The sequence below is a fragment of the Streptomyces sp. NPDC058662 genome (assembly GCF_042716255.1).
Lineage (GTDB): Bacteria > Actinomycetota > Actinomycetes > Streptomycetales > Streptomycetaceae > Streptomyces.
This window is the reverse complement of record NZ_JBHXRU010000011.1, coordinates 56,022-98,254: the sequence shown is the minus strand read 5'-3', so window position 1 is coordinate 98,254 and position 42,233 is coordinate 56,022. Positions and strand designations below refer to the sequence as shown.

Annotated in this window: 37 protein-coding genes and 1 pseudogene (1 of these 38 only partly in view); 21 read left to right on the top strand and 17 right to left on the bottom strand. The window is 74.8% G+C overall.

Annotated elements, in window-relative coordinates:
• Window positions 1–141: pseudogene (locus tag ACFWUQ_RS07155) on the top strand (VOC family protein); the annotation flags it as partial.
• Between the two features lie 27 nt (window positions 142–168).
• Here the strand turns inward: ACFWUQ_RS07155 and ACFWUQ_RS07150 are convergent.
• Window positions 169–1,818 (bottom strand): DUF6777 domain-containing protein, encoded by a 1,650-nt coding sequence (locus ACFWUQ_RS07150; RefSeq protein WP_384534009.1) that lies wholly within the window; start codon window positions 1,816–1,818, stop codon window positions 169–171.
• A 94-nt stretch (window positions 1,819–1,912) separates the two neighbouring features.
• Here ACFWUQ_RS07150 and ACFWUQ_RS07145 point away from each other — a divergent pair, with 94 nt between their 5' ends.
• Entirely contained in the window at window positions 1,913–3,208 is a 1,296-nt protein-coding gene (locus ACFWUQ_RS07145; protein ID WP_384534007.1) for a streptophobe family protein, read from the top strand.
• A gap of 51 nt (window positions 3,209–3,259) precedes the next feature.
• Here the strand turns inward: ACFWUQ_RS07145 and ACFWUQ_RS07140 are convergent, their stop codons facing one another.
• From ACFWUQ_RS07140 to ACFWUQ_RS07130, 3 genes are read right to left on the bottom strand one after another with little or no spacing between them, the layout of a single operon-like run.
• Window positions 3,260–4,393, bottom strand: a complete 1,134-nt coding sequence (locus ACFWUQ_RS07140; protein ID WP_384534004.1) for a serine/threonine-protein kinase — start codon at window positions 4,391–4,393, stop codon at window positions 3,260–3,262.
• Window positions 4,393–5,055 carry a hypothetical protein gene (locus ACFWUQ_RS07135; protein ID WP_384534002.1) on the bottom strand — a complete coding sequence of 221 codons (663 nt, stop codon included), beginning with the start codon at window positions 5,053–5,055 and terminating at the stop codon, window positions 4,393–4,395. The genes ACFWUQ_RS07140 and ACFWUQ_RS07135 overlap by 1 nt, the downstream gene beginning before the upstream one ends.
• Before the next feature lie 17 nt (window positions 5,056–5,072).
• Window positions 5,073–7,430: an FHA domain-containing protein gene (locus tag ACFWUQ_RS07130; protein WP_384533999.1), complete on the bottom strand. Its 2,358-nt coding sequence runs from the start codon at window positions 7,428–7,430 to the stop codon at window positions 5,073–5,075.
• A gap of 171 nt (window positions 7,431–7,601) precedes the next feature.
• Here ACFWUQ_RS07130 and ACFWUQ_RS07125 point away from each other — a divergent pair, with 171 nt between their 5' ends.
• The 5 genes from ACFWUQ_RS07125 to ACFWUQ_RS07105 all read left to right on the top strand — a co-directional run bounded on the left by ACFWUQ_RS07125 (window position 7,602) and on the right by ACFWUQ_RS07105 (window position 12,877).
• On the top strand, window positions 7,602–8,669 hold the full coding sequence (locus tag ACFWUQ_RS07125) for a cation diffusion facilitator family transporter (RefSeq protein ID WP_384533996.1): 1,068 nt from the start codon (window positions 7,602–7,604) through the stop codon (window positions 8,667–8,669).
• 92 nt (window positions 8,670–8,761) lie between these two features.
• Window positions 8,762–9,229 carry an NUDIX domain-containing protein gene (locus ACFWUQ_RS07120; RefSeq protein WP_384533994.1) on the top strand — a complete coding sequence of 156 codons (468 nt, stop codon included), beginning with the start codon at window positions 8,762–8,764 and terminating at the stop codon, window positions 9,227–9,229.
• Between the two features lie 46 nt (window positions 9,230–9,275).
• Window positions 9,276–10,532, top strand: coding sequence for a Tm-1-like ATP-binding domain-containing protein (locus tag ACFWUQ_RS07115; RefSeq protein WP_384533991.1), 1,257 nt, complete (start codon window positions 9,276–9,278; stop codon window positions 10,530–10,532).
• Window positions 10,533–10,679: 147 nt separating this feature from the next.
• Window positions 10,680–12,290 carry a serine/threonine-protein kinase gene (locus ACFWUQ_RS07110; protein ID WP_384533989.1) on the top strand — a complete coding sequence of 537 codons (1,611 nt, stop codon included), beginning with the start codon at window positions 10,680–10,682 and terminating at the stop codon, window positions 12,288–12,290.
• Window positions 12,287–12,877, top strand: coding sequence for a hypothetical protein (locus ACFWUQ_RS07105; protein WP_384533987.1), 591 nt, complete (start codon window positions 12,287–12,289; stop codon window positions 12,875–12,877). Before ACFWUQ_RS07110 ends, ACFWUQ_RS07105 begins: the two co-directional genes overlap by 4 nt.
• Before the next feature lie 104 nt (window positions 12,878–12,981).
• Here ACFWUQ_RS07105 and ACFWUQ_RS07100 read toward each other — a convergent pair whose 3' ends face one another.
• Window positions 12,982–14,271, bottom strand: a complete 1,290-nt coding sequence (locus tag ACFWUQ_RS07100) for an ATP-binding protein (protein WP_384533985.1) — start codon at window positions 14,269–14,271, stop codon at window positions 12,982–12,984.
• A gap of 160 nt (window positions 14,272–14,431) precedes the next feature.
• On the opposite strand from ACFWUQ_RS07100, the gene ACFWUQ_RS07095 reads away from it, so the two are divergent.
• Both ACFWUQ_RS07095 and ACFWUQ_RS07090 read left to right on the top strand, forming a co-directional pair.
• Window positions 14,432–15,895 (top strand): hypothetical protein, encoded by a 1,464-nt coding sequence (locus tag ACFWUQ_RS07095; protein ID WP_384533982.1) that lies wholly within the window; start codon window positions 14,432–14,434, stop codon window positions 15,893–15,895.
• A 113-nt stretch (window positions 15,896–16,008) separates the two neighbouring features.
• Entirely contained in the window at window positions 16,009–16,809 is an 801-nt protein-coding gene (locus ACFWUQ_RS07090; RefSeq protein ID WP_384533979.1) for a trypsin-like serine peptidase, read from the top strand.
• A 9-nt stretch (window positions 16,810–16,818) separates the two neighbouring features.
• Here ACFWUQ_RS07090 and ACFWUQ_RS07085 read toward each other — a convergent pair whose 3' ends face one another.
• The 4 genes from ACFWUQ_RS07085 to ACFWUQ_RS07070 all read right to left on the bottom strand — a co-directional run bounded on the left by ACFWUQ_RS07085 (window position 16,819) and on the right by ACFWUQ_RS07070 (window position 20,544).
• The gene (locus ACFWUQ_RS07085; protein WP_384533977.1) at window positions 16,819–17,304 is read right to left on the bottom strand and encodes an NUDIX domain-containing protein; all 486 of its coding nucleotides are present in this window, start codon (window positions 17,302–17,304) and stop codon (window positions 16,819–16,821) included.
• A 9-nt stretch (window positions 17,305–17,313) separates the two neighbouring features.
• Window positions 17,314–19,041, bottom strand: coding sequence for an apolipoprotein N-acyltransferase (gene lnt, locus ACFWUQ_RS07080; RefSeq protein ID WP_384533975.1), 1,728 nt, complete (start codon window positions 19,039–19,041; stop codon window positions 17,314–17,316).
• Window positions 19,042–19,093: 52 nt separating this feature from the next.
• The gene (locus ACFWUQ_RS07075) at window positions 19,094–19,621 is read right to left on the bottom strand and encodes a hypothetical protein (RefSeq protein WP_384533973.1); all 528 of its coding nucleotides are present in this window, start codon (window positions 19,619–19,621) and stop codon (window positions 19,094–19,096) included.
• A 119-nt stretch (window positions 19,622–19,740) separates the two neighbouring features.
• Window positions 19,741–20,544 (bottom strand): glutamate racemase, encoded by an 804-nt coding sequence (locus tag ACFWUQ_RS07070; protein ID WP_384533971.1) that lies wholly within the window; start codon window positions 20,542–20,544, stop codon window positions 19,741–19,743.
• Between the two features lie 154 nt (window positions 20,545–20,698).
• Here ACFWUQ_RS07070 and ACFWUQ_RS07065 point away from each other — a divergent pair, with 154 nt between their 5' ends.
• From ACFWUQ_RS07065 to ACFWUQ_RS07045, 5 genes are all read left to right on the top strand, one after another.
• On the top strand, window positions 20,699–21,964 hold the full coding sequence (locus tag ACFWUQ_RS07065; protein WP_384533969.1) for a glycosyltransferase: 1,266 nt from the start codon (window positions 20,699–20,701) through the stop codon (window positions 21,962–21,964).
• A gap of 245 nt (window positions 21,965–22,209) precedes the next feature.
• Window positions 22,210–22,713 (top strand): DUF6643 family protein, encoded by a 504-nt coding sequence (locus tag ACFWUQ_RS07060; protein WP_384533967.1) that lies wholly within the window; start codon window positions 22,210–22,212, stop codon window positions 22,711–22,713.
• A gap of 54 nt (window positions 22,714–22,767) precedes the next feature.
• The gene (locus ACFWUQ_RS07055; RefSeq protein WP_384533964.1) at window positions 22,768–23,592 is read left to right on the top strand and encodes an MOSC domain-containing protein; all 825 of its coding nucleotides are present in this window, start codon (window positions 22,768–22,770) and stop codon (window positions 23,590–23,592) included.
• Between the two features lie 242 nt (window positions 23,593–23,834).
• Window positions 23,835–24,470 carry a hypothetical protein gene (locus ACFWUQ_RS07050; protein WP_384533962.1) on the top strand — a complete coding sequence of 212 codons (636 nt, stop codon included), beginning with the start codon at window positions 23,835–23,837 and terminating at the stop codon, window positions 24,468–24,470.
• A gap of 99 nt (window positions 24,471–24,569) precedes the next feature.
• Window positions 24,570–27,035, top strand: a complete 2,466-nt coding sequence (locus ACFWUQ_RS07045; RefSeq protein WP_384533959.1) for a right-handed parallel beta-helix repeat-containing protein — start codon at window positions 24,570–24,572, stop codon at window positions 27,033–27,035.
• On the opposite strand, the gene ACFWUQ_RS07040 is transcribed toward ACFWUQ_RS07045, so the two are convergent.
• The gene (locus tag ACFWUQ_RS07040) at window positions 26,968–29,352 is read right to left on the bottom strand and encodes a hypothetical protein (RefSeq protein ID WP_384533956.1); all 2,385 of its coding nucleotides are present in this window, start codon (window positions 29,350–29,352) and stop codon (window positions 26,968–26,970) included. The two genes, ACFWUQ_RS07045 and ACFWUQ_RS07040, sit on opposite strands and share 68 nt — an antisense overlap.
• A 188-nt stretch (window positions 29,353–29,540) precedes the next feature.
• Between ACFWUQ_RS07040 and ACFWUQ_RS07035 the strand changes: the two genes are divergently transcribed.
• Complete coding sequence (locus ACFWUQ_RS07035) at window positions 29,541–30,029, top strand: SRPBCC family protein (RefSeq protein WP_384533954.1); 489 nt, start codon at window positions 29,541–29,543, stop codon at window positions 30,027–30,029.
• 40 nt (window positions 30,030–30,069) lie between these two features.
• Here the strand turns inward: ACFWUQ_RS07035 and ACFWUQ_RS07030 are convergent, their stop codons facing one another.
• Window positions 30,070–31,215, bottom strand: coding sequence for a PLP-dependent cysteine synthase family protein (locus tag ACFWUQ_RS07030; protein ID WP_384533952.1), 1,146 nt, complete (start codon window positions 31,213–31,215; stop codon window positions 30,070–30,072).
• Window positions 31,216–31,415: 200 nt separating this feature from the next.
• On the opposite strand from ACFWUQ_RS07030, the gene ACFWUQ_RS07025 reads away from it, so the two are divergent.
• The gene (locus ACFWUQ_RS07025) at window positions 31,416–32,084 is read left to right on the top strand and encodes an ATP-binding protein (protein WP_384533949.1); all 669 of its coding nucleotides are present in this window, start codon (window positions 31,416–31,418) and stop codon (window positions 32,082–32,084) included.
• 133 nt (window positions 32,085–32,217) lie between these two features.
• On the opposite strand, the gene ACFWUQ_RS07020 is transcribed toward ACFWUQ_RS07025, so the two are convergent.
• On the bottom strand, window positions 32,218–33,483 hold the full coding sequence (locus tag ACFWUQ_RS07020; RefSeq protein WP_384533946.1) for an ROK family protein: 1,266 nt from the start codon (window positions 33,481–33,483) through the stop codon (window positions 32,218–32,220).
• A gap of 184 nt (window positions 33,484–33,667) precedes the next feature.
• Complete coding sequence (locus ACFWUQ_RS07015) at window positions 33,668–34,336, bottom strand: alpha-ketoglutarate-dependent dioxygenase AlkB family protein (RefSeq protein WP_384533945.1); 669 nt, start codon at window positions 34,334–34,336, stop codon at window positions 33,668–33,670.
• 302 nt (window positions 34,337–34,638) lie between these two features.
• On the opposite strand from ACFWUQ_RS07015, the gene ACFWUQ_RS07010 reads away from it, so the two are divergent.
• Together ACFWUQ_RS07010 and ACFWUQ_RS07005 are read left to right on the top strand one after the other, a co-directional pair.
• A complete protein-coding gene (locus tag ACFWUQ_RS07010; RefSeq protein ID WP_384533943.1) occupies window positions 34,639–34,890 on the top strand; it encodes a DUF6332 family protein in 252 nt (83 codons plus the stop codon).
• 115 nt (window positions 34,891–35,005) lie between these two features.
• Window positions 35,006–35,506, top strand: coding sequence for a hypothetical protein (locus tag ACFWUQ_RS07005; RefSeq protein ID WP_384533940.1), 501 nt, complete (start codon window positions 35,006–35,008; stop codon window positions 35,504–35,506).
• A 75-nt stretch (window positions 35,507–35,581) separates the two neighbouring features.
• On the opposite strand, the gene ACFWUQ_RS07000 is transcribed toward ACFWUQ_RS07005, so the two are convergent.
• Window positions 35,582–36,586: a spherulation-specific family 4 protein gene (locus ACFWUQ_RS07000; protein WP_384533937.1), complete on the bottom strand. Its 1,005-nt coding sequence runs from the start codon at window positions 36,584–36,586 to the stop codon at window positions 35,582–35,584.
• Window positions 36,587–36,745: 159 nt separating this feature from the next.
• Complete coding sequence (locus tag ACFWUQ_RS06995) at window positions 36,746–37,444, bottom strand: TetR/AcrR family transcriptional regulator (protein ID WP_384533934.1); 699 nt, start codon at window positions 37,442–37,444, stop codon at window positions 36,746–36,748.
• Window positions 37,445–37,598: 154 nt separating this feature from the next.
• Here ACFWUQ_RS06995 and ACFWUQ_RS06990 point away from each other — a divergent pair, with 154 nt between their 5' ends.
• Window positions 37,599–38,057, top strand: a complete 459-nt coding sequence (locus tag ACFWUQ_RS06990) for a nitroreductase/quinone reductase family protein (protein WP_384533932.1) — start codon at window positions 37,599–37,601, stop codon at window positions 38,055–38,057.
• Between the two features lie 155 nt (window positions 38,058–38,212).
• Here the strand turns inward: ACFWUQ_RS06990 and ACFWUQ_RS06985 are convergent, their stop codons facing one another.
• Together ACFWUQ_RS06985 and ACFWUQ_RS06980 are read right to left on the bottom strand one after the other, a co-directional pair.
• On the bottom strand, window positions 38,213–38,635 hold the full coding sequence (locus ACFWUQ_RS06985) for a hypothetical protein (protein WP_384533929.1): 423 nt from the start codon (window positions 38,633–38,635) through the stop codon (window positions 38,213–38,215).
• A 317-nt stretch (window positions 38,636–38,952) separates the two neighbouring features.
• A complete protein-coding gene (locus ACFWUQ_RS06980) occupies window positions 38,953–40,311 on the bottom strand; it encodes a geranylgeranyl reductase family protein (RefSeq protein WP_384534020.1) in 1,359 nt (452 codons plus the stop codon).
• Window positions 40,312–40,557: 246 nt separating this feature from the next.
• Between ACFWUQ_RS06980 and ACFWUQ_RS06975 the strand changes: the two genes are divergently transcribed.
• Together ACFWUQ_RS06975 and ACFWUQ_RS06970 are read left to right on the top strand one after the other, a co-directional pair.
• Window positions 40,558–41,922 carry a dipeptidase gene (locus ACFWUQ_RS06975; protein ID WP_384533927.1) on the top strand — a complete coding sequence of 455 codons (1,365 nt, stop codon included), beginning with the start codon at window positions 40,558–40,560 and terminating at the stop codon, window positions 41,920–41,922.
• Window positions 41,923–42,099: 177 nt separating this feature from the next.
• On the top strand, window positions 42,100–42,233 hold the 5' end (the start) of the coding sequence (locus tag ACFWUQ_RS06970) for an MBL fold metallo-hydrolase (RefSeq protein ID WP_384533925.1). Its footprint extends 589 nt past the window's final position; 134 of the gene's 723 nt are visible here — the first part of the coding sequence; the start codon lies at window positions 42,100–42,102; its stop codon lies beyond the right edge, outside the window.

Here is a 42,233-nt window from a genome sequence, read left to right as displayed (position 1 = left end):
CTACACGACGGACTCCCCGCGGATCACGGCGAGCACGTCATCCAGTCGCAGCACTACGCGTTCCTCGTCCCCGAGGACCGGTTCGACACGATGATCGCCCGTCTGGAGGCGGTCGGGGTCACCTACTACGCCGCACCCGCACCCGCTCCTGTTCGGGAGGGCCGGGTCCTACTGCCCGCCGTTTCCGTCGCCGTCGCCGTTGCCGGTGCCGTCACCGTCGCCGGGCGGGTCCGCCGGCGGCGCTTCCGGTTCCGCGGGCTCCGGAGTCGTGGGCCGGGGCTCCGGCACGTCCTGCTCGGGCGTGGTCGGGGGCGGCGGCACGACCGGCGGCTCCGCCGAACGGGTGAGCGGCGGGGTCGTCAGGAGGGTCGGCGGCAGCGGCTCCGTGTCGGTCGGGGTCGGGGGCGGGGGCGGGGGCGGGGCCGGGGTCACCGTCTCCGACGGCACCAGGTTGCGGGTGGCCGTCTCGGTCGGGGTCTCGGTGCCGGGGTCGGGCGAGGTGGGGGTCTCGGGCGACACCAGCGTGTTCGGGGTCTCGGTCCCGGTCTCGGTCTCCGTCGGGGTGCCGGGCTCGCTCTCGGTCGGGGTCCCGGTTCCGGTCTCGGTCTCGGTGGGGTCACCGGTCTCGGTCTCGGTGGGGTCACCGCTCTCGGTGTTCGTCGGGGTGCCGGTGTCCGTACCCGTCGGACTGCCGGTGTCCGTACCCGTCGGGGTACGGGTCTCCGTACCTGTCGGCGTGCCGGTCCTGGTCCCCGTCGGGGTACCGGTCGGAGACGTCGGCGTGACCACCGGGTTCGGGGTGAGCCGCGGCGTCGGGATCACCGGCGGCGGTACGGGCCTGTCGCGGCGGCCGTGGTGGTCGCCCCGGTCGCGTTCGTACCAGCGCCGGCCCTGGTAGTCGTAGAACACGAAGGTGTTCACGACCGTCACCGCGGGCGCGATGACGACGACCTTGGCCGGCTGGTACGAGGGCCAGGTCTGCCCGAAGCGCTTGGGGTTGGCCTGCAGCGGCACCGGTTCGCTGAGCGGGTTCCCGCAGGCGCAGCGCACCCGGGGCACTCCCCGGTCGTCCACCAGCACAGCCGTCCCCGCCTGGAGCACGGCCTGGTACGAGGTGGTCTTGCCGTCGCGGAAGCCGTGGTTCGTGACCCGGGTGTCCATCCGCAGCTGCACCGCGGTGAGCGAGCGCAGGTATCCGGGGACGGCCGCCGGCTGGATGCCGAGGACCGAGGCGAAGGCGGCGTTCCTGTCGGGCTGGGCGGCCAGGGTCTTGATCTGCTTCTCGACGTCGCAGCTGGCCGTGGCCCTCGTCCCCTGGTAGACGCCCGGTTCCGCGCCGCTGACGCTGCGGGTGCCCACATTGCCGCTGGAGGTACCGGCCGGGGACGGGCTCCGAGGGGCCGGGCTCTCCGGCGGTGGCGCGGGCTGCTTCGTGGCGCTGGACTCGGTGAACGGGTCCGGGCCGGACGCGGCGGCGGGCTGGAGGAACACCTCCGCGTTGGCGCTGCCGGGGCTGCCGCCGGGCTTGATCAGCACCACGACCAGGGCCACCGCCGCGGCGACGGCGACGAGCGCGGTGACGAGCCGGGGTACGGACCGCCACCAGGGGCCCTTGGCGGGCCCGCCGGCGCCGCCCGATCGGCCGGAACCGCCCGGAGGAGCGGGCGGCGGGGGCGGCGGCGGCGCCTGCTGGCCGCCCGACAGCGGGCCGGACGGCGGCCCGGTGGGGCGCCCCGACGACGGTGTCGTCGACGCGGACGACGAGGACGGTGGGGGCGGGGGCTGCGGGGGCGGCTGGTGATCGGGGTGCGTACTCACGGGCTCTTCTTCCTAGGAGGAGGAGTTCCCTTTGGCGACCATTGTGTGCGCCGTTCAGGTGGTGCCCGCAAGCCGAGAGTGCCACGGTTGCAGGGTGAGCCAGACACACAGGTCTCCCGAATCGCCGGCGGTATCGGTGTCCGGGGGCGCCGCGAGGGCATGGCGCGACTCGCTCGTCGCCGTCGTCGCGGGCTTCGTGGTCATGGCGGCCGTCGCCGCGGCCGGACTCGCCTGCGCGGGCGCCGGCGACCTCCCGGACGGGGCGTTCCCGCGCGTGGTCGCCGCCGTCGTCGTGCTGGCGGCCGGCGGCGCGGTAGAGGTCACGGGCGGGGCCGGCTTCCTGGCGGGGGCCGACGCGAGCCTGTCGGTGCTGCCGCTCTCCGTGAGCCTCGCCGGAGCTCTCACCGCCGGCTTCCTCTTCCTGCGCCCGCTGCACAACCGCGCGGTGGCGCGTCCCCGCGAACTGCTGGGCCGAGCCGCCCCGTTGGTCCTCCTGTGGCTGCTCGGCCTCACCGGCACCGCCCTGCTCGCCCGACAGACCTTCGGCGTCGTCACCGGGGACTCCCTCGTCGGCGAGATCGGTGAACTCATCGACGCCACACCCACCGTGGGCTTCCGTGCCTCGGTGCCCGCCACCCTCGGCTACGGACTCCTCTGGATCCTCGGCCTGTTGCTGATCTCTCTGCTCGTGTCGCGCCGCGCGCCGCTGCCGAGCGGCATGGTCCGCTTCCACGCGGCGGTGCGACCGGCCGCCTTCGCCACGACCGTGCTGCTCCTGACGTACGTCGTGCTCGGGCTGGTCGTCGCCCTCGTGGTGGCGGCGACCCAGGGCAACGCCGCGCGGACCCTCGCCGTGGTCCTGCTGGGCCTCCCCAACCTGACCTGGATCGCGCTCACCCTGGGACTCGGCGGCGCATGGGAGGGGCGGGCCGAGGGCCCCTTCGGACTGCCGGTGCCCCAGCTGCTCGACCAGGTCCTGCGCGGGCCCGAGCTGTCCACCGTCGACGTGCCCTCACTGGCGGAGCAGGACCCCCGGGCGTGGTGGCTGGTGGCCGTGGCGGCGGTCCTGCTGCTCGGCACGGGGGTGCTGGCGGCCGTACGGTCCCCCGCCCACGTCCGGGCCTGGCAGCACGCGCTGCACCTGGGGGTCGCACTGGCCCTCACGACGCTGACGGTCTGTCTGCTGGCCCGGATCCAGGCGCAGTTCGGGCTGTCCCTGCTGGGCATCGGCGAGGCGGACGGGCTCGGCGTCCGTGTCGAACTCGCCCCGGCGCTGTGGCGGAACGTGGGCCTCGCCCTGCTGTGGGGAGCGGTGGCCGGCTTCCTGGGGGCCCTGCTGGCCCGCCCGTTCCACCACCGGACCGGCGATCCCGCCCCGCCTCGACGCTGACCCCGCCGCGCACGGCCCCTGGCCCCGACCCCTCAAGCGGCCTGCGGCGGTTCAGTCGCGCCGCCGGAACACCGGCGCCGCCCACCCCGGGGGCGCCGGGGGCGGCGAGGCGGCGCCGGTGTCCGCGCCGTCCGATCCCTCGTCGGATCCCGCGTCCGCCTCCGCGGCACCGACCCGCCGCAGCGCGCCGGTGAACTCCAGGCAGCTGTGCCACCGGTCCTCCGGGGACTTGGCCAGCGCCTTCGCCAGTACCGCGTCCACCCCGGCCGGGAGCCCGGGGCGGCGCGAGGTCAACGGCGGCGGAGGATCGAACTGGTGCGCCCACAGCAGTGCGATGTCGTCGTCGCGCCGGAACGGCGGCCCGCCGGCCAGGCTCTCGTAGACGACGCACCCCAGGCTGTAGACGTCGCAGCGGCCGTCCACCGGCTTGCCCGAGATCTGCTCGGGGGCCACGTAGTCCAGGGTTCCGACGAACTGCCCCGCGTGCGTGAACCCCGAGAGCGACAGGGACTTCTTCGTCAGTCCGAAGTCGGTGAGGTACACGTGCTCCGGGTGCTCGCTGTCCGTACCCTTGGCGACCAGGATGTTGCCCGGCGTGACGTCGCGGTGGACCAGGTCGTGGGCGTGCGCCGCGTCCAGCGCGGACGCCACCTGGCCGGTGATCCGGGCCGCCGCCACCACCGACAGCGGTCCTGTCCGGTCCAGCAGCGCCCGCAGGTCCTTCCCCACGACGTAGCGCATGGCGATGTACAGCAGCCCGTCCGCCTCGCCCGCTTCGAAGACGGGCACGATGTGCGGATGGTCGATCGCGGCGGCCACCTTCGACTCGAAGGTGAACCGCTTCCTGAACGTCTCGTCGCGGGCCAGCGCGGGTGCCAGCACCTTCAGTGCGACGATCCGGTCGAGCCGCAGGTCCCGGGCCCGGTAGACGACGGCCATGCCGCCGTGCCCGATCTCCGCCTCCACCAGGTATCCGGCGACCCGCTGCCCCCGCAGGTCCGCGGGACGCCCCGGCACCGGATCCGGGCCCGCGTCCGGCGGACGCCCCTGCTCCTGCTCCGGCTCCTGCCCCTGCCCCTGCCCCTGCGCAGCTTCCGGACCGGGGGCGCCCGAGCGCGGCTCCGGCTCGGGCTCCGGCTGCGGGTCCGGCTCGGGCTGCGGCTGCGGGTCCGGCTCGGGCTCCATCAGCGCTCCCCGCCTTCCGTGGCCCTGGGCGCCTCCGGGATCTGGACGATGCGCGTCGGCTCGTGCGCCTCCCCCGGCTCCGGCAGGACGTCGAGCTGGACCCCGACCGTGTCGGCCTCGCTCGGTTCCGGTACGGGCGCCGTCGTCGCCGGGCGCTCCCCCGGACCGCCGGCCACCGCGAAGGTCGCGGCCCGCGGGCCCTCCGCGTACAGCCACCGGTCCGCGGTGCGGTCGTAGAGCCAGGCCGACTCCCCGTCGAGCACGATCCCGGCCCGCAGCCCCCGCACGGAGTTCCTGAACCCCTCGGCGTCCAGCCTCCCCGCGGCGTGCTCCTCCACGGCCCTGCGGTAGCGCCCGACCGCGTCGGCGCTCCGGGCGAGCAGGGGCCTCGGGTCCTCAGTACGCGCCGGGGCGGGCCCTCCGGTCGTCGGCGGTGGGAGCGGCACGGGGACGAGCAGCCGGCCGTCCACCCAGGCTGACCAGCCGTTGGCGCACAGGATCTCGCCCCACTCCCCGCGGCGCGCCAGCAGTTGCACGGGCAGGAAGGCGTCCAGCGGGGTGGTCGGCCGGGACACGTCCGCCGTCTCCCAGGCGGCGAGTCCCTCCCCCGGTACGACGTGGGTGGGCCGGAAGTCCGGCACCTCACCCCCTGAGTCCGCCATCGGGCTGCTCATCCGCCCTACTTCCGCATGACCGCGGGCTCGTGGCGGCGCAGCACGCGGAGCACCAGTACGCCGAACAGCACGCACAGGGCGACGAGCATGCCCATCTCGATGAGCCACAGATCGGCCTCGTGATCGAAGAGAGGGTCCTGGGTGATCTTTCCGGGCACGATGGCGCCCAGGTCGATGGTGTTGCCCATCGCCCCCATCGCCCACCGGGCCGGTACGAACCAGGCGAACTGCTCGATGACGGGGACTCCGGTCAGTTTCAGCAGGGAACCGCAGAAGACGACCTGGACGATGGTGAGCAGGACGAGGAGGGGCATGGTGACCTCCTCCTTGCTCACCAGGGCGGAGATCAGCAGCCCGAGCAGCATCGCGGTGACGGACAGCAGGGCGACGGCGACCGTGATCTCTATCAGGGGCGGCAGGAAGACGCCCTTGCCGTTGGGGGCGTTGATCCGCACTCCGGCGAGGCCCACCAGGGTGAGGACCACGGCCTGGCCGATCGTGACCGTGCCGAGGACCACCACCTTGGACATCAGGTACGCCGATCTGGACAGGCCGACGGCGCGCTCGCGCTGGTAGATGACGCGTTCCTTGACGAGTTCGCGCACCGCGTTGGCGGCTCCGGTCAGGACTCCGCCGACGCAGAGGATGAACAGGGCGTTCAGCGCCGTCTCGGCCGTGAGGGAGCTGCCGGCGAGCGCGCGTGCCATGGCGCCCATGACGAACGGCAGGGCGACCATGATGATCAGGAAGGTGCGGTCCGCGCTGAGCACGGCGGCGTAGCGGCGGATGAGGGTGGACAGTTGGGAACCCCAGCTCTGTGCCTTGGGCGGCGGCTGGACGCCGGCGGCCCGTTCGGCCTCCGCCGTGCGCGGCAGGCGCCCGGAGTCGACGTCGACGTAGCGGCGGTGCATCGGCGAGGCCCGGTGCTCGCCCGCCCAGTCCCGGTCGCGCTCGTTCTCGAAGGCTTCGAAGGCCTCGGGCCACTGGTCGTACCCGAAGTATCCGAGGGCCTCGTCGGGAGGGCCGTAGTACGCGACGCGCCCGCCGGGCGCGAGGACCAGGAGGCGGTCGCAGACGCTGAGGTTGAGCACGCTGTGGGTGACGACGATGACGGTGCGGCCGTCGTCCGCGAGGCCGCGCAGCATGTTCATCACCGACCGGTCCATGCCGGGGTCCAGGCCCGACGTGGGCTCGTCCAGGAAGAGCAGGGAGGGCTTGGTGAGCAGCTCCAGGGCGACGGACACGCGTTTGCGCTGGCCGCCGGAGAGGCTGTGGATGGGCTGGTCCGCGCGCTGCTGGAGGCCCAGTTCGCCGATGACCTCGTCCACCCGGGCCCGGCGTTCGGCCTTGGCGGTGTCCTGCGGGAAGCGCAGTTCGGCGGCGTAGGTGAGCGCGCGCCGGACGGTGAGCTGGAGGTGCAGGATGTCGTCCTGGGGGACGAGCCCGATGCGGCTGCGCAGTTCGGCGTAGTCGCGGTAGAGGTCGCGCCCGTCGTAGAGGACGGAGCCGTGGTCGGCGGGGCGCAGTCCGGTGAGGGCGCCGAGGAGTGTGGACTTGCCGGCTCCGCTGGGGCCGACGACGGCGAGCAGGCTCTTGGCGCCCACCGGGAAGGAGACGTGGTCCAGGAGGGTCTTGCGGCCGTTGTCGACGCTCACGCCGAGGTCTTGGACATCGAGGGAGACCTCGCCCGTGTCCACGTACTGCTGCAGCTGGTCGCCGACGAGGCAGAAGGCCGACCGGCCGATGCCGACGATGTCGCCCTCGGCGAGGCGTGCGGCGCCGTGGATCCGCGCACCGTTGAGATAGGTGCCGTTGTGGCTGCCGAGGTCGACGATCTCGTACGTGCCGTCGGCGAGGGCGCGCAGTTCGGCGTGGCGGCGCGAGACGACGAGGTTGTCGATGACGAGCTCGTTGTCGGGGGCGCGGCCGATCGTCACGACGGCCCGTGCGGGCAGCGGGCGGACGCTGGTGGGACGGCGGAAGGTGCTCGTCAGGTCGGGGTGGGAGACCTGCGGGGGCCGGGCGGCGGGCGGTGCGGGGGGCGTGAGGCCGACCAGGACGGCCCGGGGGCCGTCGACGGCGCTGCCGAAGCGCAGTTCGCTGCCGGGGCCGACGCTCGACGCGCGGACGCGGTGGCCGTCGGCCCAGGTGCCGTTGGTGCTGTTGTCGTCCTCCAGCGTCCAGTGGTCTCCGTCGGGGCGGAGGATCGCGTGGTGCCAGGAGACGCGGGCGTCTTCGAGGCAGATGTCGCAGAGGGGGTCCCGCCCGACGTGGTAGACGCGGTGGGGATCCATGTCAGTGGCGCCCCAGTCGGTCTCCAGAACGAGCTGGGGCGCGGGCGGCACACCGGAGCGCTGGACCATGACCAAATTTTCCCACGATCCCGGAGCACTGGCAGCAGCCGGGCATCGTCGCAGGTCAGAGGCGTGTTATGGGTAATGACAACGGTCCCCGTTGCAGCCTTTGCCGATCTCGCCGGGGTGCGCTTCACTTCACGCGAAGGACGCCGGGAAATCGAACAGACGGGGGACACGATGAGCGGGCACGACCACGGCCGCGATCACGGTTACGGTCAGGACGAGGGGCACGGCCCGGGGAGTCGAGCCGACGACCACGGCCACGACCACGGCCACGGCGCCGCGGGCCACAGCCACGGTGTCAGCGCCGACGCGGACCGCCGGTGGCTGGCGATCGCCCTGGGCCTGATCGGCGCGTTCATGGCCGTCGAGGTCTTCATCGGCGTCGTGGCCCACTCCCTGGCGCTGATCTCGGACGCCGCACACATGCTGACGGACGCCGTGTCGATCGTCCTGGCGCTGATCGCGATGCGGCTGGCGGCGCGCCCCGCGCGCGGCGGCTTCACGTACGGCCTCAAGCGGGCGGAGATACTCTCCGCCCAGGCCAACGGGCTGACCCTGCTCCTGCTGGCGGTCTGGCTCGCCTACGAGGCGGTGCGGCGGCTCATGGACCCGCCGCCGGTGGAGGGCGGCCTGGTCCTGGTGACGGCGCTCGCGGGCATCCTCGTCAACGTGGCCGCGGCCTGGTGCATCTCCCGGGCGAACCGGTCCTCGCTCGCCGTCGAGGGCGCCTACCAGCACATCCTCAACGACCTCTTCGCCTTCATCGGGACGGCCGTCGCCGGTCTGATCGTGCTCACCACCGGCTTCCGGCAGGCGGACTCGATCGCCACCCTCGTCGTGGTGGCGCTGATGGTCAAGGCCGGCTACGGACTGGTCCGCGAGTCGGGCCGGATCCTCCTGGAGGCCGCTCCCGCCCATGTGGATCCGGACGCGGTGGGTGACCGGCTCGTCGGCCACCCCCCGGTGACCGAGGTCCACGACCTGCACATCTGGACCATCACGTCCGGGCAGGCGGCGCTCTCCGCGCACGTGCTCGTGGAACCGGCCGGCGACTGCCACGCCGTGCGCCGCGACCTGGAGCGGCTGCTCGCCAAGGAGTACGGGATCACACACACCACCCTCCAGGTGGACCACGCGCAGGACTCCCTCCTCACCGTGGGCCGGGTGGGCGAGGACCCTGCGGACGGGCACTGCGCGGACGCCCACGGGCCGGTGCACCGGCACGGCCCCCACGCGCACTGAGCGGGCCGCCCCGAACGCCCACCGGCCGACCGACCGGTGTCCGAGCGGGCGAGCGGGCGATGAGCGGCGGCCGCGCGGGGCATGCATGGACCATGACGCGCAAACGCAGTGCCGGCCTGCTGCTCTTCCGCAGGACCGGCCCGGGGATCGAGGTCCTGCTCGGGCACCTGGGCGGCCCGCTCTGGTCGTCCCGCGACGCGGGCGGCTGGGGGATCCCGAAGGGCGAGTACGAGCCCGACGAGACGCCCCGCGACGCCGCCCGCCGGGAGTTCACCGAGGAGCTCGGTTTGCCGCCGCCGGAGGGCCCGTACCTCCCGCTCGGCGATGTGAGGCTGTCCAGCGGGAAACTCGTGACCGTCTGGGCGGTGGAGGCGGACCTCGACCCGGCCCTGATGGTGCCCGGGACCTTCTCGATGGAGTGGCCGCCGCGCTCCGGGAACGTCCAGGAGTTCCCCGAGCTCGACCGGGTGGCATGGTTCACCCCCGAGGAGGCCGCCGAAAAACTGATGATTTCTCAGATGCCCTTTATGGAACGCTTGTTGACGCTTCTGGAGAGCTGAGGCGACGCGACTTGCCAACCCCCCGGCCTGCGTGCACATTGCACACATGGCGAACGTCGTGCTGGTGGGAACCCTGGACACCAAGGGTGTGGAGTACGGCTGGCTGCGCGAGAGGCTGCTGCGCGCCGGCGTCGAAGTGGTACTGGTGGACACGGGCGTCATGGGTGAACCCCGGGTGCCCGCCGACGTACCGCGTGAGGCGGTGGCCCGGGCCGCGGGCGCCGAACTGTCGGAACTGCGCACGGCCGCCGACCGGGGCGCGGCCGTGACCACGATGGCCCGCGGCGCGGAGGCGACCCTCCTGCGCCTGCACGCCGAGGGCCGGCTGCACGGGGTGATGGCGGTCGGCGGCAGCGGTGGCACCTCCATCGCCACCCGGCCGATGCGGGCCCTGCCGCTGGGCGTACCGAAACTCATGGTCTCGTCCATGGCGTCCGGGGACGTCGCCCCCTACGTGGGCTCCTCGGACATCGCGATGATGCACAGCGTGGTGGACATCGCGGGCATCAACCGCGTGTCCGGCCCGATCCTCGCCAACGCGGTGCAGGCGATCGCCGCGATGGCCAAGGTCTTCGCCCGCTCCGCCCTGGAGGCGCGCCGCACCCCCGCGGCGGGAGCCGGCTCCCGGCCGCTGGTCGCCACGAGCATGGCGGGGGTGACCACGGCCGGCGTGGACGCGGCCCGCGAACGGCTGACCGAGCTGGGCTACGAGGTGCTCGTCTTCCACGTGAGCGGCATGGGGGGCCGCACCCTGGAGACGCTGGCCGCCCGGGGGATGTTCGCCGGGGTCCTGGACCTCACGCTCAGCGAGCTCGCCGACGATCTGTGCGGCGGCATCCTCACGGCCGGCCCCGACCGGCTCAGCGCGGCCGGACGCGCGGGGATTCCGCAGGTGGTGAGCCTGGGAGCGCTGGACATGGTGAAGTTCGGGCCCCTGGAGACCCTGCCGGAGCAACCTCCCCACCGGCGCGTCCACGCCCACAACCCGTCCATCACCGTCGTGCGCACGACGCCCGACGAGTGCGCCGAGCTCGGCCGGCGCGTCGCCGCGAAACTGCGCGCGGCGACCGGCCCCACCGCCGTCTGCGTCCCGCTCCGCGGACTGTCCACGCTCGGCACGCCGGGCGGGCCCTACCATGACCCCGCGGCGGACGGGGCGTTGTTCTCGGCGCTGCGCGAAGGGTTGCGGGGCAGTGCCGCCCGGCTCTACGACTACGACACCCACATCAACGATCCCGGCTTCGGACGGGCGGCGGCCGACCGGCTGCACGCCATGATCGGCGCGATGGCGGTCGCGGCCTGAGACACCCCGCGCGGTTGGGAACCGGCCGTGGCGGAAACCGTGTCCCAGGGGGAGACCGCGCCGGAGCCGGCCGGTCACCGACCGGCCGGCCGAGCGCCGGTCCGGCGCAGGGACGCGGTGGCGTCACGGCAGGCAGGGGGCGGGGCGATGGACCAGGCGTGGACGGTCCCCGGGTACACACAGATCCGGGAACTCGGTTCGGGCGGCAGCGGCCGGGTGGTGCTCGCCGTCCACGACGGCACGGGCACGGCGGTCGCCGTCAAGTACCTCAGCGACCGGCTGCGCCAGGACCCCGCCTTCGTGGGCGAGTTCCGGGCCGAGGCACGACTGCTCGGCGGCCTGCGGTCCCCGTACGTGGTGGGCCTGTACGAGTACGTGGAGGCGCCCGGCGGCGCGGCCATCGTGATGGAACTCGTGGACGGCGTCTCCCTGCGCGCCCTGCTGAGGCAGTCCGGGCGGGCGGACGCCGAGGCCGCGCTGGTGGTCCTCAAGGGGTCCCTGCTCGGCCTGGCCGCGGCCCACCGGGCCGGCGTGGTCCACCGCGACTACAAGCCGGAGAACGTGCTGGTCGCGGCGGACGGCTCGTCGAAACTGGTGGACTTCGGGATCGCGGCGGGCCGCGGCACCACGCCCGGCGTCGCGGGGACGCCCGCCTACATGGCCCCCGAGCAGTGGCAGGGCCGGCCGGCCTCGCCCGCCGCCGACGTGTACGCCGCGACGGCGACCTTCTTCGAGTGCCTCACCGGGCGCAAGCCCTACGACGGGGAGAACTTCGCCGAGCTCGCCGTCCAGCACATCGAGGCCCCGGTCCCGGAGACCGAGGCCCCCGAACCCGTACGCCCGCTGATCCGGCGGGGTCTGGCCAAGGCGCCCGAGCAGCGGCCGGAGAACGCCGAGGCCTTCGTCGCGGAACTGGAGGGCGTGGCCCTCGCCGCCTACGGGCCCCACTGGGAGGAGACCGGGCAGCGCAAGCTGGCCGCGCTGGCCGCGCTGCTGCCGCTGCTGTTCCCCTCGGCGGGGGCGTCGGCGGCGGGCACCACAGCGGCGGCGACGACCACCCTCGGCAGTGGCTCCGGCTGGGCCCCCGGCCGCCGCGGCTGGCTGGCGGCGGGACTCGCGCTGGTCCTGGGGACGGTAGTGGTGCTCACGACGGACGCGTTGGGCGCGGCGCCGCGCGGGGCCTCGGCCCTCAGCGCGTTCGCGACCACAGCGCCGACCGCGCCCGGCACCGGCTCGCCGTCCGGGGCTGCGGCACCCTCCGCTTCCGTCTCCCCGTCGCCGGGTCCCAGCCCCTCGACCCCGACGAGCCCCAGCCCGTCGGCGACGGCGTCGCCGACGCCGGGCGCCACCGCGAGCCCCGCACCGACGTGGAGCCCGACGCGCACGCCGACCCGCACGCCGACGGCCACCCCCACTCCCACGCCCACACCGGCCGTCAGGGTCACCAAGGTCGGCGTCTCGCTGCGGACCGGCGTCTACCGGGGCGAGGCGACCGTCTCCGTGGCCGCTCAGGGCACGGGTCCGGTGACGGTCGTGCTGGAGTGGTTCCTCGGCGGCCGCGCGGGCGACTACTCCGTGCCCGACGGGACGGAGACCTTCGTGGTCCAGGCCGGATCGCCGGCGCCCGTGGTACGGGCCCACACCTTCACCCGGGGCAATGGCTGCTACGGCGGGGTCCGGGTCACCACCCAGCCCGCCGCCGGGAACACCTCCGCGTCCGACTCGCAGTACCTGCTGCGCTGCCAGGAGATCCGATGAGCGATCCCCGCCCACCGCAGGACGACGACTACAGCGCCACGGTCCTCGGCAGCCACTGGTTCAGCGGGCCCCCGGAGCAGTCCGGGGTCGCGCCCGACCGGGTCGAGGGGTCGGTGCTGCGGTTCGGCCCCGGCGTGACCGCGGCCCTGCCCGCGCCGTTCCCCCTGACCGTCACCGCCCGGCCGCGCCGGGGCGGCGGCCTGCGGCGGTACGCCCTCGCGGCGGCGGTACTGCTCGCGGTGCTGTGCTACCTCGGCTGGCAGCGGTACGGGCCCGCCATCGAGGTACGGGACGTCGCCGTGGTCACCGATCCCGCCGGCCCGTCCTGCGACTCGGCGGCCGATGTGGTGGCCGTCGTACGCACCAACGGGCGGCCCGGAACGCTGACGTACCGCTGGGCGCGCAGCGACGGGACGTACTCCGAGCAGCTGACCGAGCGGGTGGCGCGCGGGCGGCACGAGGCGCGCCTGCACCTGCTGTGGACCTTCCGGGGCGCGGGTACCTATCCGGCGCGGGCCGAGCTGCAGCTGGTCTCGCCGGGTCAGCGCACGGCGGCGGTGGAGTTCACGTACCGCTGCGCGCCCTGAGCGCCACCGTCCCCGCCGTCCCCGGCACGTCCCCGCCTCATCCCTTCGGCACCGTCGGCCGTTCCGCCCTTCCACCGTCCCCCGCCGCAACCGGGGGACGGGGCTCAGAACCGGCCGTGGGCCGTGATGTCCGCCTCGAACTCCCCGGTCATCGCCGGGGTCACCGTCGGCCGGCACTCCCGGACCGCCGCCAGGTAGTCGACCGTGGTCGCGCCCGGCTGCGGGGCACCCGCCCCGCGCGCGCCCACCGCCTCCAGGTCCCGCTCGAAGGACACCTGCGCCGCGATCCGCGCCGCGTGCTCGATGTCGGCCGGCGTGAACAGCTCCGTGGCCGCCACCAGCGCCTCGACATCGACGTCCGGCCGCCCCGCCGTGTAGCGGGACCAGATCGCCGCGCGCGCCCCGGCGTCCGGGGTGCCGATCGGGATCAGGTAGTCGAAGCGCCCCGGCCGCAGGAACGCCGGGTCCAGGGAGCGGATGGAGTTGGTGGCGCAGACCAGCAGCCGCTCGTCGCCCTCCCGGAAGCCGGGTATCAGCTTGAGCAGTTCGTTGGTGACGCCGTGGATGCCGCCGGGCCGCGCGGGCTCGGTGCGCACGGGGGCGATCTCCTCGACCTCGTCGATGAAGACGAGGACGCGCTCCAGCTCGGCGATCCGGGCGAAGGCGTCGCGCAGCGCGGCGGCCAGGTTGCCGTCGCCGGCGAGGCGGGAGGGCAGCAGTTCCACGAAGGGCCAGCCCAGCCGGGAGGCGATGGCGCGGGCGAACGTGGTCTTGCCGGTGCCGGGCGGGCCGAAGAGGGTGATGGCGCGCGGGGGCCGCACGCCGTGCGAAGCGGCCCGTTCGGGTTCGGCGAGCGGCAGCACCACCCGGCGTTCGATGAGGTCCTTCTCCTTCTCCATCCCCGCGACCCCGGTCCACAGGTCCCCCTGCAGGAACCGCCCGCCCAGGTCGTCCAGGAGGCCGGCGGCCGGTCCGTGCAGGGGCTCGGTCTTCTCGAAGTAGGCGACCGCCGGCTGCCGCGTGTATCCGGCGTTCAGCAGGCCCTCGCCGAGCAGGTCCTCCTCGGGCAGCACGTACGCGATCCGGCCGACGCGGGCGGCGACGAGGCGCCGCTCCAGCTCGACGAGCAGGGCGCTGGCCAGCCCCCGGCCGCGCCAGCCCGCGGCGATGGCGATGCGCATCACCCAGGCCCGCTCACCGGTCACGCAGGCGAGGGCCGCGCCGATCGGGACGCCCTGGTGGACGGCGACCACGCAGGGCTGCCGGCCGGTGAGGGCGCTGATGCATTCGGCGAGCGAGAAGACGGACTCCTGGCCGAGTTCCGCCGTGGTGTCGATCAGATGGACGACGGCCGCGAGATCGCTCTCGCGGTAGTCGTGGATGAGCCAGTTCACCGGGTACCGCCCCTCGTTCGTGCTCCTGCGGCGAGGCTAGGCGCGGGCGGGCCGGACGCTCGCCCTCCGCGGTGCACAAAGAGGCGGTCGGGAACCGTCCGCGGCGTCCATAGACTGATGCCTTCCGCCCGGACGCCCGACCGAGGACCCCAGCACCCCCATGCACCGCCACACCTCCGCGACCCGACGCGGACTCCTCCTCTGGACCGTCCCCTTCCTGTGGACCCTGGCGTTCGGCCTGTGGGGACTCTCCCGGCACGCCAGCGTGTGGCGGGACGAGGCGGCGACCTGGCAGGTGGCTCTCCGCCCGACGGCCGAGATCTGGCGCATGCTGGGCAACGTCGACGCCGTGCACGGGCTGTACTACCTGCTGATGCACGGCCTCTTCGAGGTCTTCGGCCCCGGCACCTCGACCCTGCGCCTGCCGTCCGTGCTGGCGGTCGCCGTCGCCGCGGGGTGCGTGGCGCAACTGGGGCGGCGGCTCGCCGGCTTCCGGGCGGGCCTGGGCGCCGGTCTGGCGCTCGCGCTGCTGCCGGCCGTGCAGTTCTACCTCCAGGAGGGGCGCCCGTACGCGCTCGTCGCCGCCGGGGCCGCGCTGTCGACGCTGCTGCTGGTGTCCCTCGCGGGGGAGGCGGCCGGGGTCCGGCGGTCGTGGCCGCGCTGGGTCGCGTACGGGTTGGCCGTGCTGGTGTGCGCCCTGCTGAACTGGCTGTCCCTGCTGGTCCTGCCCGCCCACGCGGCCACCCTGTGGTGGGTCCGGGCCGGTCGCGGCGTGTGGCTGCGCTGGGCGGCGTACGGCGCGGGCGCGGTGGCGGGGGCGCTGCCGCTGATCCTGTTCAGCCGGGGCCAGTCCGGCCAGGTGTCGTGGATACCTGCGCTGACCTGGCACATGCTGATCGGGCCCGCGATCCTTCTCGCCGTCGGCGGCCTGTGCGCGTGGGCGGACCGCCCGGCGCGCGGACGCCTCTCGGTGGCAGCGGTGGGCCTTCCGCTGCTCGCCGTGCCGCAGCTCGGGCTGATCGGGCTGTCCCTGGTCCAGCCGCTGTTCCTCGACCGGTACGTGCTGTTCTCCATGGTGGGCCTGGCCCTGCTGATCGGCGGCGCGCTGGGCGCGGCCGCACGGGCCCTCGCGCCCCGCTTCCCGAGGGCCTCGCGCGTGCTCGTGCCGGCCGTGGTCGGGGTGGCGGCGCTGGCGCTGCTGCCGGTGGAGGTGAGCAAGCGGGCGCCGTCCAGCCGCGTCGACGACGTCCTGGCCGCGGCCGGCCAGGTGGCGGGGCTCAAGCGGGCGGGGGACGCGGTGGTGTTCGTCCCGGCAGCGCGGCGGGACACGGCGCTGGTCTCCCCCGGCGCGTTCACGGGGCTGACGGACCTCGCGCTGGCCCGGACGCCGGTCGAGTCGGGGACCCTCAAGGGCGAGGAGAGCGAGCCGGCGCGGATCCGCGAGGCGCTGCTCGGCCGGCGGCGGGTGCTGCTGGTGACGGACGCGGCGGGGGTCGCGAAGCCGCCGTCGGCGGAGCGGGACAAGGTGAAGACGCAGGTGCTGCGCGAACGGTTCACGGTGGTCGAGGACCGGCAGGTCCGGGGCCGCCGGGTGACGGTGTACGAACGGCGCGAGGCGCGGTAGCGGCGGGGGTAGCGCGCGAACGCCCGGTTTTCACACGGGGCCCACGGGATTCACAGCGGATTCATACGGAATACCGGGCTCCGGACAAAGGTTCGGCGGGCAGGTTTCGGAACATGATCCCCCGCACGCTCCCCCTGCCCCGCGCGGCCGGTCGGGCCCGCGCCCGTACCGGGCGCCCCGTACGGATCGCTCTCGCGCTCGCCGCGATGGCCGCGCTGCTGAGCGTGGACGCGCCCGACGCCACGGCCCGGACGCCGCTGGGCGTGACCGCGTGGGCCCTGCCCGGCGCGGTGGCGGACCGGGTGGGGCCCCTCTTCGCGGGCGGACTGGCGGGCGGGCACTTCTGCACCGCCGCGGTGGTGCGCAGCGCCGGCCGCGATGTGATCGCCACCGCCGCGCACTGCCTCGACAGCCCCGGTACCACGCTGTTCGCACCGGGCTACCGCGAGGGCGCGGCTCCGTACGGCGCCTGGCGGCTCACCGGCGTGTACGTCTCCCCGGCCTGGACGGACGGCGAGGACCCGGACGCCGACATCGCCTTCGCCACGGTGGCGCCGGTGGGCGGCGGGGAGCACGCCGCGGTGGAGGACGCGGTGGAGGACGCGGTGGGCGGCTTCCCGGTGAAGGGCGGCCAGGTGGACCGCGCCGCGGTGACGGTGGTCGGGTACCCGCGGGACCGGGACGCCCCCCTGCGCTGCGCGAACGGCACCGACCTGGTCTCCGCCACGCAGCGCCGGATCGGATGTCCGGACCTCAGCGGCGGGACGAGCGGGAGCCCGTGGCTGGTGGACGGCGCCCTGACGGGAGTCCTCGGCGGCCATGAGGGCGGCGGGACGGTGCCGGAGGTCTCGTACAGCGCGGTGCTGGGCGACGGGGCGGTCCAGCTGTACCGCCGGGCGGCCGGCACCGGCTGAGGCGTACGGCTACCGCACGGTCTCGGCGGCGGCCGCGAACCAGGTGGGCTCGTCGCGCAGGGCGCCGCGGATCCGGTTCAGCGAGAACGCCTCCAGCGGCGGCAGCGCGTCCACGTCGAACCAGGCCACTTCGAGCGATTCGTGGTCGTTGGCCCGCGCCTCGCCGCCGGTGGCCCGGCAGCGGAAGGTGAGGTCCTGGAACTGGCAGACGTCGCCGTTGGGGTAGGTGATCGGCGCGAGCATCTCGACGAGGACCACCCGCTCGGGAACGCAGTGCACCGCCGTCTCCTCGTAGACCTCGCGCACGGCGGTGTCGGCGGGCTGCTCGCCCGGCTCGGCGATGCCGCCGACCACGCTCCACCGCCCGGTGTCGGAGCGCCGGCCGAGCAGCACCCGGCCCCGGTCGTCGAGGACGACGGCCGTGACGCCGGGCAGGAGGAGCAGTCGGTGCCCGGCGCCGGCACGGATCTCACGGATGAACTCGGGCGTGGTCATCCCCCGAGCCTACGAGGCCGGAGCGGCCCCTTCCGACGGGGGCGTGGTGCGGCGGGCGCGGATCCGGCGCGTGAGGATCCAGCCGAGCCCGGCGGCCGCCGACGCGAGGAGCGCGTACTCCGGCAGCGGGCCGAGGGCCGTCGCGGGGGTACGGCTGGAGCGCAGCGGGATCTCGGCGACCAGCGCGTCGGCGGTGAACATCCTCGTCTGCTGGACGATCTTTCCGTCGGGGCGGATGACCGCGCTGACCCCGCTGGTGACGGGGACGAGGACGGTGCGGCTGTGCTCGACGGCCCGGACCCGGTCCATGGCCAGCTGCTGGTAGGTCATCTGGCTCCGCCCGAAGGTGGCGTTGTTGCTGGGCACGGCGATGACCTGGGCGCCGTCCCGGACGGTGGAGCGGACGGCGTCGTCGAAGGCGGCCTCGAAGCAGGTGACCATGCCGACCCCGCTGCCGGCCATGTCGAACACGCCCGGGTCCTTGCCGGGGCCGAAGTCGCGGCGCACCCGGTCCACGTCGGAGCTGAAGAGGCGGACGAAGGAGCGCATCGGGATGCGCTCGCCGAACGGCTGGATCTTGCGCTTGTCGTAGGTGGTGGTGGGCCCGGCGACGGGGTCCCAGAGGATCATCGTGTTACGCAGCGTGCCGGTCTCCGGCGCCACCACGGCGCCGATCGCCACGGGCACTCCGATGGCCTTGACCGCCTGGTCGATGACGGCGCGGGCGTCGGGCTCGGCGTACGGGTCGAGGTCGGAGGAGTTCTCCGGCCAGACGACGAAGTCGGGCTTCGGGACGCGGCCGGCCTCGACGTCCCGGGCGAGCTGGACCGTGCGCTTGGCGTGGTTGTCGAGGACCTGGCGGCGCTGGGAGTTGAAGTCGAGGCCGAGGCGGGGCACGTTGCCCTGGATGACGGCGGCGACGACGGTGCCGTCCTCGGCCGCGTCGGAGACCAGCGGGCGGGCGGCGAGGGCCGCGCCGATCGGGGCGGCGACGGTGAGCGCGGCCAGGGCGGCGGCGGTCCGGCGCGGGTGGGCGCGGGAGGTGCGCAGGGCCCCGTACAGTCCGAACCCGCAGAGCGCCACGCCGAAAGAGAGCAGCGGGGTGCCGCCGAGCGCCGCGAGGGGGGTGAACACCCCGTCGGCCTGGCCGAAGGCGAGCTTGCCCCAGGGGAAGCCGCCGAAGGGCGCCCGGGCGCGCAGCCCCTCCCCCGCGACCCACACGGCGGCGGCGAACAGCGGCCAGGCGGGGAGCCTGCTGACGAGCGCGATGCCGAGGCCGGTGAGGCCGATGAAGAGGGCCTCGACGGCGGCCAGCGCCACCCACGGCACCGGGCCGACCTCCTCACCGGTCCACATGAGGAGCGGCAGCAGGTAGCCGAGCCCGGCGAGGAATCCGAGGCCGAAGCCCGCGCGGGCGCGGCGGCCGTGGAGGCAGCCGGCGAGCAGGGCGAGCGCGAGGGGCGCGAGCCACCACAGGGGGCGGGGCGGGAAGCTGAGGTAGAGCAGTACGCCGGAGAGCGCCGCGAGCAGCGCACGCAGCAGCGGGCGCGCCTTGCGCTCGGGACGGGACGCGGCGGAGGGGGCGGCCGCGGCGGAGGGGGCGGAACCGGCTCCGGGACCTGCTCCGACATCTGCTCCCGAACCTGCGGGCGGGACCGCCCGGCCGGGGCTCGCGGAGTCCGCCGCGGAGGGGTTCACCGGCTCGTTCCCGGCCGCGCGGGTGACACTGCTGCTCATCTGGCGGAGTGTACGTCCCCGCCGGTCGGGGACGGGTGAGCCCCTCGCCGCCTCACGGGTGGTCCGGCCGGGCGAGGGCCCGCAGGTGCGTCCGGATGACCAGGACCGCGTTCTCGGCGTCGTCGACGGTGACGGTGAACCGCTGGCCGTCGTCCAGGCGCAGTTCCAGTCCCTCACCGCGCCGGACGATCATCGCCGTGCCCTTCTCCGGGCGCCAGCGGTACCCCCAGCCGCCCCACTGCTGCGGGGTGACGCGGGGGAGGAACGCGGCGGAGGCCACTTCGCTGAGCCTGATCGTGCGGCGCGGCAGCCCGACGTACCCGCAGCGCACCTGCACGGCCTCGGCGTCCACGGTGACGGCCACGTGCACGAAGGCGAGGGTCCCGTAGAGGATCAGCAGGCCGGCGGCGAGGCAGCCGACCACGGACATCAGCAGGGGCGCGATCCCCGAGGTCCAGGAGCCGTCCACGGCGAGCTGGACACCCAGGGCCAGACAGGCCGCGCCGGCCGCCGCCAGGAGCCACTGCGCCCGGTTGGAGGCCCGGCCGCTCCAGAGCGGGCCCGGGGGGTGAACCGTCATGGCCGTCAGCCTACTCACGTTCCCCACGCCCGCCACCGGCGGCGCCGGCCGCGCCGACGACCGGGGCGCACGGCGCCGGGTCCCGGCGAGCGGGGGTGGACGGGGGGTGGTGGAAGGCCCTACGCGACGACTGCGTCGTGCCCGGTGAGCAGCCGTCCGGCGGCGTACCCGAGGGCCGCAGCGGGGAGTTCCGCGGGCCGTCCGCTGTGCAGCACGGTGAGGGTGCCGGTACGGGGCAGGGCCGGTTCGGGGCGGGCGCCGCAGCGGCGCAGCGCCTGGACGGCGACGGCCTCGGCGGAACCGTGGAAGACCGGCGCCGGGGTGCCCGGGCCGCTTCCGGCGCGCGCGGCGAGGGCGGCGCGGATGGGCGCCTCGACGAGTTCGTAGTGCGTGCAGCCGAGTACCACGTCGGTGACGTCGAGCGGGGTGAGCGCCGCGGCGGCGGCGACGGCGGCCTCCACGGCGGCGGCGTCCGCGGCCTCGACGGCGTCGGCGAGCCCGGGGCACGGCACCTCGGTGACGCGGACCCCGGCGGCGAAGTCGCGGATGAGGCCGCGCTGGTAGGGGCTGCCCGTGGTCGCGGGGGTGGCCCAGATCGCCACGCGCCCGCCGGCGGCCGCGGCGGGCTTGATCGCCGGCACGGTTCCGATGACGGGGACGGCCGGTTCCAGTTCCGCGCGCAGGGCGGGCAGGGCGTGCACGGAGGCGGTGTTGCAGGCCACGATCAGCGCGTCGGGGCGGTGCGCGGCGGCGGCGCGGGCGACGAGCAGGGCCCGCTGGGTGAGGTCGTCGGGGGTCCGGGGACCCCAGGGCATCCCGTCGGGGTCGCAGGACAGCACCAGCTCGGCGTCCGGCCGGAGCCCGCGCAGCGCGGAGGCTGCCGCGAGGAGGCCGATTCCGGAGTCCATGAGCGCGATCTTCACCCGCCCCACCTTAGCCGACCCCCCTTCCGGGCCCGCACCGCCGCGGGCCCGGGCGGCGGGCTCCGGCGGCCGGCCCGTACGCGCCGGACCGGCGCGCCCGACGCGCGCGGCGGATCGGCGGGACATGCCCCCTTCCGCCCGGCACACTGCCGGAATGGGCCCCCTCATCGCCGCCTGCGCGGCCTACGCCTCCCTCGCCGCCTGGCTCTGGCTCACCCTCGCCCAGGGCATGTTCTGGCGCACCGACGTCCGGCTCCCCCCGCGCACCGCCCCCGACCGCTGGCCGTCCGTCGCCGTCGTGGTCCCGGCGCGGGACGAGGCCGCGGTACTCCCGTACAGCCTCCCCTCCCTCCTCACCCAGGACTATCCCGGCCGGGTCGAGGTCGTCCTGGTGGACGACGGCAGCACCGACGGCACCGCCGAGCTCGCCCTGCGCCTCGCCCGCGAGAACCCGGGCGTCCCCCTCACCGTCACCTCCCCCGGCGACCCCGCCCCGGGCTGGACGGGCAAGCTGTGGGCGCTGCGCCACGGCATCGCGCTGGCCCGCGCCGCGCACGGCACCGCTCCTACCGCCGCGGACGCGTCAGGCACCACCCGCACCACGGACACCGCGCGCCTCGCGGGTACCGCGAACACCGCGGACGCCACCGAACCCGAGTACCTGCTCCTCACCGACGCCGACATCGCGCACGAGCCGGACAGCCTGCGCGAGCTGGTCGCCGCCGCGACCTCCGCCGACCTCGACCTCGTCTCCCAGATGGCCCGGCTGCGTACGGCCGGCGTCTGGGAGCGGCTCATCGTCCCGGCGTTCGTCTACTTCTTCGCCCAGCTCTACCCCTTCCGGTGGGTCAACCGCCCCGCCTCCCGCACCGCCGCCGCGGCCGGCGGGTGCGTTCTGCTGCGCACCGCCGCGGCCGTGCGCGCGGGGGTGCCCGACTGCATCCGCCAGGCCGTCATCGACGACGTCTCCCTCGCCCGCGCGGTCCAGGCCTCGGGGGGGCGGATCTGGCTCGGCCTCGCGGAGCGGGTCGACAGCGTGCGCCCGTACCCGGCGCTCGCGGACCTGTGGCGCATGGTCGCGCGCAGCGCCTACGCCCAACTGCGGCACCAGCCCCTGCTGCTGGCCGCGACCGTGGCCGGGCTCGTCCTCGTGTACCTCGTGCCTCCGGCCGCTTTCCTCGCGGGCCTCGCCGCCGACCGGCCGGCGCTCGCCTGGGCGGGCGGTCTCGCCTGGCTGCTGATGGCCGGCACCTACCTCCCGATGCTCCGCCACTACCGCCAGCCGGCCGTGCTCGCGCCGCTGCTCCCCCTGACCGCGTTCCTGTACCTGCTGATGACCGTCGACTCCGCGGTCCAGCACTACCGGGGCCGCGGCGCGGCCTGGAAGGGCCGTACCTATGCCCGTCCCACCGACGCCTGAAACGGAGAAGCACCGGGTGGAGCGGAGTCATCCGAGGTCACCGCGTTGTGACGCTGTGTCAGCCCGAAGTCGGTGCAACACGCAACCGGTAGGCACGAGTAGGAGCAAGATGGGGCGGAAGTGGCGAATCGTGCACGTGAACGCCAAGTGAAAGCTGTGGCCCTGACCTGCGAAGAAGCAGGTCAGCGCGGTGTTCGGAGAACCTCGCTATGGACCCGGTGAAGTCGTGGGCTTAACTTAGGTCCATGACCTCCCCCCGCTCCACTTATGGCGGCGGTTACTACTCCGCGCCCTCCTTCCCGGACACCCCCATCTACGACTCCCTCGTCGCCGAACGCGGCACTCCGCAGATCGCCCCGATCCGCGTCCCGGCCGCCTACGACTCCCCGAGCGCCGGCTATTCGAGCGGGGGGTACCTGCCGGCCCTCCCGTCCGCGCTGCCCGCGCTGCCGCCCGCGGCGCCGCAGCAGACCTCCGGGTACGGGTACCCGTACCAGCAGCAGGCCGCGCCGCAGCCGATGCCGCTGCAGCACGCGCCCGCTCCGTACATCCCGCAGCAGCAGCCGGTGGCCGCCCGCGGCGGGTACGCGCAGCAGCCCTACCCGCAGCAGCCCCGTCCGGTCGCCGCGGGCACCGGCTACGAGGCCATGCGCCCGGCGGCGCCGCGGCCGATGCAGGCTCCCGCGCCGGTGCCGGCGGCCGCGTACGAGGACCCGTACGGGCGTCCGTACCAGGGGCGTGGTTACTGAGGGGGTCCGCCGCCCGTCCGGGGCGGTGACACGGGAGGCTGGCAGGATGCCCCCATGTCGAACTTGTACGTCCAGGCCCTCCACGTCCATCCGGTGAAGTCCCTCGGGGGGATCGCTCCCGACGAGGTGGCCGTGGAGCCCTGGGGTCTGGCGGGGGACCGGCGCTGGGCGCTGGTCGACGCCGAGGGAACGGTCATCACCCAACGGCGCCAACCGCGGCTGGCGTTGGCGGCGGCCCGGCCGGTGGACGGCGGGAGGATCACGGTGACGGCGCCGGGCATGGCGGAGCTGGTCGTGGAGGTGCCCGAGGCCGGTCCGCTGGAGTCGGTGGCGCTGTTCGGGAAGACATTCGACACGGTGGTGGCCGGCGCGGCCGCCGCCGAGTGGTTCGGCGCGTACCTCGGCATACCCGCGCGGCTGGTGCACCTGGACGACCCGGCCGTGCGCAGGCCGGTGGACCCCGAGTACGCGCTGCCGGGCGAGACGGTGAGCCTCGCCGACGGATATCCGCTGATGGCCACCACCCTCGCCTCGCTGGACGCGCTCAACGCGTGGATCGCCCGGGGCGACCACGCCGCGGAGGGGCCGCTGCCGATGGACCGGTTCCGTCCCAACGTGGTGGTGTCCGGGGCCGAGGCCTGGGCGGAGGACAACTGGCGGCGCGTCGCGATCGGCGACGCCGTGTTCCGGGGGGTGCGGGAGTGCGGCCGGTGCGTGGTCACCACGACCGACCAGGCGACGGCGGAGCGCGGCAAGGAGCCGCTGAAGACGCTGGCCGCGTACCGGCGGATCGGGAAGTCGCTGGCCTTCGGGCGGCAGCTGGTGCCGGTGCGGCTGGGCACGGTGCGGGTCGGCGACGAGGTCCGCGTCCTGGGCTGACGCGGCGGGGCAGCCCGGTCAGCCGTCCGGAATGACACCTTCGGGGGGCTCGCGGCCCGTGCTGGAACCAAGGGGCCCGGCCGGGCCGTTGGATCAGTCGGGACAGGTGGACACCCGCCGTGCGCGGCTTGGCTCCGGGTGGCGTTCGGGTGACACACGTCTCGCGCGTCCCGGAATGCGCGTCCCGGTGGCGTGCGCGAGGGTTGGACGCGCAGGCAGGCGCGAGCGGGGGGAGCCGGACCGTGCGGACGGCGATGGGTGTGTGGCGTTGGCGGCGCAATCCGCTGCGCCGGCGGAGCGATCTGGTCGAGGCGTGGGTGGCACTCGCCGCACTGGTGTGCGTGCTGGTGGTGGCTCCGTCCGTCGGCTGCGCCGCGGGCGTCCAGGTGGACGCCGCCCTGCAGGGGGCCGCGCGCGAGCAGCGGCAGGAGCGGCACCTCGTCCCGGCGGTGGTGCTCCGCAACGCGCCGGAACAGGCCGCGGCGGGGTCCGCGGACGCGTCAGGGGAGGCGTCCGGGGAGGCGTCCGCGCAGCGGACGGCCCCGCGGCGCACGCAGGTCGTGGCCGCGTGGACCGCGCCCGACGGCAGCGCGCACGAGGGCACGGTGCCGGCGGCGGAGGAACCGCCGCACCCCGGCGACCGGTTCCGGATATGGACCGACGCCCGGGGCCGCCTGGTGGGCCGGCCGCTCGACGCCTCCGCCGCCGTCTTCCACGCGACCGCGGCCGGCCTGGCCGCCGCCCTCGGCGTGGCCGCCCTGGCCGAGACGGTCCGGCGGCTGGTCGTACGGCGCCTCACGCATCAGCGGTACGCGCGCCTGGACCGCGCGTGGGCGGCGGCCGGGCCGGACTGGGGGCGGGCGGGCGCGGGCAGTTGACCTGGCAGCTCACCGGCGCCGCGCGCGCTACGGTGGAGCGGCCGGGGCAGACCGGTCGCATCAGCAGGACGAGTACGAGGGTGGGGGCACGACAGCACCATGGCTCAGGGCACGGTCCAGGTGACGCACGGCGGCGGGTCTTCGCGGTGGCGGCGCCGCTCAGGTGAGTATCCGACGCTGACCGCGGCGCTGGCCGTCGCGGGCGACGGCGACGTGCTGTCCATCTCCCCCGGCACCTACCGGGAGAACCTGGTGCTGCTCCACGCCGTCACCCTGCGCGGGCCCGAGGGCGGGCTGGGCTCGGTCCGGATCGCCCCGCCCGACGGGGTCGCGCTGACCGTGCGCGCCTCGGCGGTGGTCCAGGACCTCCATCTGGAGGGCCAGGACCGGGCGGCGCCCGCGCTGCTCGTCGAGGACGGCTCCCCCGAGCTCACGGACCTGCGGGTGAGTACCCGGTCAGCCGCCGGTATCGAGGTCCGCGGCGGGGCCCGGCCCCTGGTGCGGCGGTGCACGGTGGAGAACCCGACGGGCGTGGGCATCTCCGTGCTGGACGGCGGCGGCGGGGTGTTCGAGGAGTGCGAGGTGGTGGCCGCCGGCCAGAACGGGGTCTCCGTGCGCGGCGGCGGCCGTCCCCGGTTGGAGCGCTGCCGGATCCACCACGCCACGGGCGCCGGCATTGCGGTCACCGGTGACGGTTCCGGCCTGGAGGCACTGGGCTGCGAGGTGTACGAGATCAAGGGTGCGGGGGTGCAGATCGCCTCGCGCGCCACGGCCCGGCTCACGGACTGCTCCGTGCACCGCACCTCGGCCGACGGTGTCACCCTCGACACGGACGCGGTCCTCACCCTGGCCGGCTGCGACATCCACGACATCCCCGAGAACGCGGTGGATCTGCGGTCCCGCTCGGTGCTCACGCTCAGCCGCACCACGGTGCGCCGGTTCGGCCGCAACGGGCTGTCGGTGTGGGACCCGGGCACCCGGGTCGACGCGGAGTCCTGCGAGATCCACGACAGCACCGGCGACTACCCGGCCGTCTGGATCAGCGACGGGGCGACGGCCTCGCTGGACTCCTGCCGGGTGCACGACGTACCGGACGCGGTGTTCGTCCTGGACCGGGGTTCACGCGCCGACGTGGTCGACAGCGACCTGTCGCAGGTGCGCAACACGGCGGTCTCGGTCAGCGACGGCGCCACCGCCCAGCTGGACGACTGCCGGATCCGGGAAGCCTCCACCGGGGCCTGGTTCCGCGACCACGGCAGTGGCGGCACCCTCGCCAACTGCACCATCGACGCGGTGCAGACGGGTGTGATCGTCACCAAGGGCGCCGATCCGACCCTGGAGCGGTGCACGGTCACCTCTCCCGCCGAGGCCGGGTTCTACGTGTCGGCCGGCGGCCGGGGCACCTTCACCGCGTGCCGGGTCACGGACAGCGCGGGCTTCGGCTTCCACGTCCTCGACGGCTGCCGCACCACCTTGACGCGCTGCCGCACCGAGCGCTGCGCGCGCGGGGGCTACGAGTTCGCGGAGGACGGGCCGGTCGCCGAGGACTGCACGAGTGACGAGTCCGCCGGGCGGGCGACGGACCGCCCCGCCGCGGGCGGCGCGTTCGCCGGGGCGCGCGAGGGGGTCCTCACGGCGGCAGCGGTGGCGGGCCCCGCGGCGCGAGGGCCGGAAGTCCCCGTACCCCGGCCCGCGGACCGGCCGGACGGGGGCGCGGAGGAGGCCGCACGGGTTTCCGCCGAGGTGCTCGGCCAGCTCGACGCACTGGTCGGCCTGGACAGTGTGAAGCGTGAGGTGCGCGCGCTCACCGACATGATCGAGGTGGGCCGGCGGCGGCAGCTGGCGGGCCTCAAGGCCGCCTCCGTACGCCGCCACCTGGTCTTCACGGGCTCCCCCGGCACCGGCAAGACCACGGTCGCCCGGCTGTACGGGGAGATCCTGGCCTCCCTCGGCGTGCTGGAGCGCGGCCACCTGGTCGAGGTGTCCCGGGTGGATCTGGTCGGTGAGCACATCGGCTCGACCGCGATCCGTACGCAGGAGGCCTTCGAACGGGCGCGCGGCGGCGTGCTGTTCATCGACGAGGCGTACGCGCTGGCGCCGGAGGACTCGGGTCGGGACTTCGGGCGCGAGGCCATCGACACGCTGGTGAAGCTGATGGAGGACCACCGGGACGCGGTGGTGGTGATCGTCGCCGGGTACACGGCGGAGATGGACCGCTTCCTGACCGTCAATCCGGGGGTCGCCTCGCGGTTCTCCCGCACCATCACCTTCGGCGACTACGGCCCCCGGGAACTGCTGCGGATCGTGGAGCAGCAGGCGGAGGAGCACGAGTACCGGCTCGGCGAGGGCGCCCCCGAGGCACTCCTGGCGTACTTCACCGACCTGCCCAAGGGGCCTGCCTTCGGCAACGGCCGCACCGCCCGCCAGACCTTCGAGTCGATGGTCGAGCGGCACGCGGGGCGGGTGGCGCAGCTCTCGGAGCCGGACAAGGACGACCTCACCCTGTTGTTCCCGGCCGATCTTCCGCCGCTGCCGGCCCTGCCTGCCCTGCCTGCTCCGTGCTGAGCCGGGCGGCGGGTACGCCCGGACCGGCGGATGCCGCCAACCGGGCGAGCAGGGCGTCGCGTTCGGCGGCGAACACGGGGTCCGCCTGGTAGTCGGAGTGCCCGAGGATCGGCGCGGGCAGCGGGTGGCGGACCGTGCGCCCGTAGGCGAGCGGGTCGGCGAGCGGCCCCCGGTCCACCCCCGTGCCGGGCAGCACCGGGCCGCCGATGGGATCGGTGGCGCGCCACAGGTTGCGCCAGCAGTCGACCTCCCGGTGCAGGGCCGCGAGCGGGCCGCGGCCGAAGTACGCGGGGAACCAGCGCCCGTACAGGCGGCAGAGCGGGGACCCGTACGTGAGCAGGGCGACGCGGCCGCGGGCGTACGGCGGCAGCTGCCAGACGGCCGCCGCCGCGAGCACACTGCCCTGGGAGTGCCCGGAGATCACCAGCGGACCGCCGGTGCGGCCGGTCCAGGCGGCCATGCGCCAGGTCAGGTCGGGGACGGCGCGTTCGGCGTAGCAGGGCGGCGCGAAGGGGTGCGCGGCGCGCGGCCAGAAGGTGCCGACGTCCCACAGGATGCCGACGGTGCGGCGGGCGGCGGGGTCCCGGTAGGCGCGGCGCCCCCAGGCGACGAAGCCGGCGACACCGAGTCCGATCAGCCAGGAACCGGAGTCCTGGGCGGCGCGGGCGGCGGCCTCCAGGAGCGGCCCGCTGCCCCGGGCCGCCTCGCCCGGGACCCGCCCGGTGACGCGGGCGCCGGCGAGCGCGCCCGCGCCGAGCAGCAGGGTGATCCCGGAGACGGCGGCCACGAACCAGGGCGCGGAGTCGGTGAGCGCGGCCGCGGCCCGCGCGCCGGCGATCCGGCCGCTGCGGGCCGGGTCCGCCCGCTCCCCCGGGTACTCCGCGGCGACATCCCGCGCGATGCGGCGCCGGTCCCGGGCGCCGCGTACCGCGAACCAGGCGGCCAGCAGGGCGAGTACGAGCAGCAGCGGCGGCAGCACGGCGGCCTGCCAGGACAGCAGCACGGGCGGCCCGGGCAGCGGGGCGCCCGCCTCCCCGGGTGTGGCGGCGCCGTCGAGCCAGTCGGCGACCCGCTGGGCGACCCCGCCGGACATCACCCCGCCGAGGGCGCAGCCCAGCATGGCCACGGCGGGTCCGCCGAGGCCGCGCAGGGCGGCGGCCGGGTCGGGGGCGCGGTGGTGCAGGTGGGCGGCGGCGACGGCGAGGCCGAGCACGCACAGGCCCTGGCCGAGCATCAGCGCGCCGAAGGCGAAGTCCACGGGGAGCCGGCCGGCGGACGTCCAACCGGGGCGGGACCACGCGGCGTACAGCAGGATCGCGGCGAGGAGGACCAGGGCGGCGCCGGGCAGCAGGGTGACGGCGGCCCGGTCGAGCCGGTGGTCGGGCCGGGCCTCGGTGCGGCCCCGGCGGCAGACGACCCAGACCGCGGTCAGCGCGACGGCGAGGAGCAGGGATTGCGCGGCCCAGCCCAGGGCTTCGAGGACGGGGGTGCCGTCGCGGCGGTCGTGGGCGGCGGTGGGCGCGGCGACGGCCCAGGCCACGGTGAGCAGTCCGGCGGCGGTGTGCGCGGCGCGCAGCCGGGCCACGAGCCGGCGGCCGTACCAGAACCCGGGTCGGGCGAGCGGGGGCTGCCCGTCGGGGCCGGGGTCCGGGCCGGGGGCGGCCGGGCGGGGGTGCTCGGCGGCGGGGGGCGGCTGGGACTCGTAGGCGTTCCAGGTGCGGTTCGACAGGAGCCAGAGCAGGCCGGTGAGGGCGGCGGGGACGAGCGCGGCGAGGGCCAGCCGGCGCCCCGGCTGGGCCCACCAGCCGCCACCCGGCGCGAGGAAGCCGAGCCAGGAACGGGACGCGGCGCAGCTAACGGATCCCGCGCACTGCCAGGCGACGAGGTCGAGCGCCACCTCGCAGGCGGCCGCTACCAGGAGCACGGTCAGGCTGAGCGCGAGGACGCGTACGAGCACGCCGTACCCGCGGACCGCCCGCGACGCGGGGTCGCGGGCGGGGGCCGCCGGGCGGGCCCAGTGGGCGAGGTTGACCACCATGAAGGGGAGGAGCAGCAGCCACAGCGCGCGGGCGCCGTTGCCGGAGGTCAGTCGGGACCAGCAGTAGGCCTCGGGGACGGGACGGCCCGCGTACCGGCCGGGGTGTGCTTCGGCGTCTGCGTCCTCGGTACGGCGGAACACGGCGGCGGTGGAGTCCCCCGTGACCCGTACGGTGCGCGGATCGCCGAGCAGTTCACCGGGAGGGGCCCCGGCGACACCGTGGACGAGGAGTTCGAGGGCGAGTGGCGGGGCGGGTGGGGCGGGTGGGGTGTCGGGCACGACGGCCTCCGCTCACTGCGCGCGGGATCGCTCGCACCAGCATCCCGCGCGCGGCGGCTCCTGCCCAGGCCTCCGGTCCCGCCGTCCCGGGAGCGGGTCGGCCCGGGGGGCGGACATCCGACGGGGGACGGCCTAGGGTGCGGTGCACGCACGGGAGCGTCCGTCACCACATCCCAGGGGGTACGTTCATGGCTCGTCGACTCCGCCCGGTCGGGCTGGACTTCATCGAGGGCGCGCCGGTCCGCCTGAGGTTCGGCACCGAGGTGTCGGCGGCGCCCGAGGAGGTGTACCGGGCCCTGGCCGAGGAAGTCGCCGACTGGCCGCGGTGGTTCCGGGCCGTCTCCTCGGCCCGCCCGACGCACGGCGGCACGGGACGGGAGATCGGGCTCGTCGGCGGCGTCCGCTTCCAGGAGACCGTCATGGCGGCGGAGCCGGAGCGGCGCTACGCGTACCGGGTCGACGAGACGAACGCCCCGGGCCTGCGCGCCCTGCTGGAGGAATGGCGCCTGGCACCGGCGGGCTCCGGCACCCGCATCCGCTGGACCTTCGCGGCCGACGGCCCCGCCCCGCTGCGGCTGGCCCTCGCCGCGGCCCGGCCGGGTCTGGGGCACTCCTTCCGGACGGCGGTCCGCGCCCTGGACACCCGCCTCACGGCCCGCCGCGACGCCGGCCGGTAGCGGCCCCGCGCCCGGCCGGGGCGCCGCGGCGCGACTTCGCTCACACGGCGGGTTCGCGCCACGTGCCGGTGGCCAGCAGGGTGGTGACCGTCTCCAGGTACGGGGCGACGTCGAGGCCCTGGGCCGCCAGCCACGCGTCGGAGTAGTACTTGTCCAGGTAGCGGTCGCCCGGGTCGCACAGCAGGGTGACGACGCTGCCGGTGCGGCCCTCGGCCACCATCTCCGCGATGATCTTCAGCGCGCTCCACAGGCCGGTGCCGGTGGAGCCGCCGGCCTTGCGCCCTATGGCCGTCTCCAGCGCCCGGCACGCGGCGATGCTTGCCGCGTCCGGGACCTTCATCATGCGGTCGATCGCGCCGGGGACGAAGCTCGGTTCCATCCGGGGCCGTCCGATGCCCTCGATGCGCGAGCCGCAGTCGCTGCCCGCGTCCGGGTCGTTGTTCGTCCAGCCGTCGAAGAAGCAGGAGTTCTCCGGGTCCGGGACGCAGACGCGGGTGTCGTGCTGCATGTAGTGCACGTAGCGCGCGATGGTCGCGGAGGTGCCGCCGGTGCCGGCGGTGGCCACGATCCAGGCGGGCTCGGGGTACCGCTCCAGGCGCAGCTGCTGGTAGATCGATTCCGCGATGTTGTTGTTGCCGCGCCAGTCGGTGGCGCGTTCCGCGTAGGTGAACTGGTCCATGTAGTGCCCGCCCGTGCGGGCGGCCAACTCGGCGGACTCCTCGTACATCTTCATCGGGTCGTCGACGAAGTGGCATTTGCCGCCGTGGAATTCGATGAGCCGGCACTTCTCCGGGCTGGTCGTGCGCGGCATGACGGCGATGAAGGGGACGCCGATGAGCTTGGCGAAGTACGCCTCGGAGACGGCCGTCGAGCCGGACGAGGCCTCGATGACGGGACGGCCGGGGCGGATCCACCCGTTGCAGAGGGCGTACAGGAAGAGCGAGCGCGCGAGGCGGTGCTTGAGCGAGCCCGTCGGGTGGGTGGACTCGTCCTTGAGGTAGAGGTCGATGCCCCAGGACTCCGGGAGCGGGAAGCGCAGCAGGTGGGTGTCCGCCGAGCGGTTGGCGTCCGCCTGGACCTTGCGGACGGCTTCCTTGAGCCAGGCACGGTACTCCGCGTCACTGCGGTCGACGTCGATGGTCGTGACCGTCGGACCCGTGGTTCCGGTGGTGCCGCTGGTACTCATGCGCCGTACTCCTTCGTGCGTGTATCTCGACCCCCTGCTTTCGCAATGTACCTCCCTCACCTGCACAAACAGTCACTTTGGGTTTCCATGCGGATCGCTTTCGCTCGCCTTCGGTTGCACACCGGCACACCGTGGGTGACTCTGGTGGAGCATTACCGAGGGTGCAGCACCCGTAACACTGATGTCGGGGAGTCGCAGCCGTGATCAGTCATTCCCGCAGGCACTGCGTCGTCGAACTGCAGGCCCTGCCTTCGCGGATCGGTCAGGTCCGCCGCATCGTCGCCGCGCAATTGCGCCACTGGCAACTCGACCCGCTCATCGACCGGGCCGCGCTGGGAGTGACGGAACTGCTCAGCAATGTCCACCGCCATGCTCAGCCCGACAAGACCTGCACGGTCGAGATCGAGCTCCGCCTAGGCCGTGTCACCGTCTCGGTGATCGACAGTGATCCCCGCCTTCCGGTACTCCGGGAGACCGGGGCCCACGTGTCCCGCACGCCGGAGGCCCTGGAGACCTGCGGACGCGGGCTCGCGCTCGTCGCTGCGGTCAGCGAGGCCTGGGGCGCGAGACAGTACGACGACCGTCCGGGCAAGGTGGTGTGGTTCTCACTGACGACCGCGCACGCCCTGTCCGCGCCTCCTCCTCCGGTCCGGATCGAGGTCGAGCCCGCCCAGGAACCCCTGCGGCCCGTGCTGATCAGCATGGACGCGGGCGCCGTGGGCACGGGCGGCGACACCGGCACCGGCACCGGCCCGGAGATCGACATCGAGATCGACATCGGCGTCGCCGGTCCGCCGGTCGTGATGCCCGCCGGCACCAGGTCGGGGACCGGCGGGGCCGAAACCGCGGCCGGGTCCCGGACGGGGTAGCGGCCGCGGGGTCCGGGGCGCCGGGGCTTTCGGTCCCGGAGCCTCGGTCCCGGCCGGGCTCCCGGATCCCGGGACCGGAATCCCTGATCCCTCTGTCCGTCGGCGCGGGACCCGGTGTCCCGGATGCCCGGTCCTACACGGCCGCCGTGCCGAGAGCCCCCAGCGGGTCGTCGAGGACCGGCTGCCACGCCAGCTCCGCCGCGCCCACCAGGCTGTTGTGGTCGAGGGTGCAGGGCAGGATCGGTACGCCCCCGCTGCGCCCCCACAGACTGCGGTCCGCGACGACCGCGCGCAGCCGCTCCGGGTCGGCGTGGAGCAGTTCGCGGTGCAGGCCGCCCAGGATGATCCGGTCCGGGTTCAGGATGTTCACCAGGCCCGCGAGGCCCAGCCCCAGCCGGTCGATGAGCTCCTCCGTCGCCGCCCGTACCGCGGGCGCCGCGTACTCCTCGCGCAGCAGGTCGCGGGCCTGCTGGAGCAGCGACACCTCGGGGCCCGGCGTACGGCCCGCCGCGGTCAGGAAGGCCAGCGGGTCGGCCTCGACGTCGAGGCAGCCGCGGCCGCCGCAGTGGCAGGCCCGTCCCTCCGGATTCACCGTGAGGTGGCCGACCTCCAGGGCGAGTCCCGAACTTCCGCTGTGCAGGCGCCCGTCCAGCACGAGCGCGCCGCCGACCCCCCGGTGACCGGTGGCCACGCACAGCAGGTGCTGCGCGCTGCGCCCGGCGCCGTGCCGGTGCTCGGCCAGCGCCGCGAGGTTGACGTCGTTGCCGGTCAGGGCGGGGCCGTCGATCCCGGCCGCCTTGACGCGCTCGGCGAAGATGGCCCGTACGGGAGAACCTGCGGGCCAGGCCAGGTGCAGCGGGTTCAGTGCCGTTCCCTCCGGCTCCGCGACCGCCGAGGGCACCGCGAGCCCCGCGCCCACGCAGCGGCGCCCGCTCTCCGCGAGCAGCTCGGCGCCCGCGTCGACGACCGCGCCGAGCACCTGCGCCGGGTCGGCGGAGACGGTGACCTTGCCGGGGGCGGTGGCCACGATCCGGCCGCCGAGGCCGACCAGCGCCGCACGGAAACCGTCCGAGTGGACCTGCGCGGCCAGCGCCACGGGGCCGTTCTCGTCAACGGCGAGCCGGTGCGAGGGCCGGCCCTGCGTGCCGCCCGCGCCGCCGGGGCTGGAGTCGACGCGGATCAGGCCGAGCGCCTCCAGTTCGGCGGCGACCGCGCCCGCCGTGGCGCGGGTGACCCCGAGCTCGGCCGTGAGCACGGCCCGGGTCGGCGCCCTGCCGGTGTGGACCAGCTCCAACGCCGGTCCGAGCGCACCGCGGCCCCGCTCCAGCTTCGTCCGTGCGGACGCGGTGGACACAGCGGTCGCATCCCCGACCCGCGGCGGGGCCCCGTTGCCGTTCATGACAGCGATCCTCGCACGGCGGATGCCCGGGTCACGCCGTGAGCCGGCCGTCTCCCGCGGACGGTGCCGGGCCCGCGGTGCCGGGCACAGCCGCGTGCGGCGGTGCCGGGGCGCCGGAGTACGTCCCGTGCACAGGCGCCTCCGCCCTCCCGGGCACCGGGCACGCCGTCGGACGGCGCGGGCCTCACCGGCCCGGTCCGGAGGAGACGTCCTGGTCGAGCCCGCCGACCCGCAGGGTGATGTTCAGCCGGCCGGTCAGCCCGAGTGCGGTCGGGCCGGTGCCCGGCCACACCTTCGGCACCCCGTGGTAGGCCAGTCGGCTCTCTCCTCCGAAGACGAACAGGTCCCCGCTGCGCAGCTCCACGTCCCGGTACGGACGTCCGCGCGAGCCGGTGTTGCCGAAACGGAAGAGGCAGGAGTCGCCCAGGCTCAGCGAGACGACGGGGGCCGGGGACCTCTCCTCGGCGTCGCGGTGCATGCCCATCCGGGAGTCGCCGTCGTAGAAGTTGATCAGCGCGATGTCGTACACGACCTCGCGTGCCAGGGGCTCCCCGTACGCGGCGGCCACCGCCTCCCGCCCCAGCTCCGCGAGCCACGCCGGCATCGGCTTGACCGGCGCCCCGTCGCCGTCCACGGCGGTGCGGGCGTACGCGTACGGGTACCAGTGCAGCCCGAGGCACACCTGCCGGGCGGTCATCGTCCCGCCGCCGGGGGTCCGTACGGTGCGCAGGCCGGCCGGCGGGCGCGCCCACGCGCGGCACGCGGCCAGCAGCTCCTCCTGCCGCGCGGGGCCGAGCCAGTCGGGCAGGTGCACGGCCCCGGGAGCCACCACGGTCCGCTCGCGCGGAAACAACTCGAACGGCTCCCCGCCCGGTCCCGTCGGCCCGGCGTCCCTCCCCGCGCCGCCCGCCGGCCCTGAGTCCTTACCCGCGCCGCCCACCGGCCCGGTGTCCTTACCCGCGCCGCCCGTCGGCCCGGGGTCCCTCCCCGGGCCGCCCACCGGCCCGCTGTCCTTACCCGCGCCGCCCGCCGGCCCTGAGTCCTGCCCCGCGCCGCCCATCGCCGCCTCCGCCCGCCCTCGCGTCCAGCCCCCGTCCCTCCAGTGTCGCCCGCGGCGTCCTTGTGGCGGCTCGCGCATGCCGCGACACTGCACGTATGGAACGACGTACACAGACGGACCGGGACGCGATCACCGTGGAGATCGGCTACGCCTTCGTCAGCGCATGTTGCGCGGCCGCCCTCGTGTTCGGCGCCGTGTACGGCCCGGCGCTGCTGTTCGCGCTCCCCCACCAGGTGGACGCCGCCCTCCTGGTGACAGGCGGTGTCACGGCGGCGGTCGCCTTCGCCCTTCAGGCCACCCGGGTCCTGTGGCGCTTCACCGGCCTCTCGGAGAACGACGGCGGCTAGCGCGGCACAACGAGCGGTACCGCCCCCGCGACCGGGGCGGGCCGCCGACCCCTCCGAGGCCCAGGCGTTCGAGCGTTCAGTAGGCTCGGCCGACTCATTCATCAGGGGGAAGCCGATGTTCTGTTCCAGTGTGCGGAGCACAGCCGTACTCGTGGTCGCCCTGGGGGCGTTCACCGTCTCCTGCGGCTCCGGCTCGGCCGTGCCCGCCGGCGGGGAGGCCGGCGCATCCTCCGTGTCGACCCGTCCGGCCGCGTCCGGCTCCGCGTCGCCCCTCGCCCCCGCATCGGCTGCGCCCTCCCCCTCCGAGCCGGTGTCGAAGGTCCGGGACGCCTTCGCCGGGCTCCAGGCCACGCTGGACGATTCGTGCACCCCGGGGAACTGCGCCTACTTTCTCGGACGGGTGTATGACGAACTGCACCGGTTGGACAGGGCCATGAAAGCCGACCCGAAGGGGGCCGGTCACTTCCCCGAGCCGATCGCCCTCATCGCGAAGCTCGACAAGGACCTGGGGGATGACCGGTCCTTCGAGAACTTGAAAAAGCACCAGGCCACGCTGCTCGGGACCCGCGACAAGATCAACACGTGGATGCAGGGACACCCGGACGACTACCGCTGACCTCCACGGACACCCGGCACCACTCCGCCCGCCGCTGCCCACGGCGGGGCCGCCGGCGGGGCCGCGGCATCGGCTCTACCGGTCGCGGCCGAGGCCGGCGGCGTACTCGGTCTGCGCGCGGTACTTCCACGTCGGGCCAGCGTTCCACGGGTTGGGCATGGCCGCGCTGGTCGCGTACGCGTACCCGGCGCCCCGGTCGAAGGCGGTGCTGAGCACGGCGCCCATCGCTTCCGCGTGCGGCACCTCGTGGACCAGGTGCCAGAACGCCGTCCCGCTCGGGTCGAGTTCGGTGCCGGGCCGGTAGCCGGTCGCGTGGTCGAAGACGTTGCCGCCGAGCCAGCCGCCGCCGGTGTACGAGGCGTACGTGTCCTCGTACGTGACGAAGACGTCCGCGGTGCGGCGGCCCGGCTCCAGGTAGCAGTCGGCGATGGCCGTGCCGGGGTTGTTGACGACCAGGTCCTCGGCCTCGGGGTCGATGGCGTGCACGGCCTCCTGGACGTACCGGCGCAGCTCCGCGTAGTAGTCGCGGACGGCGTTCCCCGGGCCGCACTCCCGGCTGACCACGTCGAAGAAGATGCCGTCCACGTGGAGCCGGCCGGCGGCGCGGCCGCCGGGCCTGAGGTAGTTGTCGACGGACGCCTTGACCTCGTCGACAGGGCGGTTGCCGTGGTCGGTGTGCACGTAGCCCAGCACCTTGGTCTTCTCGCCGGTGGCCGTGGCGGCGGCCCGCAGGGCGGCGGCCCGGGCTCGCCAGGGGGCGTCGAACGGGGCGTCGCCGTTCCCGGGGTTCAGCACCACCACGGAGGCGGCCGGGCGGGTGGCCGTGAGGTCGCTCAGCATCCGGTCGTCGGCCCAGGCGTAGGCGGGGACGGCGATCTCCAGGCCCCGCTCGCCCGGTATCCGCGGTCTGGGGGGTGCCGGAGCGGGCTCGGCGGGGTCCTGGACGGGCGAGGCGCGCTGCGAGGCCGTCGGCCCCCGGCCCGTACCGCTCGCCGAGGCGGTCACGGCGGGCGCCGGGGCGGCGAGCAGGGCGGTGAGCAGTACGGCGTACAGGGCGTTCACGGCGCGGGCTCGGGCCATGGCTGTTCCTCCGGCGGCGGCGGGGGTGGCGGACCCGAGGAACAGTAGACGGGCACGGCCCTCGGCGAGGCCGCAACCGAAGGCTTCAAGAGGAGGAACAGACAATCGACTTGTCGCCTTGTCGCAGGAATCCGCGGACGGCTCCTTCGCCGGGCCGGATCACGCGGACGTCAGGCCGACCCCGTGCGCCAGTTGGCCCGCCGCGTGCGAGAAGAAGGCCGTGCGGTCCTCCACCACCCGGTTGAACTGCCCGAACACCTCGAAGGAGACGAGCCCGACCAGCTGCGCCCACGCGGCGACCAGGGCCGCACTGGTCTCCGGGGGCAGCCCCTGGGCGAAGTCGGCGGTCATCCGGGCGGCTTCGGGGCGCAGGGCGGCCGGGAGCGGCGGCAGGGCGAGGCCTCGGCCCTCGTAGGCCGCGCGCAGGATGCCGATGAGGGTGTCGGCGACGCGGGAGGCGGGGGCGATGGTGTCCGCCGGGGCGCTGTAGCCGGGGACGGGGGAACCGTAGATGAGGGCGTACTCGTGCGGGTGCTCCAGGGCCCACGCGCGGACGGTCTCGCAGACGGCGAGCCAGCGGGCGCGGGGCGGGGAGCCGGCGGTGCGGGCGCGGAGGTCGGCTTCCTCGGCGGCGGCGCCGATGCTGTCGTAGGCGTCGACGATGAGCGCGGTGAGCAGCTCGTCGCGGCTGGGGAAGTAGCGGTAGAGGGCGGAGGAGACCATGCCCAGCTCGCGGGCCACGGCGCGGAGTGAGAGCTTGGCCGCGCCGTCGGCCGCGAGGGCGCGGCGCGCCTCGTCCTTGATGGCGGCGGTGACCTCGATGCGGGCCCGCTCCCTGGCCCCTCGCACGGTGTTCATGCGCCTCAGTGTGCCACGGTTCAGAGCACTGCCCAAAAACAAGATCGGTGCTCACTTCCGAGAGCAGTGCTCTTGTTTCGAAGCGCCGATCCGTACACACTGTTCTCAAGCGAGAGCAGTGCTCTCTCAGTGTCGATCAGCACCGGAGGGCCTCATGAACGCACCGACTCCCTACTACGTCCGGGTCGGCCCCTTCGCCGCCCGGTTCAACGCACTCCTCGGCAAGCTGGCCCGACTGGGCATCAGCCTCGCCGGCAGCGCCGAGATGTCGGTCCGCGGCCGCACGTCCGGCGCGATGCAGCGGATCCCGGTCAACCCGCACACCCATGAAGGCGCCCAGTACCTGGTCTCGGCCCGCGGCCACTCCCAGTGGGTCCGCAACATGCGGGTGGCGGGCGGCGGCGAACTGCGCGTGGGCCGCAAGGTGCGCACCTTCACCGCGACCGAGGTCACCGACCCCGCGCTGCAGGCCGCCGTACTGCGCACCTACCTGAAGAAGTGGGGCTGGGAGGTCAACCAGTTCTTCCAGGGCGTCGACGCCGACTCCTCCGAGGAACGGCTCCGGGCGGCCGCCGCCGACCACCCGGTCTTCCGGATCACGGTCTCGGGCTGACCCCCGTCCCGCCCGAGGTCGACCGCGGACCCGTGCGGCCCGCGTGGCACCTCGCCCTGCGGTTCCGGTCCGTCCGGCGGGCGCACCGGCCCGATCCGCCGCCCCTCAGCCGACGACGACGGCGGCGGCGGCGAACGTTGGCGGGAGCCGGACGATCACGTGGCCGGGTGTTCGACCGTGGCACCGACCGAGGCGTGACGAAGGCGGGCGGCGAGGAACTCCATCTCCACGAGAGTGCCGAGGAGACCGGTGTCCGCGAGCCGGTTCGCCATCTCACGCGCCTGGGCCAGGGTCAGCCGGTGTACGGAACGGAGTACCTTCATCGCCGGGACCGGGCTCGTCCCGCACCCGGTGAGGCGCAGTCGCGCCGGGCCGTGGGCAGCCAGGAGAGCGTCACGGATCCACTCCGGGGTGACCGGCCCGTCGTCTTCCGCGCACGAGTAGCTCGGGCAGGCGCGGCAGGTTTCCTCGATGCCCCACCTGAGCCGTCCGTGGTCGATGAACTGGCCGATGTCGCGGACCGTGGGGCCGCCGCACGCTCCACACCGACCCGCGGCCTCCACTCCTTGCGTGATCACGGCGTGAATCCTCGCCGAGTTCTCCACGCGTGTCGACCGCCTCGATGGCGAGGGTGCGCCCGTGCGCTGACCGGTGCGGCCGGCCGTGCAGCCGCCACGCCGCAGGCCGCCACGCCGCCGGCGTCCCGCCGCGCGCATGCGCGCCCGTGCGACCGGTGTCCGCCGCGGCTGCCCCCTCCCTCTCCCTCCGAAGGAGGAGGGGGCAGCCGGTCACGAGCGGCGTCACCTGCGGCAGACCGCCGGCCGCCGAACCGGCCGGGCAGCCGCCTGCGGCCCCGGCCCGTCAGGAGTCCGGGTCGCCCCGGACCTCACACCGCTTACGAATCGGAGGCGTCGCGCGGGGCCTCCGCCGGCGGCACGGACCGTCCGCGGCCACCCCGGTCACGGGCCTGGTCGCCGCCCTGGTCACCGGCCTGGTCGCTGCCCTGATCACCGCCCTGGTCGCCGCCCCGGCCACCGCGTCCCTCACGGCTCGCCCGCCTGGCGTCCACCGCGTGCAGCGCCTTGCGGGCCAGCGGGTACGTACGGATGAGCTCGGCCAGGGTCGTCGAGCCGCGCGTGATCCTGGCGAAGGCCCGCCACGCCGGGCGGAGCCCGGTGATCGTCGCGTGCAGCAGGCCCGGCCGCGCCTCGAAGAGGGCCAGCATCCGCTTGCCGACCTCCATCTCCACACCCAGCCCGGCCTTCACCGCGAAGGCGTAGTTCAGGGCCTGGCGGCGCGCGTCCACCGCGTCCTGCGCCTCGGCGATCTTCACCGCCCACTCCCCCGCCAGCCGGCCCGACCGCAGCGCGAACGAGATGCCCTCGCGGGTCCACGGCTCCAGCAGCCCGGCCGCGTCCCCCGCCACCAGCACCCGGCCGCGCGACAGCGGCGAATCCGCCGTGCGGCAACGGGTCAGGTGCCCGGAGGAGACGGCCGGCTCGAAACCGGCGAGCCCGAGCCGCGCGATGAAGTCGTCCAGGTAGCGCTTGGTCGCCGCGCCCTCGCCCTTCGCCGAGATGACCCCGACGGTGAGGGTGTCGCCCTTCGGGAAGACCCAGCCGTAACTGCCGGGCAGCGGGCCCCAGTCGATCAGCACCCGCCCCTTCCAGTCCTCCGCGACCGTCGCCGGTACCGGGATCTCCGCCTCCAGGCCGAGGTCCACCTGGTCCATCTCCACCCCGACATGCGCACCGATGCGGCTCGCGCTGCCGTCCGCGCCGACCACGGCGCGGGCCAGGACCGTCTCGCCGTCCGCCAGCACCACGGCGACGGTACGCCGGTCGGGCACGGCCGCCCCGTGCTGCTCGACGCGGGTCACGGCGGTGCCCGTACGGACGGTCGCACCGGCCTTCTCGGCCTCCGCGACCAGGCCGGCGTCGAACTCGGGCCGGTTGACGAGCCCGAACAGCATCTGCTTCGAGCGCCGCGTCCGCGTCAGCCTCCCGTCCAGCGAGAAGGTGACCGCGTGGACGCGGTCCTGGAGGGGCAGGGTGAAACCGGGCGGCAGGGCGTCCCGGGACGGCCCGATGATGCCGCCGCCGCAGGTCTTGTACCGGGGCAGCTGGGCCTTCTCCAGCAGCAGCACCCGGCGCCCCGCCGTCGCCGCCGCGTGCGCGGCCGAGGCGCCGGCCGGTCCGGCCCCGACCACGACGACGTCCCACACCTCGCCCACTTCGCCGCTCTCCCCGCCCACCTCGTCGTCCGCACTCTGCGCGGCCGGTCCTTCGCTTGCGTCGCGTACGTCGTCGTCGCTGCTCACGTGTGCTGCTGCTCCTGATCGCCCGGTTGCTCCGATGCCGGGGAAATCCTACGGCGAGTCTTCCCCTCGTCCCGCTGTGCGAGGATCGGGGAGTCTTTCGTCGTACCCGGTATACGCACACCACGCGGATGCGGGCGGGCGTACAGGTACAACAACGTCGCACCCAAAAGGAGCGTGCCCATGTCCCAGAATCCCATCGCCGAGACCATCGCCTCGCTGATGCCCCGTGCCAAGCGGGAGCTGACCGAGCTGGTGGCCTTCCAGTCGGTGGCGGACTGGGCGCAGTTCCCCAAGAGCGAGAGCGAGGGCGCCGCGAACTGGGTGGCCGACGCCCTGCGCGCCGAGGGCTTCCAGGACGTGGCACTGCTCGACACCCCTGACGGCACCCAGTCGGTGTACGGATTCCTGCCCGGACCCGAGGGCGCGCCGACCGTACTGCTCTACGCGCACTACGACGTGCAGCCGCCGCTGGACGACGCCGCGTGGATCTCCCCCGCCTTCGAGCTGACCGAGCGCGACGGCCGCTGGTACGGGCGCGGTTCGGCCGACTGCAAGGGCGGGTTCATCATGCACCTGCTGGCGCTGCGCGCGTTGAAGGCCAACGGCGGGGTGCCGGTGAGTGTGAAGGTGATCGTCGAGGGTTCCGAGGAGCAGGGCACCGGCGGTCTCCAGCAGTACGCCGAGGCCCACCCGGAGCTGCTCGCCGCCGACACCGTCGTGATCGGTGACGCGGGCAACTTCCGCCTGGGCCTGCCCACGGTGACGGCCACGCTGCGCGGGATGACCCTGCTGAAGGTGAGGGTCGAGACGCTGGGCGGCAACCTGCACTCCGGCATGTTCGGCGGCGCCGCCCCCGACGCGCTGGCCGCCCTGATCCGGCTCCTGGACTCGCTGCGCGCGGCGGACGGCTCGACGACGGTGGACGGGCTCGCCTCGGACGCGGTGTGGGAGGGCCTGCAGTACCCGGAGGCCGACTTCCGTGCCGACGCGAAGGTGCTGGACGGCGTGGAGCTGATCGGCGAGGGCACGATCGCGGACCGGCTGTGGGCCCGTCCCGCGGTGACGGTGCTCGGGATCGACTGCCCGCCGGTGGTCGGGGCGACGCCATCGGTGCACGCCGGCGCCGGGGCGCTGATCAGCCTGCGTGTGCCGCCGGGCGTGGACACCGCCCAGGCCATCAAGCTGCTGGAGGAGCACCTCGTGGCCCACACGCCCTGGAAGGCGCGGCTGGAGCTCGAAGTCGTCGGCCAGGGCCAGCCGTTCCAGGCGGACACGGGCAGCCCGGCGTACGCGTCGATGGCGGAGGCCATGCGGGTGGCCTATCCCGGCCAGGAGATGCAGATCAGCGGTATGGGCGGGTCCATCCCCCTGTGCAACACGCTGACGTCGCTGTACCCCGACGCGGAGATGCTGCTGATCGGTCTGAGCGAGCCGGAGGCGCAGATCCACGCGGTCAACGAGAGTGTGTCGCCGCAGGAGTTGGAGCGCCTGTCGGTGGCCGAGGCCCTCTTCCTCGTCAACTACGCGGAGTCCAAGCGCGGCTGACGGCTCCCCGGGGCGGACCGCACGCCGTGCGCGTCGGCGCGCGGCGGACCGCTCCGGGGCATGCTCCGCCCCGGGGTGCGTACGGTCCGCCCCGGGGCACGTCCGCTTCGGGCGTACTTCCTTCGCTGCCGGTGAATACCGGTGCCCGGCAGGCGACCGGCGGCCTACGTTCGCCGTATGGATGTCGTGGAAGTGCTACCGGACCGGCTCCACATGCTCCGCTTCCCGATCGGGCAGGCGTACCTCTGGCGTGACGGCGCGGCGCTCACTCTGGTCGACGCGGGCAACAGCGAGTCCGCTCCCCGGATAGA

Coding starts and splice junctions, on each gene's coding strand:
- ACFWUQ_RS07140 (WP_384534004.1), bottom strand. CDS start 4,393: ATGGAGCCCGAGCCGGACCCGCAGCCGCAGCCCGAGCCGGACCCGCAG.
- ACFWUQ_RS07135 (WP_384534002.1), bottom strand. CDS start 5,055: ATGGCGGACTCAGGGGGTGAGGTGCCGGACTTCCGGCCCACCCACGTC.
- ACFWUQ_RS07130 (WP_384533999.1), bottom strand. CDS start 7,430: ATGGTCCAGCGCTCCGGTGTGCCGCCCGCGCCCCAGCTCGTTCTGGAG.
- ACFWUQ_RS07125 (WP_384533996.1), top strand. CDS start 7,602: ATGAGCGGGCACGACCACGGCCGCGATCACGGTTACGGTCAGGACGAG.
- ACFWUQ_RS07120 (WP_384533994.1), top strand. CDS start 8,762: ATGACGCGCAAACGCAGTGCCGGCCTGCTGCTCTTCCGCAGGACCGGC.
- ACFWUQ_RS07115 (WP_384533991.1), top strand. CDS start 9,276: ATGGCGAACGTCGTGCTGGTGGGAACCCTGGACACCAAGGGTGTGGAG.
- ACFWUQ_RS07110 (WP_384533989.1), top strand. CDS start 10,680: ATGGACCAGGCGTGGACGGTCCCCGGGTACACACAGATCCGGGAACTC.
- ACFWUQ_RS07105 (WP_384533987.1), top strand. CDS start 12,287: ATGAGCGATCCCCGCCCACCGCAGGACGACGACTACAGCGCCACGGTC.
- ACFWUQ_RS07095 (WP_384533982.1), top strand. CDS start 14,432: ATGCACCGCCACACCTCCGCGACCCGACGCGGACTCCTCCTCTGGACC.
- ACFWUQ_RS07090 (WP_384533979.1), top strand. CDS start 16,009: ATGATCCCCCGCACGCTCCCCCTGCCCCGCGCGGCCGGTCGGGCCCGC.
- ACFWUQ_RS07085 (WP_384533977.1), bottom strand. CDS start 17,304: ATGACCACGCCCGAGTTCATCCGTGAGATCCGTGCCGGCGCCGGGCAC.
- lnt (WP_384533975.1), bottom strand. CDS start 19,041: ATGAGCAGCAGTGTCACCCGCGCGGCCGGGAACGAGCCGGTGAACCCC.
- ACFWUQ_RS07075 (WP_384533973.1), bottom strand. CDS start 19,621: ATGACGGTTCACCCCCCGGGCCCGCTCTGGAGCGGCCGGGCCTCCAAC.
- ACFWUQ_RS07065 (WP_384533969.1), top strand. CDS start 20,699: ATGGGCCCCCTCATCGCCGCCTGCGCGGCCTACGCCTCCCTCGCCGCC.
- ACFWUQ_RS07060 (WP_384533967.1), top strand. CDS start 22,210: ATGACCTCCCCCCGCTCCACTTATGGCGGCGGTTACTACTCCGCGCCC.
- ACFWUQ_RS07055 (WP_384533964.1), top strand. CDS start 22,768: ATGTCGAACTTGTACGTCCAGGCCCTCCACGTCCATCCGGTGAAGTCC.
- ACFWUQ_RS07045 (WP_384533959.1), top strand. CDS start 24,570: ATGGCTCAGGGCACGGTCCAGGTGACGCACGGCGGCGGGTCTTCGCGG.
- ACFWUQ_RS07035 (WP_384533954.1), top strand. CDS start 29,541: ATGGCTCGTCGACTCCGCCCGGTCGGGCTGGACTTCATCGAGGGCGCG.
- ACFWUQ_RS07030 (WP_384533952.1), bottom strand. CDS start 31,215: ATGAGTACCAGCGGCACCACCGGAACCACGGGTCCGACGGTCACGACC.
- ACFWUQ_RS07020 (WP_384533946.1), bottom strand. CDS start 33,483: ATGAACGGCAACGGGGCCCCGCCGCGGGTCGGGGATGCGACCGCTGTG.
- ACFWUQ_RS07010 (WP_384533943.1), top strand. CDS start 34,639: ATGGAACGACGTACACAGACGGACCGGGACGCGATCACCGTGGAGATC.
- ACFWUQ_RS07005 (WP_384533940.1), top strand. CDS start 35,006: ATGTTCTGTTCCAGTGTGCGGAGCACAGCCGTACTCGTGGTCGCCCTG.
- ACFWUQ_RS07000 (WP_384533937.1), bottom strand. CDS start 36,586: ATGGCCCGAGCCCGCGCCGTGAACGCCCTGTACGCCGTACTGCTCACC.
- ACFWUQ_RS06995 (WP_384533934.1), bottom strand. CDS start 37,444: ATGAACACCGTGCGAGGGGCCAGGGAGCGGGCCCGCATCGAGGTCACC.
- ACFWUQ_RS06990 (WP_384533932.1), top strand. CDS start 37,599: ATGAACGCACCGACTCCCTACTACGTCCGGGTCGGCCCCTTCGCCGCC.
- ACFWUQ_RS06975 (WP_384533927.1), top strand. CDS start 40,558: ATGTCCCAGAATCCCATCGCCGAGACCATCGCCTCGCTGATGCCCCGT.